Origin of the sequence: uncultured Shewanella sp. (assembly GCF_947495455.1) — a bacterium.
Taxonomy (GTDB): domain Bacteria; phylum Pseudomonadota; class Gammaproteobacteria; order Enterobacterales; family Shewanellaceae; genus Shewanella.
In genome coordinates this window covers 1-57671 of record NZ_CANLZC010000014.1, presented here as the reverse complement: position 1 = coordinate 57671, position 57671 = coordinate 1, and the positions used below count along the sequence as shown (strand labels likewise).

46 protein-coding genes (1 of these 46 running past the window's edge) are annotated in these 57671 nt (G+C 41.1%); 20 read left to right on the top strand and 26 right to left on the bottom strand.

Annotated features, from left to right (window positions below):
- Nucleotides 1-605, bottom strand: the beginning of a protein-coding gene (locus tag Q0791_RS06295; protein WP_299003894.1) for a DUF637 domain-containing protein. It extends 3490 nt beyond the left edge of the window; the window shows 605 of its 4095 coding nt (coding positions 1-605); the start codon lies at nucleotides 603-605; its stop codon lies off the left edge, out of view.
- Nucleotides 606-623: 18 nt separating this feature from the next.
- Nucleotides 624-3284, bottom strand: a complete 2661-nt coding sequence (locus tag Q0791_RS06290; RefSeq protein WP_299003892.1) for a hypothetical protein — start codon at nucleotides 3282-3284, stop codon at nucleotides 624-626.
- 286 nt (nucleotides 3285-3570) lie between these two features.
- On the opposite strand from Q0791_RS06290, the gene Q0791_RS06285 reads away from it, so the two are divergent.
- Nucleotides 3571-5436, top strand: coding sequence for a protein kinase (locus tag Q0791_RS06285; protein ID WP_299003890.1), 1866 nt, complete (start codon nucleotides 3571-3573; stop codon nucleotides 5434-5436).
- 4 nt (nucleotides 5437-5440) lie between these two features.
- Here the strand turns inward: Q0791_RS06285 and Q0791_RS06280 are convergent, their stop codons facing one another.
- Nucleotides 5441-5995, bottom strand: a complete 555-nt coding sequence (locus tag Q0791_RS06280) for an FxsA family protein (RefSeq protein ID WP_299003928.1) — start codon at nucleotides 5993-5995, stop codon at nucleotides 5441-5443.
- A gap of 360 nt (nucleotides 5996-6355) precedes the next feature.
- Here Q0791_RS06280 and Q0791_RS06275 point away from each other — a divergent pair, with 360 nt between their 5' ends.
- The 3 genes from Q0791_RS06275 (at nucleotide 6356) to galK (ending at nucleotide 11489) form a co-directional block, all read left to right on the top strand.
- On the top strand, nucleotides 6356-8197 hold the full coding sequence (locus Q0791_RS06275; RefSeq protein ID WP_299003888.1) for a protein-disulfide reductase DsbD: 1842 nt from the start codon (nucleotides 6356-6358) through the stop codon (nucleotides 8195-8197).
- Between the two features lie 228 nt (nucleotides 8198-8425).
- Entirely contained in the window at nucleotides 8426-10033 is a 1608-nt protein-coding gene (locus Q0791_RS06270) for a cation:proton antiporter family protein (RefSeq protein ID WP_299003886.1), read from the top strand.
- 295 nt (nucleotides 10034-10328) lie between these two features.
- Nucleotides 10329-11489, top strand: coding sequence for a galactokinase (gene galK, locus Q0791_RS06265; protein WP_299003884.1), 1161 nt, complete (start codon nucleotides 10329-10331; stop codon nucleotides 11487-11489).
- A 107-nt stretch (nucleotides 11490-11596) separates the two neighbouring features.
- Here galK and Q0791_RS06260 read toward each other — a convergent pair whose 3' ends face one another.
- On the bottom strand, nucleotides 11597-12043 hold the full coding sequence (locus Q0791_RS06260; RefSeq protein WP_299003882.1) for a hypothetical protein: 447 nt from the start codon (nucleotides 12041-12043) through the stop codon (nucleotides 11597-11599).
- A gap of 411 nt (nucleotides 12044-12454) precedes the next feature.
- Entirely contained in the window at nucleotides 12455-14968 is a 2514-nt protein-coding gene (locus Q0791_RS06255; RefSeq protein WP_299003880.1) for a S8 family serine peptidase, read from the bottom strand.
- Nucleotides 14969-15516: 548 nt separating this feature from the next.
- Between Q0791_RS06255 and Q0791_RS06250 the strand changes: the two genes are divergently transcribed.
- The 4 genes from Q0791_RS06250 (at nucleotide 15517) to Q0791_RS06235 (ending at nucleotide 20258) form a co-directional block, all read left to right on the top strand.
- The gene (locus Q0791_RS06250; protein WP_366942485.1) at nucleotides 15517-15891 is read left to right on the top strand and encodes a curlin; all 375 of its coding nucleotides are present in this window, start codon (nucleotides 15517-15519) and stop codon (nucleotides 15889-15891) included.
- A 22-nt stretch (nucleotides 15892-15913) separates the two neighbouring features.
- Nucleotides 15914-17557, top strand: coding sequence for a curlin (locus tag Q0791_RS06245; protein ID WP_299003876.1), 1644 nt, complete (start codon nucleotides 15914-15916; stop codon nucleotides 17555-17557).
- A 657-nt stretch (nucleotides 17558-18214) separates the two neighbouring features.
- Nucleotides 18215-19423, top strand: coding sequence for a hypothetical protein (locus Q0791_RS06240; protein WP_299003874.1), 1209 nt, complete (start codon nucleotides 18215-18217; stop codon nucleotides 19421-19423).
- Nucleotides 19424-19937: 514 nt separating this feature from the next.
- Entirely contained in the window at nucleotides 19938-20258 is a 321-nt protein-coding gene (locus Q0791_RS06235; RefSeq protein ID WP_299003872.1) for an HdeA/HdeB family chaperone, read from the top strand.
- A 64-nt stretch (nucleotides 20259-20322) separates the two neighbouring features.
- On the opposite strand, the gene rplI is transcribed toward Q0791_RS06235, so the two are convergent.
- The 4 genes from rplI to rpsF are packed head-to-tail and all read right to left on the bottom strand — an operon-like array spanning nucleotide 20323 to nucleotide 21782.
- Nucleotides 20323-20775, bottom strand: coding sequence for a 50S ribosomal protein L9 (rplI, locus tag Q0791_RS06230; protein WP_299003870.1), 453 nt, complete (start codon nucleotides 20773-20775; stop codon nucleotides 20323-20325).
- A 28-nt stretch (nucleotides 20776-20803) separates the two neighbouring features.
- The gene (gene rpsR / locus Q0791_RS06225) at nucleotides 20804-21031 is read right to left on the bottom strand and encodes a 30S ribosomal protein S18 (RefSeq protein ID WP_005497284.1); all 228 of its coding nucleotides are present in this window, start codon (nucleotides 21029-21031) and stop codon (nucleotides 20804-20806) included.
- An 11-nt stretch (nucleotides 21032-21042) separates the two neighbouring features.
- Nucleotides 21043-21348 carry a primosomal replication protein N gene (priB, locus tag Q0791_RS06220; protein WP_299003868.1) on the bottom strand — a complete coding sequence of 102 codons (306 nt, stop codon included), beginning with the start codon at nucleotides 21346-21348 and terminating at the stop codon, nucleotides 21043-21045.
- Between the two features lie 8 nt (nucleotides 21349-21356).
- Complete coding sequence (rpsF, locus tag Q0791_RS06215) at nucleotides 21357-21782, bottom strand: 30S ribosomal protein S6 (protein ID WP_299003866.1); 426 nt, start codon at nucleotides 21780-21782, stop codon at nucleotides 21357-21359.
- Nucleotides 21783-22060: 278 nt separating this feature from the next.
- Here rpsF and Q0791_RS06210 point away from each other — a divergent pair, with 278 nt between their 5' ends.
- Complete coding sequence (locus Q0791_RS06210; protein ID WP_299003864.1) at nucleotides 22061-22804, top strand: YdiY family protein; 744 nt, start codon at nucleotides 22061-22063, stop codon at nucleotides 22802-22804.
- Between the two features lie 164 nt (nucleotides 22805-22968).
- On the opposite strand, the gene Q0791_RS06205 is transcribed toward Q0791_RS06210, so the two are convergent.
- Nucleotides 22969-23127 carry a hypothetical protein gene (locus tag Q0791_RS06205; protein ID WP_299003863.1) on the bottom strand — a complete coding sequence of 53 codons (159 nt, stop codon included), beginning with the start codon at nucleotides 23125-23127 and terminating at the stop codon, nucleotides 22969-22971.
- Nucleotides 23128-23383: 256 nt separating this feature from the next.
- Here Q0791_RS06205 and Q0791_RS06200 point away from each other — a divergent pair, with 256 nt between their 5' ends.
- The 4 genes from Q0791_RS06200 (at nucleotide 23384) to Q0791_RS06185 (ending at nucleotide 28004) form a co-directional block, all read left to right on the top strand.
- Nucleotides 23384-24421 (top strand): hypothetical protein, encoded by a 1038-nt coding sequence (locus Q0791_RS06200; RefSeq protein ID WP_299003861.1) that lies wholly within the window; start codon nucleotides 23384-23386, stop codon nucleotides 24419-24421.
- Between the two features lie 300 nt (nucleotides 24422-24721).
- Nucleotides 24722-25342, top strand: coding sequence for a hypothetical protein (locus tag Q0791_RS06195; protein WP_299003859.1), 621 nt, complete (start codon nucleotides 24722-24724; stop codon nucleotides 25340-25342).
- A gap of 858 nt (nucleotides 25343-26200) precedes the next feature.
- Nucleotides 26201-26704, top strand: coding sequence for a hypothetical protein (locus tag Q0791_RS06190; protein WP_299003857.1), 504 nt, complete (start codon nucleotides 26201-26203; stop codon nucleotides 26702-26704).
- 700 nt (nucleotides 26705-27404) lie between these two features.
- Nucleotides 27405-28004, top strand: a complete 600-nt coding sequence (locus Q0791_RS06185) for a hypothetical protein (RefSeq protein ID WP_299003855.1) — start codon at nucleotides 27405-27407, stop codon at nucleotides 28002-28004.
- A gap of 109 nt (nucleotides 28005-28113) precedes the next feature.
- Here Q0791_RS06185 and Q0791_RS06180 read toward each other — a convergent pair whose 3' ends face one another.
- From Q0791_RS06180 to zapE, 10 genes are all read right to left on the bottom strand, one after another.
- Nucleotides 28114-28518 (bottom strand): hypothetical protein, encoded by a 405-nt coding sequence (locus Q0791_RS06180; RefSeq protein ID WP_299003853.1) that lies wholly within the window; start codon nucleotides 28516-28518, stop codon nucleotides 28114-28116.
- A gap of 89 nt (nucleotides 28519-28607) precedes the next feature.
- Complete coding sequence (locus Q0791_RS06175) at nucleotides 28608-29207, bottom strand: hypothetical protein (protein WP_299003851.1); 600 nt, start codon at nucleotides 29205-29207, stop codon at nucleotides 28608-28610.
- A 222-nt stretch (nucleotides 29208-29429) separates the two neighbouring features.
- Entirely contained in the window at nucleotides 29430-30182 is a 753-nt protein-coding gene (gene rlmB / locus Q0791_RS06170) for a 23S rRNA (guanosine(2251)-2'-O)-methyltransferase RlmB (RefSeq protein ID WP_299003850.1), read from the bottom strand.
- On the bottom strand, nucleotides 30183-32735 hold the full coding sequence (gene rnr / locus Q0791_RS06165; RefSeq protein WP_299003849.1) for a ribonuclease R: 2553 nt from the start codon (nucleotides 32733-32735) through the stop codon (nucleotides 30183-30185).
- A gap of 64 nt (nucleotides 32736-32799) precedes the next feature.
- A complete protein-coding gene (locus Q0791_RS06160; protein WP_299003926.1) occupies nucleotides 32800-33345 on the bottom strand; it encodes a flagellar protein MotX in 546 nt (181 codons plus the stop codon).
- Between the two features lie 358 nt (nucleotides 33346-33703).
- Complete coding sequence (locus Q0791_RS06155) at nucleotides 33704-34999, bottom strand: adenylosuccinate synthase (protein WP_299003848.1); 1296 nt, start codon at nucleotides 34997-34999, stop codon at nucleotides 33704-33706.
- A 66-nt stretch (nucleotides 35000-35065) separates the two neighbouring features.
- The gene (locus Q0791_RS06150) at nucleotides 35066-35254 is read right to left on the bottom strand and encodes a DUF2065 domain-containing protein (protein ID WP_299003846.1); all 189 of its coding nucleotides are present in this window, start codon (nucleotides 35252-35254) and stop codon (nucleotides 35066-35068) included.
- A gap of 165 nt (nucleotides 35255-35419) precedes the next feature.
- On the bottom strand, nucleotides 35420-35812 hold the full coding sequence (gene rpsI / locus Q0791_RS06145; protein ID WP_299003845.1) for a 30S ribosomal protein S9: 393 nt from the start codon (nucleotides 35810-35812) through the stop codon (nucleotides 35420-35422).
- 14 nt (nucleotides 35813-35826) lie between these two features.
- Nucleotides 35827-36255 carry a 50S ribosomal protein L13 gene (rplM, locus tag Q0791_RS06140; protein WP_298772814.1) on the bottom strand — a complete coding sequence of 143 codons (429 nt, stop codon included), beginning with the start codon at nucleotides 36253-36255 and terminating at the stop codon, nucleotides 35827-35829.
- Between the two features lie 264 nt (nucleotides 36256-36519).
- A complete protein-coding gene (zapE, locus tag Q0791_RS06135; protein ID WP_299003843.1) occupies nucleotides 36520-37632 on the bottom strand; it encodes a cell division protein ZapE in 1113 nt (370 codons plus the stop codon).
- A 154-nt stretch (nucleotides 37633-37786) separates the two neighbouring features.
- Between zapE and Q0791_RS06130 the strand changes: the two genes are divergently transcribed.
- The 3 genes from Q0791_RS06130 (at nucleotide 37787) to degS (ending at nucleotide 40922) form a co-directional block, all read left to right on the top strand.
- A complete protein-coding gene (locus Q0791_RS06130) occupies nucleotides 37787-38104 on the top strand; it encodes a DUF1043 family protein (RefSeq protein ID WP_299003841.1) in 318 nt (105 codons plus the stop codon).
- Nucleotides 38105-38277: 173 nt separating this feature from the next.
- Complete coding sequence (locus Q0791_RS06125; protein ID WP_299003839.1) at nucleotides 38278-39630, top strand: DegQ family serine endoprotease; 1353 nt, start codon at nucleotides 38278-38280, stop codon at nucleotides 39628-39630.
- 209 nt (nucleotides 39631-39839) lie between these two features.
- Nucleotides 39840-40922 (top strand): outer membrane-stress sensor serine endopeptidase DegS, encoded by a 1083-nt coding sequence (degS, locus tag Q0791_RS06120; RefSeq protein WP_299003837.1) that lies wholly within the window; start codon nucleotides 39840-39842, stop codon nucleotides 40920-40922.
- Between the two features lie 298 nt (nucleotides 40923-41220).
- Here degS and Q0791_RS06115 read toward each other — a convergent pair whose 3' ends face one another.
- The 5 genes from Q0791_RS06115 to dgcA form a co-directional block, all read right to left on the bottom strand.
- Nucleotides 41221-46017, bottom strand: coding sequence for a metallophosphoesterase (locus Q0791_RS06115; protein WP_299003835.1), 4797 nt, complete (start codon nucleotides 46015-46017; stop codon nucleotides 41221-41223).
- Nucleotides 46018-46186: 169 nt separating this feature from the next.
- Nucleotides 46187-47032, bottom strand: coding sequence for a tetratricopeptide repeat protein (locus tag Q0791_RS06110; RefSeq protein WP_299003833.1), 846 nt, complete (start codon nucleotides 47030-47032; stop codon nucleotides 46187-46189).
- The gene (locus Q0791_RS06105; protein WP_299003831.1) at nucleotides 47029-49980 is read right to left on the bottom strand and encodes a DNRLRE domain-containing protein; all 2952 of its coding nucleotides are present in this window, start codon (nucleotides 49978-49980) and stop codon (nucleotides 47029-47031) included. The genes Q0791_RS06110 and Q0791_RS06105 overlap by 4 nt, the downstream gene beginning before the upstream one ends.
- 294 nt (nucleotides 49981-50274) lie before the next feature.
- A complete protein-coding gene (dgcN, locus tag Q0791_RS06100; protein WP_299003829.1) occupies nucleotides 50275-51270 on the bottom strand; it encodes an N-acetyltransferase DgcN in 996 nt (331 codons plus the stop codon).
- Nucleotides 51271-51354: 84 nt separating this feature from the next.
- Nucleotides 51355-52344 carry an N-acetyl-D-Glu racemase DgcA gene (dgcA, locus tag Q0791_RS06095; protein ID WP_299003827.1) on the bottom strand — a complete coding sequence of 330 codons (990 nt, stop codon included), beginning with the start codon at nucleotides 52342-52344 and terminating at the stop codon, nucleotides 51355-51357.
- A 221-nt stretch (nucleotides 52345-52565) separates the two neighbouring features.
- Between dgcA and Q0791_RS06090 the strand changes: the two genes are divergently transcribed.
- From Q0791_RS06090 to hxpB, 4 genes are all read left to right on the top strand, one after another.
- Nucleotides 52566-53057: an Lrp/AsnC family transcriptional regulator gene (locus Q0791_RS06090; RefSeq protein WP_299003825.1), complete on the top strand. Its 492-nt coding sequence runs from the start codon at nucleotides 52566-52568 to the stop codon at nucleotides 53055-53057.
- A gap of 152 nt (nucleotides 53058-53209) precedes the next feature.
- Complete coding sequence (locus Q0791_RS06085) at nucleotides 53210-55165, top strand: lipoxygenase family protein (RefSeq protein ID WP_299003824.1); 1956 nt, start codon at nucleotides 53210-53212, stop codon at nucleotides 55163-55165.
- Between the two features lie 479 nt (nucleotides 55166-55644).
- Entirely contained in the window at nucleotides 55645-56067 is a 423-nt protein-coding gene (locus Q0791_RS06080) for an organic hydroperoxide resistance protein (RefSeq protein ID WP_299003823.1), read from the top strand.
- Nucleotides 56068-56247: 180 nt separating this feature from the next.
- Complete coding sequence (hxpB, locus tag Q0791_RS06075) at nucleotides 56248-56964, top strand: hexitol phosphatase HxpB (protein ID WP_299003821.1); 717 nt, start codon at nucleotides 56248-56250, stop codon at nucleotides 56962-56964.
- Between the two features lie 148 nt (nucleotides 56965-57112).
- On the opposite strand, the gene Q0791_RS06070 is transcribed toward hxpB, so the two are convergent.
- A complete protein-coding gene (locus Q0791_RS06070; RefSeq protein WP_299003819.1) occupies nucleotides 57113-57361 on the bottom strand; it encodes a hypothetical protein in 249 nt (82 codons plus the stop codon).
- Nucleotides 57362-57671 lie beyond the last annotated feature (310 nt).

Sequence of the window (57671 nt, the reverse complement as noted above, 5' to 3'; positions counted from 1 at the left end):
CAAATCAAGTTTTTCCCAAAGCTGTTCACCTGCGCTTGGGTTAACTTGTCGCCCAGTTTGGCACTGCTGGTACCACTAAAGGTATAGGCATTATTGTAAAGCGCATTAATTTGTATTTTTTCAGTGGCATAGATTTTACTGATTAAATTACGGTTTAATGCATTAAAAATTTGCGAGCGAATAAAACGCGACTGCACAAAAGGGTCGCCAATTTGTTTCGCCAGCGGATAATGGGGCAATATAATGGTGATACCATCGTTGATGATGGGGATCATCAAGGGCGATGGCAGCGCACTTTTGCGAAAATCCAGTAATTTTTGATGAAAAGTGGCGATATTTTGCGTCGCACTACTGGCGACATCGTCGACATAGTAGGCCTTTTCAAATTGATACTGGCTATTACTGACCCGCTCATATTGGCCGTTAGCATTGACCTCACTTTGAATAAAACTGTCAGAAATGAGAGTGGCCGCCTGCGCCGTCACAGGTAAAGTGATTTGAAATAGCATCACAAACGTGAGTAGCCAAGAGGTGATTTTTTGCCACAAGGGCACCTCGGGTGTCGTCGATGTATGAGTCACCGAAATCTGATTAGTGTGTTTCATGGATATCCTTGTCACGGCTTATGGCAAATAAGTCATTAATTTGTCGATAGCGACTGAGATAGTACATTCATTTTCAAATGAAATAACCATCACAGGTGGAGGCACATTCATTACAGCCTTCTGCAAAAAGAGTAAATTAACCGAATCTTCTTTCTGATTTATTGCATACGATATATAGGTATTGTTATAAAGGTTTCCATAAGGCTTATCATGACATGCTTCTTGATAACTTATCCCTTTAACATATTCAGTACTGGCCGCCACGAATTGAGTATCGGTGTAACCTGTATCGCCCACTTCTCTATCTTTGGCCTCTTCGCCTAATAGTTCAGGAATACTTTGCTCACGATCAAACGCAATACAAGATTCATCTTTTGACCCACCTCCATCAATAAACTCCTGACACTGGACTACCGTGAACTTCAATAAGTCCCCTTCGATACTCACCGATTTAGCAAAGCCGGAAGCAGGCCTGTACTCTCCCTTTATCTTCCTTATTTCATCATAAAAAAACTGCGCTAAATATTCGTCCACCACGCGTTTAACCGCTGCGTCTTGGCCGTTAATGTTATCGATTTCAAGATCGGACTGTGAGGGTAAGCTATTATCAATGCCGTACACGTTACGGCCAAACACGGTTAAGGTTTCGGCTTCGGCGACGGTACTGATATTATCACCCTCACAGGTACGGTAACGCAGACAATCTTTAACATTACTTAGTGCAACTGCATCGTAATCTTGAGTGATCTCTAGGCCTATGCTTTGAATTTGGGTTTTATAAAAATGGCTATCGGCAAACACCTCAAAATAGGACATTTCATTGATAAATTGCTCTTTGACATTGTTACCATCATTGCCATTACTGAACAGCAATTTACCAAAGGAATACAAACGCCCAGGCGGTGAATAAGCGATCACTTTAGTGGTGGTACCCACATTGGCGCCATCATGATCCACACTTGCATCATCTGTATGAGTAACTTGATTAAAAATGTAATTTTCAAACTGAATACGGTAGCGCTCATTACTGAGTTTTGGAGTATTGACCGTAAACTGTCCCGCTTGATTTAAGCCGATAATGGCAGAGGCATTGAGAATATATTGGCTGGCTTTAAGCGCCAGTTGATTTTCCACTTGAATGGAGACTTGCTGCGCTTTGGCGTTATTGATCATGATCCCCGCATTCCAACTGGTTGAAGACGGGCGAGTTAATGAATAAGGATTGATGTTTTCAATGGCCTTAGCATCGATGGACAAAGTGTTGGCGCGAATATGGGCGGAGAGTTTACTGGAGCGGGTACCTGACTCTTTTACATCGTAATAAATACCATGTAAAAACGAAGTCAGATCCGTCGATAACGGCAAGGCTTGTGTCGTTAAAGGATAAGATTGGTATTGACTGCGAGAACCATTGACCACATAGCCTTGTTGCGATTTCAATACCGCCGTTTTAGCACTGATGTCACCACCAAAACTGTTATGAATATTGTATTGGGTTTCCACATTTAAACTTGAGGTTTCTATGATCGAGGTATTGATTAAACGTCTTGCCGCCATTTCAACCAGATTGGCCTGAATATAGCCTCGTTGAATAATATCATCCTTGCTCATTAAACGCAGATCACGGCTAATAATGCTGGCATTTTGGTGAATATTATCCAGTGATTTCACCGATATTATATTGTCAGATATCAAGCGGCCATTAAGCGACACGCCATAATCTTTGGTACTGCTTCTAGCTTTAATGCTTTGAATGTAAATGCCTTCAATGGGAGCATAAAAATTATTATTATGGGTACTAGTGGCCAGCAAATCCGATGAGGTATTCAGCTGACTGCTTGGATCCAATGTGATATGCGAAGGACTGGTAATGCCAATACTTGCCGCCGATAATTGCCCCTTAATCGTAAGACTGTGATCACTCACCTCTACATTTGTCACTGATAAATCGGCATAGTTAATCGCTATATCACCCGCATAAATATTGATCCCGCCCGAGCCCACTATTTTGCGACCTTGTGGGTGAACAATAAAGCCCCCCTCTGGATGACTATCGGCTTTAAGATTCAAGTCGATCACCCCATTGGTATATACCCTGTCAGCAATCAACTCTAATGACTGCACTCCCGGCGCCGAAAGCTGGTTAATCTCCACCACACCATTATAGCTAGTGGTTAATCGACCAATATTGCCATGATTTTGAATACTTGAAACACTATTGTAACCTGCAACGGTGAGCGTTAAGCGCCCAACGTTGTCAAAGCTGCATTGATGACAACGCAAGGTTTTATTTGAACCACGGCTCACTAAGAGTAAATCGGCAGGCGCGCCTAAAATTTCAATGTGATTGGCCAGTGACAGTATTGGCGCTTCAATCACAATTAAGCTTGCGGCATCTTCATTACTCATGGCTCCAGTTTCACGATTGCCATTATAAATAATGAGGTTGCGCCCTGAGACTTCAAACTTATTGAATAGGTTCATCGATACCCCATTAACCGCTGGCGCTGGAATGAGCATATCTGTCGCAGTATTTGATTCAAAATTGATTTGCGTATTCGGGCTATTACTTGCAATAGAATAATTTGATGCAAATAAATTAAATGATTGAAAGTAAATAAGTAAAACCAAGAATAACGAACTTGATGTTCGTCTGACTATTCTGGATAAGGGTGACATTACAACATCCTGTGTATTTAAAATGGTGGGGATGTAACCAACTGCCAAATTTAACAATACAATTGGTTATAATACAAAGGTCTATTATCCACAGGCAATGATACAAATTCAACAAAAATGAAACACTAAGAACTTAATAGATACAAAATAATGAGAGTCATTTACTCAATATTCGTCACCATCATGACTTTCTGTTCTCACCAAGCGATGATCCATTGATATTTATTCTCAGCTTCTGGAGTATACTCTTTGATAATAAGCTTGCCATCATGATGGGGGATGGGCCTTGCAAACACCCGAGCTGCAACACTTTTATATTTCTGAAGAGCAATCGATTTATTTACTGACGGCTGACAATGCCCGTAAACATAAGGCGTGGATCCGTCTGTGTCGACAAGAGCTGATTAAACTTGGGTATCATAATATTGAGTTAGTGGGTAAAGGCGCTTATGGTTTTGTTTTTTCTGGTATTAATAGTGAACACCAAGCCCATGTCTTTAAGTTTTCTCGCATTACCTTACCCCAGAGCATTCAAGATAGGCTGGAAGAAGAAGCCTTTATGTTGTCACAGGTTATTCATCCAAATGTGCCCGGACTCATAAAGTTTGAGCGCGTGGGTAAACAAGGCATTTTAGTGATGGAAAAAGCACCGGGAGAAGATTTAGATGTACTGTGTCGCCGTTTAGGCAAGCTCCCTGTGGCCATGATCATGAACATTGCACGGCAATTGGCTAACATTTTATTGTATTTGCATCACGGTCGCCCACTGATCCATGGGGACATTAAGCCTTCAAACTTAGTTTACGACATCAAAACAGGAAAGCTGTCCCTCATCGATTGGGGATCGGCGGTATTCGCCCAACGGGATGTCCATGATAATCCGGTTAATGGTAATGTGATGGATGTGATGTCTAGCGATCAACAGCACACTAATGCCAGAATGGGGGATGTGTATTTTATTGGTGATGAGCAGCTCAATGGCGCATTATCTAGCCCAAGATTTGACGAGCAAGGCGTAGCCGCAACCCTTTATGCCCTCGCCTCAGGCCAAGCAAGCCGTTTTGGCAGTCAAGTGATCCCGCCCACTAGCATAGGCTTACCCATTGAATTGGCCAACACATTAACAGGCATGCTCAGTCCGAATCCCCTTATTCGCTTAAAAGCAGGAGATTACTTTTTAAGAAGCATGTCTCATCACTCTTGGCTGCATTTACCCCAGCTGCCAACAGTGCCCATGGAGCCTGATATTCCCATTTGGACACAACACACGTCACAACAAGTGGAAACGGTGACTTACAGCTCAAGAAAAGCCTTTTTAAAAGAGCATAATGTGGACGAGCCTATTGCCAATATGGATGACAGAGAGCTGGAAAAATACTACCGTAACTTTTTAGCGGGCATGGGCGATACTGAAAAAGGCTTTATTGTGGCTGTGGGTAGACTCGCGCAATATCCCATTGTGGGCGGCTTAGTCATACATTGGCGTGAAAGTGGTATTTTTATCGATTCCAGTTTTAATTTATATTATTCCCATCAGGCTCACTTAAGCCATGATGAACAAGCGCAATTGCATGCACAAGAGAAAGCCGCCTTTACCTTAGCCGTAAATAATATGGTAACACTTGCTCGAGGCATTAAACGTCTAGGGGTCTTTAAAGCCTGCTTTTTTAATGCAAAAGATACGCTGCATATTGAAAGAGAAAGCACGCAGGACCCTTTCATTTTGGCCCCGGAACAGCAACTGCCTTTTGAAATAGGAAATGCGCCCTTTATGGAAAATAAATCCCGCTTGCACTCTTACTTTGAAGATGGTCCCGATCCCGAAGAAAATCTGGAACTGCCCCCTGAAATTATGCATGAGCTCAGCCATATCAACAAAATTCATCATACTGGCTGTATTATTTTTGAAGCCTTACCAAATCATATGAAAATCCATAGCTATTTACGGCTTCTTAATCCCAGAAAACAAGCGGCTTTTCGAGCCAGTCTCGACAGGATCCTAAGCCATGTGAAAAAAATTCAAGGCCAAGGCGTTTCAGGCTTCATGAAACTGCCCTATAAAAGCACGCGCCGATTTCATGCCATCTCCCATCTACCAGATCATTTTTACCCGAAAAACCCAAAAGCTTTTTTGCCACGTAATCCCACCTAGATCATTATTCTGAGGGTTTTTTGGGGTCATCATTGGAATGTGGTGCGACTTTATCGTCAGCTTCAACTTGATGGCTTTCGGGTCGTTTATCACTGGGATCGGGCCTTTTTTCAAAATCACCATCAAAGGTTTGACCTTGAGAAGCGCCACCAAAAGGCGATTGCTGGCGTCCCTCCATGCTTCCACGTCCATTCGCCACCACTTTAAGCTGCATTCGCTTATATAAAAATCCGGCCACAGGAATACGTATAAAGCGTGTTAATAATAAGATGCCAATAAAATCGGTAATAAAACCTGGCACTACAAGTAATAACCCCGCCAGTCCCAGCATCATGCCTTCAACTATTTCTTGCCCAGGCGCCTCACCATTGGATAATTTCTTTTGCACTTGCATCAAGGTATGGATCCCTTGACTTCTAACTAAAGAGATCCCAACAATCGCAGTCAAAATCACCAGTCCCACTGTTGGCCAGGTTCCTAATACTTCTCCAACACGGATTAATACTGCTAACTCCAAAATGGGTAATACGATAAAAAGTAATAGAATGAGTAAAAACACGCAGACCTCACATTGATTAAACAATAAAAAGATGAAAGATACATCCATATTATCGGGTCTTCTCTATTCCATGACTTAAACTGAGGAGTGACATCTATTCACACAGCCACAGCGCTAGATTCATTGAAAGTAAACAGAGTACATGTTATCCGATAGTTTAATCTTAACACCAATTTCAAAAACTAACGGATGAAAACACCCTAGATAGCACATCAATTAGCGAGGTATTGCTCAAAGACTAACTTTTATACAGTAAACCCCGTATAATGACGTGTCATTAATCATTTTTAAGAAACATAGGCTTTGCTGCTATCCTCACCCATTTTGTATTTTGACTGGATAAAAGAAACGACTTCACATATGAAAAAAATTATTTTAATCCTACTGGCTCAATTACTGCTACTCAGTCCCTTAGCTTATTCCGAAGGACTTTTCGATCAAGGTGGACTCAACTTTTTAAAAAGTGAACCCGAACTGCTGCCAGTTGATCAAGCATTTTCAATGGATTTCAAACAAGAAGGTGATCAAGTCAAAATTCATTTTGCCATTGCCAAAGGATATTATCTGTATCGGGATAAACTTAAGTTTTCAGCCACTAATGCTGAAATAAAAGACATTAACTTGCCCAAAGGAATGACCCACTTTGATGACTATTTTGGTGAGCAGCAAGTCTACTATGACTTTGTCACTTTACCTGTGAGTTTAACTCAAGCTAGCAATGATGGAGTATTAGCTGTCACCTTTATGGGATGCGCCGAGGATAAACTCTGTTATCCTCCCACCACACGTGACATTCCCCTCAACGCGATCACTTCACATCCTCAAAGTGATAGCCTTGCAAAGACAAACATAGCACAAAACAAGAGCAACCAAGCTGCTACATCATCCACTACAGACGATGATGATAACCAAGTGTTATCAAAGCAAATTAGTCTCAGTCAAATGTTTGAGAACAGCAGCTTAACTTGGACATTAATCAGCTTTTTTGTATTGGGGATTGGTTTAGCGCTTACCCCTTGTGTTTTCCCTATGTACCCCATTCTATCTGGAATAATCGTCGGCCAAGGACAAAAGCTCTCAACCGCAAAAGCCTTTACCTTGTCTATGGCTTACATACAAGGTATGGCAATCACTTATTCCTTATTAGGGTTAGTGGTGGCATCGGCTGGCATGAAATACCAAGCGGCATTACAACATCCTGCCGTATTAATTGTATTAGCCATTTTATTTGTCATTCTCAGTTTATCCATGTTTGGCTTGTATGATTTAACTTTGCCAGCTAAATGGCAAAATAAAATGAACAACCTCTCTAATACCCAAAAAGGCGGCAACCTTATCGGGGTTTTTGCTATGGGTGCCATTTCAGGCTTAGTGGCTTCTCCGTGCACCACGGCACCACTGTCTGGCGCCTTAATTTATATTGCACAAACAGGAGACTTGATACTTGGCTTTTTAGCCCTTTATGTGCTGAGCATTGGAATGGGGCTTCCACTGCTAATAATGGGAACCTCTGGCGGTAAATTATTGCCAAAAGCAGGCCAATGGATGAATGTAATAAAAACGGTTTTCGGCTTCTTACTCATCGCCGTTTCCATTATGTTGATTGCCCGTATTTGGGCTGGCACGCTGACAGACGTCTTATGGGCTCTGTGGGGTACCACACTCATAGGTTACTTGATGCACCAAAATAAGCTCACCCGCTTTAATTGGAAGCAAACCGCGCGCTCAGTGATATTAATATTGAGCTTGTTAGCAGTATTTTCATTTGGCTTTCAATCTGTCATGCATCAATTAGGCTTTCAGTCCTATAGCCAAATAAACCCACCCCAAGAAAAAGGCTTTATCAAGGTCAAATCCCTTGAGGATGTTGAAGTCGAAATCGCCAAAGCGGCAAAACTCGGTAAACCCGTTATGCTAGATCTTTATGCTGACTGGTGTGTCGCCTGTAAAGAATTTGAGCACATCACCTTTCAAGATAGCGATGTGAAACAACGTATGGATCAAATGGTGTTATTGCAAGCGGATGTAACCAAAAACGATCCTACCGATATTGCCTTATTAGAGCACTTTCATGTATTAGGTTTGCCCACCTTGTTAATGTTTAATCGTCAAGGAGAACAAGTTACATCCTTAACTGTCACTGGTTTTATGAAACCAAAACCTTTTGCTAAACATCTCGATAGGCTTCTTGAGATTAAATAAAGGTTATAAAAAACAATAGAAAGTGAGCTTATTGCTCACTTTTTGTTGTCACACTTACATTCCGGTCGCTGACAGCCGCCTTCTTTAGTCTAAGCCAATTAGAAAATGTTAAATTCAGGTCTTTTTCCCATTTAAACCTAAGCTTTTTATGAATATGATAGTGCTCTTAAAAAGGCCATCTCGTATTGTTGTGCTTTATATTTATTAACTAACCAAAAGTGGAGTATCATGGAACCCGCCATTCTCATCACCACCCTTATTTGCGGTATGCTTGTTAAGCGTATTGGCCTTCCGCCCCTGATTGGGTATCTTGCAGCGGGTTTTATTCTGTACATTTTTGGTATCGATGAAAAAAGTTTACCGCTATTACAATCACTAGCCAGTTTAGGCGTCACTTTGCTCTTATTTGCTATTGGCCTTAAGTTAGATTTACGCAGTCTATTTAAGGCCGAAGTCTGGGCAGGTGCAAGCTTACATTTAATGGGATCGATGTTATTTTTCATTCCATTACTCAAGCTATTGGGCTGGATAGGACTCGAACAACTCACCGATTTAGCTTATACCCAAATAGCCTTACTCGCTTTTGCATTAAGTTTTTCTAGCACCATTTTTGCTGTCAAAATTCTTGAAGATAAAGGGGATATGCAAACCCTTTACGGACGAGTGGCCATTGGTATTTTGATCATGCAAGATATCTTTGCCGTGGCTTTTTTAACCATTTCAAAAGGCGCCATCCCCTCTTGGTGGGCGCTGGGATTACTACTCTTACCGCTGGCTAAGCCCATCATTTACCGTGTATTTGATAAAGTGGGTCATGGAGAATTACTGGTACTCTTTGGGCTCGTCATGGCATTAGTTATGGGCGGTTCATTATTTGAGCTGGTCGGGCTTAAACCGGATCTGGGTGCATTGATCATGGGTGTGTTTTTGGCCGGGCATAAAAAGTCGTCAGAATTGGCAAAATCCATGTTTTATTTTAAAGAAGTCTTTCTGATTGCCTTTTTCTTAACCGTTGGTTTAAATGGATTACCGAGTCTAAGTGACATAGGTCTTGCCAGTATTTTAGTGCTCCTTGTTCCCATTAAAATTGCATTATTTGTGTACTTACTCACGCGTTTTCATTTACGGGCTCGTACCTCATTACTCACTGCGTTAAACCTCAGTAACTATAGTGAATTTGGACTGATTGTAGCCGCCGTTGCCACTTATAAAGGCTGGTTACCGCCCCACTGGATGGTCATTATTGCCGTCGCCATTAGTTTAAGTTTTCTGTTTGCTGCACCATTAAATACACTAGCAAACAAACTTTACCAACAAAATCCTCGCCGCTTACAAGGCTTAGAGCAAACGAAATTACACCCTGAAGACAGCCCCATTCCCGTGGGGAATCCGCGCTTTCTGATTTTGGGAATGGGACGCATTGGTTCTGGTGCTTTTGATGAGCTCAATGCTTTGTATCCTAATGAAGTCTTAGGCATAGAACATAAACAAAAAGTGGTTGATTTTCATAATAAAGAAGGACGTAATGTACTACAGGGCGATGCTGCCGATGTTGATTTTTGGGAAAAACTCGACGATGCGCCAAATCTTGAACTCGTCTTACTCGCCATGCCACATCATGCGGGTAATTTGTTTGCGATAGAACAATTAAAGCAGCTTAATTACAAAGGTAAGTTTAGTGCTATTGTTCGTTACAGTGAAGATGTTGAGTCTCTTAAAGGTTCCGGGGTTGACAGTGTCTATAACTTGTATGAAGTGGCTGGAGTCGGCTTTGCAGAGCATGCCTTAAAGCAAGTCAATTCACCTGGATCTGTCATAAAACAAAACATAGCATAAAATATACAGCCTCTTTGTTTGCTCATACCGCGTGTTTTTAAAAACAGAGAAATGCGGTTTGAAGAAAGAACTTGAGATAAAACGCAAGTTCTTTCGCTATCTCGTCGTATTTTAAAGAATCAAAGACAATTAAAAAATTAAAATACATTCCCCAAAGTTGTAAACTTATTGGCTATACTCATATTTTAACCATTGATATTTTTGTGAAAATCAATTGCTCTTTAGTGTCACTTCAAAAGAGAAATGAAGAATCAAAATAATAATAATACTGTTTTAAATTGCGGGAATGCTCATTATGTCGGATCCAGCTCAACGTGCTAACAAGCTCTTTATACAAACCTTCGGTACTAAGGCTGACGGCCTCTTTATGGCTCCTGGACGAATCAATATTATAGGGGAAAATGCCCATTTTAATGAGGGTTTTGTCTTATCAAGCGCTATCAATTTTCATACTGTCATTGCAGTAAAACGAAGGAATGATCAACAATTTAGAGCCGTATCCGATGCCTTTCCAGGCCATATTCAAGAATGGCGTTTTGGTAAAGAAGATTGCATGATCCCTGCCGATCCAAAAGCTTGGGTTAACTATTTAAAAGGCTTTAGCGCCTCTATGGCTGCCACTGGATTACCCGCCACAGGCATGGATTTATCCATTGTTAGCAATGTGCCTTTAGGGGCTGGACTCTCTTCTTCTGCTGCATTAGAAATTGCCTTTGGTACGGCGATTAACGAAATAAATCAATTCCATTTATCCCCATTAGCCATTGCGCAAGTTGCACAAAGAGGCGAAAACCAATATGCAGGTTATCATTGCGGTATTGTGGATCAAATGATCAGCGCCATGGGAGAACAAAATAAAGCCTTGCTCATTGACTGTTTTGATTTAGACAGCGAGGCCATTAGCATTCCAAAAAGCTTAAGCTTACTTATCGTTAACTCTAATGTACAACGCCAAGCATTAGAGCCTCAATACCAATTAAGGGCACTGCAATGCCAGCAAGTCGCCAGTCATTTTAAACTGGATGCACTCAGCCATTTAACACTGAAAAAACTCGAATCAGCCAAAGATGAGTTAGAAGAAGTCCTCTATCGACGGGCTAGACACATAGTCACAGAGAATCGCCGAACTCAGCAAGCCGCTTGGGCATTAGAAGCAAACAATGTTAAAAAACTCAGTGAGCTCATGGCAAAATCCCATGAATCAATGAGAGATGACTTTGAAATTACCGTTCCCGCAATTGATCACTTGGTTAAGATTATTGCTGATGTGGTTGGTGACAAAGGCGGTGTGCGAATGGCCAGTACTGGCTTTGGTGGCTGCGTGGTGGCACTGGTGGATCATCAATACACTGATGCTGTCGTCAACGCCATAGAAAGCCAATATTTTAGTCAAACACAATTAGAAGCCAGTATCTACTTATGCTCTGCCAGTGAAGGAGCCAAACGACTCTCCTGACGTTAATCGAATTGATATGATAAACCAGCAATGCCTAACAAGATCAAAAAAGCAGCACTACAGGCTGCTTTTCGCTCTTTCTTATGATTTAGACTATAGACAAATAATCAGTTCTCAAAATCATCATTAGGCCATTCAGTATCAAATTCACCTTCTAAACTTTCAGTTTCTAATTCTGGATCTATATCCGCACTCGCCTCTGAATCTAACTCTCCAACAGGTTCCGTCACAGGCTTAGCTTTCTTCGCTGGAATACTTTTCGGATTATTGGCCTCGACCCACCCATCATGCTTCTCCATGAAAGCAGCACGTGCTACTTCCCATGCTTTTCCAAACTCTTTTTTTGCGACTTTAATCGCTTCATCATCGAGATCATGCAGATTAACTTTAACAATATCCTCTGCATATTCAATGATTTGATCACGAGCAGTATTATAAAAATAAATGCGCCCTGCCGGTGCTTCTGGAAATTGGCCATCATAAATAAGAACCGTATTACCACGTTCTGTTCTTAACTCACCATACCAAATTTCTTTCTTAGAAATGTCATACATATATGCTAATACCCTTAAATCAACACATACCCGCCACAATAAATCGAACTGAGTCTCTAAGGAACTCACCTCACCTTGAAAACCATGGTTTATATCATGATTTAATAAAACCTATTTTTAACAGAAATTTCGAGATAATCAATAGGGTATTTAGCAAAGTTCTCGCTACTGATTATCTAATAATCTGCGTGTTCATTCTCTTCTATCGAATTTAGTTGAAAGCATCAATTATTCAAGTTTTAAGTTAGGTTAAATCAATATAATTAACAAATACACTGTAATAAAAGCACTTAAAGTAAAAATTAATGTAACCCATAACCAAAGTAACTAATAAATGATATGAAGCGAGGGGATTTTCGCTTTCCATAAAAAAAGCGACCCAAAGGTCGCTTTTTCATTGCTGTTTAAAACTTAGAAAGTCGCAACAACCACCGCAGAACAAAGATCCGTACCTGCTTGACAAATTTGATATTCAGCAGTCTCTCCCGCATCGGTGAAACGGTCACGATAACGGCCATCGTTATTCGTTGTACCCACTAACGCACCATCACGATAAATGTCCACTGAATCTCCCATCGCACCTTCCCAACGTAAATCCACTAAGGCACTACCACGACGTGAGACTTTAGCACGTGCAACACTCGCTACAATCTCATTTTCTGACACAGTTACTGACATGGTGCTGGTATCTGTATTGCCTTCAGCATCTGTCACTGTTAGCTCAACATCATAGCTTCCCGCTTGTGCATATTCATGGCTTGGGCTCATGTCTGTAGAAGTGGCATCGTCCCCAAATGACCAAGCATAGCTAACAATATCGTCATCATCATCAATACTGGTATTAGTAAAGTCAACCATCAAGCCTGAAGCACTGTACTCAAAGCTGGCAACAGGCGCTGAACTTCCACCTTCTCCCACACCCGAAATCACCATACCCCAATTATTCAGAGTACCTGTATCTGCACCTACATTATCATTAACGGATAAGGTCCAAGTGCCCATCGCCATTTCACCGTTAAATGCACTTAAGTCCCAATTCTTAACGATGTCATCGGCACTACCACCTTCGCGGTTATGCAATATGGCTTGAGTACCTGCTGGTGAAGTTAATGTCACCATCAAATCCCCCACCCAAGTGTGTGAAATATTGACATCAGCATTAACACCAAACACTTGTACATCATCAGTAACATCAATTGTGCTCACGATACCACTGATATCATTATCAGGAATGTCTATTGCTTCATCATTGGCATAAGGAAAATCTTCTATGCCTTGTGGCAGCACAGTCAAAGCCACTGACTGACTCTTAGCTATGTCACCACTGACACCTTCAACAGTAATGCTATAATCACCCCAAGCCGCATCGGCATCGGTTGCCACATTAACCATAAAAGTATCACCGACAACAACAGTATCCGTCGATAGAGACACACCCGCTAACTCTGGAGAAACCGACACTGATAATGCCACTTCACCATTCCAACCTGCAATACTGCCAACAGTATACTCATAACTCGCGCTAGAACCTGCTTCAATGGTTTGCATCATAGGTGAAACAGCAAATTTAAAGCTAGGATCCGGATCGGCCATCTCTAATGCATTAGCCACATTTAGACGTGTACCCGCAACGGTTTTGCCATTTAAATCAGCATTCGGCTCACCTGAATCCATCAATAACTGTTTCATTTCAGTCGGCGATAAATCAGGATTGACTGACCAGACTAGACCCGCAGCTCCAGTCATATGAGGTGTCGCCATTGATGTACCAGAATAGGTTGAATAACCATTGCTTGGTGTTGTGGAGAGAATAGACGAACCCGGCGCCCCCATATCAACGCTGGTTAGCCCCCACTGTGAGAAGCTGGACATATTGTCATTACGATCTGTACTCGCAATAGACATTAGTGCATCAGAATCGTAGCTTGATGGGTAATGAGGATTAACGTCGTTATCAACCGCGCTGTTACCCGCTGCGGCTAAGAATAAAATGCCTGCATCCCCCGCAGCATCAATTGAATCTTTCAACGCTTGGCTAAAGCCACCACCGCCCCAAGAGTTATTGGTCGCTTTAATATTAACCCCATGATTGACTTTTAAATCAGTCATGTAATCGATACAAGCAATAGCCCCCTCTGTTGAACCTGAGCCACTGGCATCTAAGAATTGACAACCAATAATACTCACATCCCAGTTGACACCAACGACACCCACACCATTGTTGCCTTTCGCGCCAATAGTGCCCGCAACATGGGTACCATGACCATTACCATCCATAGGATCGCCAGAGCCAGTGTTTGCATTAAAGCCATGAATATCATCGATAACGCCATTCCCATCGTCATCTATACCATTACCAGGAATTTCATTGGGGTTAGTCCACATATTGGCTTTCAAATCTTCGTGGTTATAATCAACCCCAGTATCAATCACACCCACGATGACATTAGTGTCACCCGTGCTAATATCCCACGCCTCAACAGCATCGATATCGGCATCCACACGACCCCCATCTTGACCTGTATTATTCATGCCCCATAACGAAACAAAACTAGGATCATCCGGTACCCCTAAAGCTTTAATCACATAATTAGGCTCTGCATATTTAACAGCTGGATGTTGGCTGATTATTTTAATGGCTTTTTTAACATCGGCTCCCTGACGTAATGCCAAACGTGCCAGTTTACCCTCAAGTAAACGAGCAAATTTATCATCAACACCATCGGCATTACGATCTTGCATCGTGCCACGCACAAGGCGCTGTGCTGATAATCTTTCGGCTGTCGTGGCATTATCTTTATAAACCACAATCAAAGAGTCTTTTACATACTCATGCTCAATGGTATCTTTCGCCATAGCAGGTACAGATGAAACAGCCATTGCGCTGGCAATCGCAACAGCAAGAGGAGATAAAGTTTTAAACATAAACTGGCTTCCTATTTAGTTTTTTTACGTTTTTAGAACCCATTTCACTTCCTTGTAACCCTTCGCTCAATTAAAGAAAAACGATAGCCTCAAAGCCAAAAAGTGAAAAAGTCAAAGTGATACATGCTTTACTTAACTTTAAATTAGTAAGCAGAAGAATAGGTACCATGTGAAATCAAGTTTTAAAAGTTTTTTCATTTAGTTTACAACTTTATTACTAACACTAACATATTATTAAAACAGAAATAGACTGACACTTTATCAATTAAATTATTGATAAAAGTAAAAATAAATTTATATAGAATAGTATTTAATCAACAAATATCGAACGAATAAATAGACTTTCTTCCGATTGCGACAAATTTATATGCATGTAGATTTATCAATAACTTGGATCATGAGGCATGGGGTCGACCAAGTCTTATGGATAGCTAATAAATGAAATAAAAGAACAACCCATCTTTATTTCATAACACACAAAGGAGTGTTCATTGTCAGCTTTTAAAACCTTGTTATTCGCCACTGTTTTTCAGGTATGCAGTTTCAGCATCAGTGCTGATGAGCTCGAAAATATTACAGGGACAAATGAATTACCCGTCACCCTTCAAACATTGCTAGAAAGAAGCGGTCAAGATAACCTCATCCACCTCTCTCAACTCGGAGATATGAATCAGGCTTACTTGATCCAATCTGGTGATGAAAATTATGCAGAACTTTTGCAAGTAGGATTGGGTAACCAAGCCGATATTGCTCAGCTTGGTGAGCGCAACCAAGTAGAGCTAGATCAAATCGGCAACGATAATCAAGCCGCTATCATACAAGTAGGAGACGATAACTTAGTTCAACTTAATCAACTCGGCAGCGCTAATTTCTCAATAGAGCAAGTGGCGGATAATGCCTCTATTTCAATTACACAATATTAATGACATAAAACAGGGAATGCTTATGAAATCAGTAACGAAAAAATCCATTATTTCTCTTGCAGTAGCTGCAGGTTTAGGATTCAGTGCATCGACGTTAGCCGCATCTGACAATACGGCCCACATTAATCAAACCACTGCGGCAGCTGGCGCACCTATGGGTCAAGATGCATATGTGAAACAAACAGGGACTATGCATATCACCACTGTCGACCAAGTCGGTGATGGCCAAACTGCCACTATTACACAAGATGGTGTATGGGCAGAAGCTTATGTCAATTCTAGAGGTGTTGAAAATAACGTAGATGTTGATCAAGCGGATGACTGGCATATTGCTACAGTCAATCAAGAAGGCAATAATAACGACACGAGTGTTGCTCAATATGACTTCTTTAACCAAGCCAACATCAGCAGTGTTGGAGACTATAACACCACAGATGTGATGCAAGACGGTTCACAAAATGATGCAAAAATTACATCACTGGGTAATGATAACCAAGTGACTGTAAACCAATTTGATACCTCTAACCAAACTGTCATCGACCTAACGGGCGACAGTAATTACGCTGACGTTATGCAAAATGGCGTGCAAAATGATGCAACCGTTGAGTATATGGGTACGGCAAATACCGCTATCATTAGCCAAGAAGGTGTGACTAACATCGCCATCTCTCAAGTCGAAGGCGAAGATAATGATGTACGTATCTCACAAATGGGCGACAACAACTTGGCAGCAATGACAGGTATTGAGCGCGGCATGAACGTGGGCAATAACAACGACGCTGAAATCTCGCAAATGGGTAATCAAAACTCAGGGGTTATTCAAGGTGTTGATGGTAATGATAACCACTTCGTGATCACTCAAGAAGGTGATGAAAACAAAAGTTCAGTTTACTCTTTAGTCGGTTCTGATAATGAAATCGAAATGGATCAAACGGGCTTTAACAACACTAGCTTCTTAGATTTTGCTAACGGCAACGACAATGATGTTGAAATTGTCCAATCTGGTAGCAACAACATCATTGGCGATACTATGATTGCCGAACTTCAAGGTGATGATAACAGCTTAGATCTTCATCAAGAAGGCGAAGCTAATGCCGCTGAATTCCAAATCTTTGGTAATGAAAATGACTTAGATCTTGATCAAGAAGGGACCACTAACTTCGCCACTATCGGTATTTACGGCGATGACAACAACCTTGATCTTAACTCTGACGGCCTAAACAACACTGTTGTCGCTTTCGCTGATGGCAACAATAACGACATCGAAATCGCACAAGAAGGTGACAAAAACTTCGGCTATGTCGATGTATTAGGTGAGCGTAACGAAGTTGACGTTGAACAAGATGGTAACGACAACGAAACTTTGATCACTGTTATGGGTGAGAGAAATGTTGATGTTGAAGCGACACAATCTGGTGATCTTAACTTAATTGACCTTATCATTGAAGGCGATGAAAACATTGCAATGATGACACAATCAGGTAACGGTAACTGGATTGGTGGTGACGATAGCTCAGCCTTTGAAGTTATCGGTGAAGGTAACAGCTTAGTGGTTGCTCAAAGTGGTAATGATAACTTAGTATCGGGTTCTCAATTTGGTACTAACAACAACATCGTTGTTTCTCAAACAGGTGACTTCAACTCTGCGACTGTTATTCAAAACTAATTTGGCTTTCTCTAAAGAGAAATCCCCTTAGTGTGATAACACATATCGACAAACAGGAAGCCTAGGCTTCCTGTTTTTTATCCTTATTTCCTCACGCAATTACCGCCTAAAAAACCGACTTTCTTCCGATGCGAAAAATGATAGATGATTATAGATTTAGTTCTATACCCGTGATACTTGAAGATACATGTTTTCAGAGCCTGTAAAAGTGCCTAATTCAAGGCGTATTATTGCAAGAATGCTTATTGCCTTTTAAGATGATACAACGCAGAAGTCGGTACTTTTACAGACTCCCAAGGGGCTGGTTTAAAAGCCTTTTATACTGCGTTATTGAACATCAGCTTAGAATGACTAGGTACGCTGTTCAAAGCCTTGCCTAAAAGGCTTTTAATTCCAGCTGAATCCTGCATCTTCAAGTATCACGGGTATATATATCAAGGTCAATTCATCACAAGGAGCGTGTTGTATAGCTAAATCAATATGAATATTCAGCTATGCCCTAAAAGGGTTATATTCAAATCAAGCTCCCCTTAACGGACATTTTTGAATAAAACAAGAAATAACAAGCGCTTTAAATCTATTTATCAAAGTGAAAGCATAATGAGTAAATCATTTACCGCTTACTGAATAAAAAGATGAGCCATTTAAGGAAGAAACATGAAACGACATAAAAAACAATCAATGACTTTATCTGCCTTGATCGCTAGCCTCAGTCTTCACACCACAGCTTTTGCCACCTCCAACAATACAGCGGATATTCAACAGACTACAGTCACTAATCAACCCGTTATAGGGCAAAATGTGGTGGTTGATCAAAAAGGGGACGCCCAACATGCGATGGTTAATCAAGTCGGCGATGGGCAAACCGTTAGGATCAAACAACATGGCCAATATTCATCTGCCACCACTCTCACTCGCGGCCAAAAAAACTGGATCAGCCTCTTTCAAGGCGGTGAGGAACAAACCAGCACTATTTTTCAACAAGGCGACAGAAATGTCGACAAAAGTCATCAAAAAGGGGTTGCCAACACGAGTTATATCAATACATTAGGTAATAATAATTATACTATTTCTCGACAAGCTGACACCTTAAATGAGACAAATATTGATACCCTTGGCAATGACAATGTTATCTTTACGGACCAAGATGGTATCAATAACATAACTCGCATTTACACTTTTGGTGATGCCAATGAAGCACATACCTTACTGCTTGGTGATGATAATGCCAATGCTGTCGCAGTACAGGGAACGGATAACCACAGCATAACCAGTCAACAAGGCGAATTAAATCAACTCAGCATCATACATCAAGGCCATAAAAACTTAGTGCTTAGCACTCAATTTGGCGATAGGCACACTCAGCAAACCCTTGTTTTCGGTAATGATAATACTCAAATGTTACAGCAAATAGGCGAAGACAACCGCTTTGCTTTAACAACAGAAGGCAACAATAATCAAAGCTATTTTTATACTAACGGTCAAAGTAATGAAATATCGTTTTTAACTCTGGGTGATAATAACCATACTGACATCACGCAAACGGGTATCGACAATTCGACTCAATTACACTTAATTGGTGATAATAATGCTCACTTAATCATGCGCCAAGATGGCGATCTCAATACCATTGACCTCATCATAGATGGACACAACAATACCGCTTTAATCACTCAAATGGGTAACAATAATCACCTTTTAGGACTGGATTCATCCAGTTTAGCCATCACAGGGCAATATAATACGCTGAACTTAACCCAATATGGGCACAACAATAGCCTACTTGGTGAACAACTGGGTGATCGGCATGTTTTAACTGTTTCACAAACTGGCGAGTTGAACGCCGCCATAGTCACACAAGACTAATACCAATTCTATTATATAGATGATCAATTCAGAGCTTCTCAGGCTTTTCAATTCAAGGCGCATTTATGCTGTAATGGTAATTCCCTTTCAAATGAATGCAACGCAGAAGTGGAATGTCTGAGAAGCTCACTTTGTGCGGGTTTCAACATACTTTATGTGACTTAGCTGCTTTCGATATACGACCTCATGGATGAGGGAGGTAGAGCGACGTTTGAACCCAAGCCGAGAATGACTATTAGCTTCAATCATCTGCGACCACCATGGATGGTGGGATTGTCTGTTAATGCAGGAGCAATTAACGACCTTGCCTACAGCATGTTGAATTTCCGCTGAAAGATCACTTATATAATGGAATTGGTATAATGATAAACAGCAAAGCCGCTTTCTTTGACTACACTTATCCAAGCGTGCTAATAAAGTCTCCCTGCCAACTCAATCAGGCACGGACATAGCCGCTTAAGCATACTCATTAGCGTTCATGTTTATCATGAATAGTGTTAATTTGGAGAAGGATATGAAACTTTTACCCCTAGTCTTTATGTCACTGTTATTTATCAGTCCATTTAGCATGGCTGCCCACACCAAAGTCAAAGACCTTCAATGTAAAGATTTTCTACAGGTCGATAACGATCTTGTCCCTGTTGTGGTAGGCTACTTAACGGGTGTCGATGATGCTGGCAATGTGGATGTGATTGAAATCGATCAACTGGAAAATGTGCAAGTGGATGATGTGGTCGATTTCTGCCAAAACAAGCCTGACGCTAAGGTCAGTGATGCGGTCAAAGCCGCCAATAAAAAGGCTAAAGATGCAAACGAGGCCGATCACAGCCATTAAGTTTAACAATGAGAAATAAAAAAACACCGCCATAAGACGGTGTTTTTCTTAAAGCGAATAACGATTAATCTTCTGCAACAATAGAGATTTTTGCAATCGCTTTAACTTCAGTGTGTAATTGAACTTCAACTTCGAAATCACCAGTGTTGCGCAATGCACCTAGTGGAAGACGAACTTCACTTTTAGCCAATTCAACACCAGCAGCTGTAACTGCATCAGCAATATCGCGGTTACCAATTGAACCAAATAGCTTGCCTTCATCACCCGCTTTAGAAGCGATAACAACGCTTTCTAATGCCGCTAACTTCTCAGCACGTGCATTAGCAGTCGCTAATTCACCCGCTAATTTAGCTTCTAGTTCAGCGCGACGCGCTTGGAATACTTCAGTGTTTGCAGCATTAGCAATAACCGCTTTACCTTGTGGTAAAAGGAAGTTACGTGCATAGCCCGCTTTAACTGAAACTTGGTCACCTAAGTTGCCTAGGTTAGCAATTTTATCAAGTAAAATAACGTTCATTATTTAATTCCTCTAAATGATTGCAGTATTACTGATGTAAATCAGTGTACGGCAGTAGAGAAAGATAACGAGCACGCTTAATAGCGCGAGCTAGTTGACGTTGATATTTTGCATTCGTACCTGTGATACGACTAGGAACAATTTTACCACTTTCAGTGATATAGTTCTTTAGAGTAACAATATCTTTATAATCGATCTCTGTCACACCTTCAGCGGTGAAGCGACAGAATTTGCGACGGCGGAAATAACGTGCCATATGACAGTCTCCTAAGTTTTCAATTCGACATTTTCAGCATGTAATACCAAGCGTGATTGACCATTTCTACTCTGTTGTTGAGCAATAAAACCGTCCACTTGAATTGCCACGCCCATTTTCAGTTGTTCTGTTAGGTGATTAAACCCATCTCCACTTAATACAACTTGTATCTGGCAGTACACGTTCCTGAGCATTTGAGCTTCAAAACGTTGAGATTTGTGTTCCAACTGCAACACCACATGGGCAATGCCTGCAGGACTCTCAAATCGCCGACTGCGTGTAATCACACCAGATAAACTCAGCTGATTAGTGAACACAGAAAAACTTACTCAGCTGTGTTTTCAGCGCTTTCGTTCGCTTCTTCAGCGGCAGCTTCTACTGCAGGGCGCTCTTCGCGCTCACTGTCATTAGAACGACGACTATCACGCTCGTCTTTTGCTTTAGCCATTGGAGAGGCTTCAGTGATGGCAGCTTTAGTACGCATAACCATGCTACGCAAAACAGCGTCGTTGAAACGGAAAGCTGTTTCTAATTCTTCAATCGATTCTGCAGTTGTCTCTACGTTCATAAGAACATAGTGAGCTTTATGCAACTCGATGATTGGGTAAGCCAATTGACGACGGCCCCAATCTTCTAAACGATGAACTTGACCGCCAGCTTGGGTAAAAATACCCGTGTAACGCTCAATCATACCAGGTACTTGTTCACTCTGATCAGGGTGAACCAAAAATACGATCTCATAATGACGCATTTTTTGCTCCTTACGGTTATCTAGCCTCATTCTTGGCTCAGTCGGACCAAATAGAGGCAAGGAACGAATTAAAGTGACTGAATTTAGGCGGCGCAGTATTACACAAAACACGCCCTAAATTCAAGCACTATCCCCCACTGCCACAGCAAAAATGCTTAACATCATAAAGTTGAAGATCTTTAATACTAATTTACTTTGCGCCACAGTGGATTATCGGTATGATACGGCCCATTAGAAGAACCTAATTTAGGCCCTTAGGCCCCAAGAATTCAAGCGTCATGTTAAGAACTATTGTTGTTGTCTGCACATTAGGGCTTCCCTTTTCGGTGCAGGCATTAGTTCCACCCGATTTTAAAGAGCCACCCAGTGATTTTAACGCCGAAATTGAAGGGGGTTTTCAGCTCAATACAGGCAATACCAATACCACAAGTTTTAATGGTAGAACGAAATTAGTCTACGACACCGTCGCCGCGAGACAAGAAGCGACCATGAAAGCTTATTATGCCGCAGACTCACAAAGTGCGACCTCTGAGCGGTATGATCTACAACTGCAATCGAACTATAAGCTCGATAGCGGCTATGTTTTCGGTCGTGGCGATGGAACTTGGGACCGATTTGGCAGTTACACTCGCATTTATACTGTCTCCAGCGGTTATGGTTTCGATGCCGTCAGCAACAGCAAAACCAAATTAAGCTTAGAAGTCGGCCCTGGTTACCGTTATAACTTAGCCATTGCCACCGATAGCGAGCCCGATCCCAGTGCCAGTAAAGATATCATTTTACGTACAGCGGCGATTTTTGAATTTAAAATGCAAGAATACACTAGCCTCAATGCCGCCCTCACCTCTGAAGTGGGTGCTGACAACAACACAGTCGGTCTCGATATCGGTTATAAAAATACCTTATTTCAAGACTGGGCCTTCACCATAGGCACAGTAATGAAATACACCCAAGTGGTACCTGACGGCACTAAGCAGACCGATAGCATTACCACCATAGGCTTGTTGTATACCTTTCAGTAAAGGTATTGCTAAATGTGAGGCTGCATATTTTGCAGCTCAGGCATGCAGTTACTGAATAACTATTCATCGCTGGCAGCGGGCTAAAGTCGTGAGTTTCAGACGGCATCTGATTGATAAAACTAATGTTATTTGTATGAAGTTACCTAATTTTAGTTATTTATATTTCATTTAAGTAAATTGCCTGCCGCAGGCTTTTGTGCAGATACTTCTGTGACTCGCTGTGAAACCATCCATGGCCGCTCTACGACTTCATCCCTGAAGCCGAAGGTCACAAAAGTATCTACACTTTGATTAGAAGCGAGAGGGTTTCTTCGAAGTAACATAGTGATACCATACTGACTGTACAGTAACGAAAACCACTTATTAGCATTCGACTTTTTACTTTTCCCCACCAAGAAAATAAAGGGGGTTGCCCCTTAGTACATTGATATTAGAGCTATAGAGTGACAAAGGTACATTTCGTACTTTCATTTTTATAAAAAATAGAGGCTAAAATGGACAAGTTATTTTTAAATGCTCATTATTGTATTAAAAATAGTATAATAAACAGATAATTAATGTGAAAAATAATAACAACATATGATTGATGAACTTAAACAACTAAAAAAAAATATTGAACAATCTATAATCGAAGAGCGTAATCATATAATTAAGTACATGTCAGCTTTAATTTATCCACAATCAAATCACTCTAAAGTAGTTAATCTTGAATATAATAGGTTTACGCGTGATGACAGATACCATAACTACAATATTGGATCATGTGATGGTAGCTATGATGTAAAAGAAATAAAAATACTTAGTTTTTATGAGTTTTTAGCTCATAAGCTTACTCGTCACGTCTATCAAGATCGGCAATCATATACTAAAAATAACTTGATTGATTCAATCACAATTTATAATGATGATGGGGAAGTCGACGGTCGAAAAGTTGAGGATTATGAGTTCTCTGGCGAAACAGAGCATGAAATTTTTGAAACTTGGTTGTTATTCGACCTTATATTTGAAGTTGGCGCAAAGGTAGCAAAAGAAATCCAAACTAAGAACTTTATAGCTATACCCCATTATTTAGATTTAATTGATAAAAATTTTAATCTTTTTTCTAATGTTAAAAATTCAGATTTCCAGCTAAAAATGAATCAAGACGAGTTATATAGCTGGCTTGAATTAGAAATTAACCAATTCAAGCACCGTGTTGAAGAACAAGGGCTTTGGAAAAGTCTTAAAAAAGAACCTGAAAAACACTTTCAACATATATTCTCAGCAGCGCTATATCGGGTATGTGAGATATACAATGTAGATTTGTCGGCAGAACCCGATGTTGGAAGCGGAAAAGTTGATTTTAAGTTCTCCCAAGGACATAAATCTAAAGTCTGCGTTGAACTTAAACTATCAACTAGTGAAAAAGCGTTAACAGGCTATACACACCAACTTCAGCAATATCTAATTAGTGAAAAGACAGATAAAGGTATATATGTCATCATTAATAACGGTAATGTAACAAATTCATATAATGAGCTACTAACCTTGAAAGAAAAAGCTAAAAAAGAAGGGAATAATCATCCTGAAATTATATTGATTGATGCGAGACAAAAAATAAGTGCTAGCAAACAATAATCAATATTCAATTAGAAGGCGATTATAACGACAACTTTAAATATATAAATCTCCAAAGCCCCACCAGTGATATAGCTTTTTATCACTGGGCATTTCTTTCCATACCCGGCTCATAGTCAAATGATACCCAGATATAAGCAATAGCCGCCGCTTTGAATAAAAGCCCCATAAAAACGAGCCCAAACTGCGAACACTGCGTAGTTTTGTCGATAGTTCAAATTTTAAATACGATAGAAATTTTGTTATGCTGGTGCGCGCAAACAGCAATAAGGCAACTGCCTAATCAACAAGGATGTAAAAATGGATGATGCAATACTGATAGTTAAAATCATTACCGCAATTTGTACTTTTGTAGGACTAGCTAAAATCACTTTTGATATAAATTCAGGCATCAAAACACGCCTGAGAGAAGAGTATTTATTTGCTAAAAACTTTTTAAAGGATATGGAAAAAGAAACGCTTCACCCGTTTGCTATTCAAAAAGGCTACCAAGCCATAGCAGGTGATCAGTTTTTAAATCTAGAAGCCATTAAATATGTACTTAGTCTAACAGATCCGCTTGAATCACTAAAGAATTTTAAACTAGCCAAAAATATCGTCCATTACGATGAAGCATGTGCCATTTTTACCTTTAAGAAATTTTATAAATCAACCAGTGTAAGGTGGGGAATGAAAATCTTTTTTTTCTTCATTTATGTACTCTTATCCTCAGCCATTACGTTCCTACTTATGTACGATGAGCAACTCAAATTAACAATACAAGGATTAATATTCTTTATCCCTATATTGGCTTACATGGCAATCACATCATTATTAGCATGCTTAAAAATCAAACAAGCTGAAGCACTGGTAAATAGACAAAAAATACACGATACCCATAAGCGCATAAAACCAATCAACACCACAAGACAAATCAGCTAACCGATCACCAAAAGCCGCATACTAGACTTCTGCATCCAAAATAAGGGAGTTCGTAGCTACTCTTTTCTTTTTGACCACAAAAAATAATTTGCTATGCTGAAAAAGTAGAAACGAGATAACAATAAAAATCAGGTTAATCAAATGAATGATGAGGAAAGAGAAAAGGAATACCTCTTAAACAAAAGACACCCCATTGGTGCTAGGCATCTTTACCCAGAAGAACCATGTGAAAGTAAAAAAAACGTGTGCCCAAACTGCTCAACCATTCTCACTAACCATGACTGTTTATTTTGCGGATATAACAAATTAAGTTTAATCAATAGCATCTGGGGATTATCATGTAACTCTGTTAATGGCACAGACAAGTTTCAACGTGGAAAAACACACGAAAATACAGACAATGAATGCCCCGATTGCTCAACAATCCTTATTGAAAGAAAGTGTCCATTTTGTGGCTATAATAAACACAAGCGGTTTAAAACTGCGAACACATCGTAGCTTCGCTTTTCTTATTTTAATAAGCTTACAAGAGATAAATGTAATACATTTATAAGTGATTAAATCTGCTTACCTATCTGAAAAAGCCCTTAGCACTAGAAATAGCCCTTAGTGGTCAAAACAGCATAGTGGTGAAAATGGCTAATTATTGGCATGCCAGTTTTGGGGCTGATTTTTATAAGATAACGTCTCATTTCAAGGCGCTTTAGCCTCAAAACCTACGAACGCCAAAGTCACGTTTCATACTTTCAGTGATATGGTCAATCGGGGATCAAATGAGGAGATTATCTATTTTGTTTTTATTGTTTCTATAGTACCATTCACTTTTTAATAACATAAATTGAATGGAATCAATATATAATGAAAATCATAAAGCAAGCCGCAATGGCTATTTCAATTACTACTTTTTCTTTTTCAAGTTTTGCTGATGAAAGTAGTGATGTAACATTTCATGTTTATACCCACATCCAAGATTATGGGCAAACAACTTTTAGTGAAGATGAATGGGCAGGAACTCGAAGTGAAAGTAAGCGACTTGAATCAATAGCAATAACCCCTCTTTACCCAAATATAGGCTCTTGGCCCTCGTGCCTTGGTTTAAGTTATATGGGACACATACAAGATCATGGCGATACTGGTTGGTACGATGCTCCAAATAAGCTAGGTACAGAAGGCAAAAGCTTAAGAATTGAAGGGCTTGCTTTTAAAACAACAGGAACATGTGCAAATGACTACACTGTAAAATATAGCTGTCACGTTCAAAATTATGGAGATATAGGTGAAAAAAGTGATGGTGAATATTGTGGCTTTCGTGGTAGCGGTTTGAGATTAGAAGCTGTAAAACTTACAGTACATTCAAAATAACGAGTAGCCCTCCTTTACCAGTGATAAGGCTTTTTATCGCTGGTAGAGTGATCACAGCAGCCCTTCGAACTCATGATAACCAAAATAATAAATCAGTACATTTAAAGCAACAGCGATTCCAAACTGCGAACACTTCGTAGCTTCACTTTTCTTTTTATAGAAATAATTGCCTCCCAACAAAGCCAAGCTCAACCCATCACTCTTTTGTACTAAATCGATGAGTCATCATGAACCTAGATCACAGTTTAAATAGACAAAAGCCGTATCAAAGCAGCGCACAGCTTTTGCTTTCATTCCCCATCGGAGTTGCCGAGATCATTTTATCGGTCATTACGTGAGTAAGGCATGAATGCCGCAGTAGCCTTAGGTGAACTAAGGATGGTGAATATGAGGCGTTTGGCTTCGTCAGGGGCTGCAAGGTGATCCAAGAGGGGATTGCTGTGGTTCCCCTTTTGGCCCGATGTGGATGGGGATCCACGATCTTCCACTAAGCGCAGCTTAATTAGAAGCTCACAAGTGTGAATGAAAGTTCACAACTTCGCCCTACTTTAGTCTAAGCTGTTCAATTTTAGGCGATAAAACTGACATTTTTGCCAAAATCTGGTATCGGCCTTCACAATAAAAACATATACTTGTGGACTTATTCAATTCAGTTACTCATTAACTACTAAAAATATAAAGGATTATAAGGAATTACTCGATGAGAAAGATCATTATTGCTTCATTGCTTGCCTTTGCAGCAACGGGCTGTGCCACTAAAAAAATCCCCGTCATGTTAGAAGCCAGTAACGTTGTCCCGATCACCGCAGCCCAAGCGGCAAAGGATAAATGTGAATTTGTGAAAAGCTTCAATGTGAAAACAGAGCATCCTAACAATTTACAGCCAGAACTGAAAAACCAAACCTATTTGGCCGGGGCTAACCGCTACTTGATCACTAACGTGGTTGAAAAAAGAAAACAGCGTCCTGTGAATGTTGACGTCACCTTGTTCAAGTGTCCTATCATTACCGCTTATGATAGCAAACCTGCAGGCACTATCCAGTTACTGCCTGGCGCCAATAGCGTAAAACCTATCACCTTTGCAGAAATTGAAAATCAAAACTGTAAAGTGATCACCACTCATATGATAGAGAAAACCTCACCCCACAGCTTAGAAGTGGAACTGGCGAATGAGACTTATATGCAAGGTGGTAACCGTTTTCATATCACTAAAATTGTCGATGCCAGCAATGGCCGCCCAACCTCTGTGATGGCCGATATTTATCGCTGCCAACACAGAACCGTGGCCTTTGAGCAGTAAATAACTGACGCCGTGGTTTAAAAAACCAATAGAACAAAAATGCCATCATGATGATGGCATTTTTTCTCTAACTTGTGCTACAGCTTGCACTATTACATTCACCTATTCATTACTCTAAATAAATAGAACTTATCTGAGGCCTAGTTCCACCGGAAATCGCAGCACAGTCTCTTGCTACTAATTCCACTCGCTTACCCGATGCTTTTGCAGCTAACAACATGGAATACATTTCTTTAGCCAAAAACGCTGAAAAATACAGCACAGCCGTTGTCTTGCCAGTGCATTCACTACCGTAAAATTCCACATTATAAACATATAATCTAGAATCTGATTCCAAATTAGAAATAAGCTGAAGCTTTTTATCGGTCAAATCGATATAACCTGTTCGACCACCGCTAGCGGCCATCGCACTAAAAGACAATAAAGCGATAAAAGCAACCACCCCAGCAACAACACCTTTTTTCATTGAGTTTTTCATTGAGTTCTTCATTAAGCTCTTCATCAAATGCGCCATTAAATACTCCTTTAAATTTATAGACTTATTTAAGAATTGTAACATGAGTTCGCTATTTAACACTCTTAATTAACCGTCTCAATTAACCCTCATTTATCGGTATTAATATGAACCACGCTCAAATGCGGGTATTCATCATAAAACATAGGCAAGCCATATTGATTATAGTTTTCCAAAGTCAAACCCAGACTACTCGCATTCAACTTAGGTAAATAAAGCATCACATGAGGTTCAACATCTATAAGCTTTTGGCTGAAGTGATCATAAAACTTATTCTTAGAGGACATCATATAAACCAGTGCACCGGGATCGGGAGCGGGGAGTGTTTGATTGACTGACATGGCTTTAATATTTTTGTAGATGTTCTGAATGGACATCCCTCTAGCAAGCTGCCTCGTTTGGTATTCATAAACAGGATACACAGAATGCATTGCCGCCTGATTTAAACAAGAAGGCTCGTAGCGCCCCTTTTCATCTGTTAATACTAAACAGACAAACTCATTCGTTCCTTTAATTTTTTGAACAAAGCGATCATTTTCCCAGACTCGATAGCTCGCCTCTTTAGTGACATTCAAAGGTGCGGCTTCTCTGGCAGCTGTTATCTCTTGCTCATAAACCACTTGTTCATCAGCGGTCACAAAAAGTGAAAGCAATAATAGACATAATAAAAACGCGGATAAATACTTCAACGTCAACCTCTCCTTGGTATTGATATTTCATGCACAAAAAGCATGCTTTATATAAAAATAAAATCTGCAATCACTATTTTGTGTAAATGAAATTGAAAGCTCGCTGATTAAAGCGCAGCTAAGCTGCGCAAAAAGAAGAGTCACTATATACAAAAAACCAAACCACCGAGTATAAACACGGTTTAGTTACACCCATTCAAGCTTATCGCATAAACGATAAGCCTACAAACGTTGTCTTACTGCCTCAAACAAGCAAATACCCGTGGCAACCGAGACATTGAGACTCGACACTGAACCTGCCATAGGAATAGACACTAAGGTATCGCAGCTTTCACGGCTTAAACGGCGCAGCCCTTTGCCTTCCGCTCCCATAGCAATGGCAATTGGGCCTGTTAAGTCGGCTTGATATAACTCACAATCCGCTTCACCCGCTGCACCGACAACCCACACACCTTGCTCTTGCAGATAACGCATAGTGCGCGCTAAATTCGTCACCTGAAATAAAGGCACAACTTCTGCGGCGCCGCAAGCCACTTTGCTCACCACAGGGGTTAAACCAACGGAATTATCTTTAGGCACAATCACCCCTTGTACTCCTGCGGCATCGGCATTACGCAGGCAGGCGCCTAAGTTATGAGGATCGGTCACACCATCTAAAATCAAAAAGAAAGGCGTTTTGGTCTCATCTGCCTTGACTTGGTTTAACAGCGTATCTAACTCATTGTCACTGAGCACCTTGGCCGCTTTCACTTTTGCAACAACGCCCTGATGCTGCGCACCACTGGACTTGTCATCTAAGGCTTTGCGTGAGGCATATTGAATAGATACACCGTACTCGGCCGCTTTGGCTAACAAAGGCGCCAGACGTTTATCATCTCGCCCTTGTAATACCCACATTTCAATGACCCGCTCAGGGCTGTTTTCTAGCACGGCACCCACAGCGTGAATACCAAACGTTAATTCTTGCTTCTTCATTTACTTCTTACTCGCTTTACGCTTAGTCGTCTTGGCTTTTTTAGCCGACGTTTTTGATTTTTTTACTGAGGCCTTAGCGCCTGCTTTACTCGCAGAAGCCTTAGCGCTTCCGCCTTTATTTGCACTGGCTTTACGACGACCTTTAGTGCTTCGACTCTTAGGCTTTTTCGATTTAGCACCTGCGCCCTCTAGGCTGATTTCGCTGCTTTCATTAAATTTGGCAATAGGGGCACTGAGGGCACGGGTTTGAGCTTTGCGTCTTCCTCTGCCATTGCTAGCAGATTTTGCGTTTTGTGCCAGCTTGGCGCCTTCGCGATTAACTCGCTCTCTGGCGGTCATAGGTTTACTCGCTTTACGGCGACGGCCCTTGTCTTCACCCACCATGATGAGATCAATTTTACGATCGTCCAAGTCCACTGCGGCCACTTTAACCGTCACGGCATCACCAATTTGATACACTTGCTTAGTGGCTTCCCCCACCAAACGCTGACGCATATTATCATATTGATAATAATCACTGCCTAAACTGGAAATATGCACTAAGCCTTCGATAAAGAGGCTGTTTAAACGCACAAATAAGCCAAAATGGGTCACAGAGGCGATCACAGCATCAAAGGTATCACCGACGTGATCTTGCATAAATTCACATTTGAGCCAATCGCTCACATCACGGGTGGCTTCATCTGCGCGTCGCTCTGTGGTTGAACACTCGATCCCTAATTGATCTAGCTCATCCAATTGATAATGAAAACCGCCATCACGAGTCCATTTATCATTACCACCACCGGCATTTTTAGCCAATAAATAACGGATCACGCGATGTAGCACTAAATCAGGGTAACGGCGAATAGGCGATGTGAAATGTGAATACTCGTCTAATGCTAAACCAAAGTGACCTTCATTATCTGGCGTATAGGTTGCTTGGCGCATAGAACGCAGCAACATGACTTGAATAAGCTCAGCATCAGGCCTATCGGCCACTTGCTCCATCAGCGCTTGATAATCACTGGGCTCAGGCTCTAATCCACCTGTCATGGTCAGTCCACGCTCAGCCAAAAAGTCTTTAAATTGCGTCAGCTTTTGCTCTGATGGCGACTCATGAACGCGATACAGAACTTCCCCTTTATGTTTTTTGACGAACTTTGCGGAGGCCACATTGGCTAAAATCATACATTCTTCAATGATTTTATGAGCTTGATTTCGTGTACTAGGGACAATTTTATCGATTTTACGCTGCGCATTAAAAATAAACTGAGTTTCTGTGGTTTCAAAGGCGATCGCCCCACGCTGGGCTCTGGTTTCATCGAGTGTCAAATACAGAGACTGCAGTGTTTGCAAGTGTGGAAACACTTGTTCATATTCAGGTGCGACTTCCCCACCTTCCAACATAGCTGCAACTTGCGTATAAGTTAAGCGCGCATGGGAGTGCATCACAGCAGGGTAGAATTTATACCCAGACAACTTACCTCTTTCCGATACGGTCATTTCTGCCACCATGCATAAACGATCCACCTTAGGTTTGAGTGAACATAAACCGTTAGAGAGTTTTTCTGGCAACATAGGGATCACTTGTGACGGAAAATAGACCGAGTTGCCTCTTGATCTAGCTTCACTGTCCAGAGCCGATTCTGTGCGTACATAATGACTCACATCGGCAATGGCCACCCATAAACGCCAGCCACCACTTTTTTTGGTTTCAGCATAGACGGCATCATCAAAATCTCGCGCATCTTCGCCATCTATGGTCACTAAAGGTAAATGACGTAAATCGACACGCCCTTCTTTATCGGCCTCGGTGACTTCATCGGAAATGCGACGTAACTTTTTCTCAATCACACTGGACCAAGTATGAGGTAAATCATAATTGCGCAGGGCAATTTCAATTTCCATACCCGGCGCCATTTGCTTGCCCAGCACCTCTGTCACTTGACCCGCGGCTTTAACATAACGACCAGGGCGACGTGTTAACTCCACCACCACCACATCACCTTGGCGAGCGCCTTTTCTGTCTTCCTCAGCAATCAGAATCTCTTGAGTGATACGCTTATCATCGGCAATCACAAACCCCATACCTGCATCGAGGTGAAAGCGCCCCACTAAGGCCGCCTCCCTTTGCTGCACTAATCTGACGATTCGAGCATCACGGCGTCCTTTACGATCGACACCGGCTTTTTGTGCTAGCACTTTATCACCGTGAAAATACATCAACATATCACGGCTATTAATATAGAGGTCATCGCCTCCTTCTTCTAATTTAAGAAAACCAAATCCATCTCTGTGCCCGATAACGGTACCCGTTAACAGATCCATTCTCTCTGGCAAGCCATAGGATTTTCCTCGTGTAAACACGAGCTCGCCATCTCTTTCCATCGCGCGCAGACGACGCCTTAAGGCTTCAATTTGCTCTTCACTTTCAATCTTTAGCGCTAGGCCAATTTGCTCGCGGTTTTGAGGTGATGTTTGAGCACGTAAGTAATCTAAAATAAACTCACGGCTAGGGATAGGGTTTTCATATTTTTCTTGCTCACGCTTTAAATGCGGATCTTTGATCATTCATTATCCAAAATAGTGGTGCCAACCTTGAACTTTTTTATCGGCTAGCACTTAATTGTAAAAACTAAGTCGACTGCTTTGCTCTAGCCACCACGCTAGGCGGCATACGCTTTTCAAGCAACTTTAATAATTGTGAGGCTTCATTTTGTTTCGCCTCATCGGTAAAAACAGCGTTATATAACCAATGAAAAGCCAGCTCATAGTCCACGGGACTGCCTAAACCTTCATTGTATAAACGCACTAAGCTCATTTGAGCCGATACATTGCCGCTACTTGCGGCTGACAGCACGTAATTAACGGCTCTGGTTTTATCCTGGATCACAAATTGACCCCGGTAATAATAATCTGCCATTTTCATCATGGCTTCACTGCTACCTTGATTAGCAGCCTGACGCAACAATGCCATTCCACGTTTAGGATCAGCTTTAACACATTGACCCTGATTCAGCATCTCTGCCCATAAAAATTGATACAGAGGCTGCTTTAATACTTCGGCCCTCGCCTCAATATCTTTTACTAACTGGCAGTTATCACGTTTGACTTGCTGCAAGTATTGCTGACTTCGAATCAAAGTCAATAAACTCTCTTGACTATAAATCTCAACAGCCATGGGTGTCGCCACGGTCGATAGCGGCAATAAAAGCACAATCAAGGTTAACACATAAGCTAACATAAAATCCCCCAATGACAATATACTCAATAAGGTCATCGGCTCGAAAACGTATTTATTAAGATAAATTGGAAAGGCTAATGAGCAAAAGAAAAGGATATGGGTCTTAATACTATGTTAGTTTTCTTCGGTTTTCTGATTATCTTTTTTATTGTTCCTTTATTCATCTTCCCTCACTACTCTTCCCTCATTTGGGGCGATTTAAGTCTCTTGCAACCTAGTGAATTTCCAGCTTCGCTGAGCAAACAAAAAGGCCGCTCAACGCGACCTTAATTCAACTCATTAAACATCAAGATGTTTAACTGAACGGATTCACTAAGATCATTGTCTCATTTCTGTCCGGACCCGTTGAAATAATATCAATTGGCGTTTCTAACAACTCTTCGATGCGCTTGATATAATTAATGGCCGCTTGTGGCAATTGATCAATGGATGTCGCACCGGCTGTATTTTCACTCCAACCTGGCATCGTTTCTAAAACAGGGGTTACCTGCTCATAACCTTCAGCCGCTGCGGGTGTCACAGTCGCAATAGAACCATTCGGGTATTGATAACCCACACAGATTTTAACTTCTTCTAAACCGTCTAGTACATCCAGTTTCGTTAAGCAAAATCCACTGACACTATTGATTTGCACAGCACGCTTCATCGCCACAACGTCCAACCAACCTGGACGGCGTTTACGCCCTGTGGTTGCACCAAATTCATGGCCTTTAGTGCCTAAGTAATCCCCGATTTCACAATCAAGTTCAGTGGGGAAAGGTCCAGCACCTACACGAGTCGTGTATGCTTTCATGATCCCAAGCACATAATCAAGATGACGAGGACCAAAACCGCTGCCTGTTGCGACACCACCTGCTGTAGTGTTTGAAGACGTCACAAAAGGATAGGTACCGTGATCGATATCTAACAATGTGCCTTGTGCCCCTTCAAATAAAATCGCCTGGCCCGCTTTGCGTTTTTGATCCAACAATTCAGTGACGTCCACGCACATACTCTTCAAGTAATCTGCAATGGCCAATGCATCTTTTAATGTTTTATCATAATCGACGGCTTCTTCACCGTAATACTCAGTCAACATAAAGTTATGATAAGCCATCACTTCTTTAAGTTTTTCAGCAAACAACTCTGGATTAAACAGATCGCCTACTCTGAGACCACGACGCGAAATCTTATCTTCATACGCAGGGCCAATACCACGACCTGTCGTGCCAATAGCCTTGTTACCGCGTGCTTTTTCACGTGCCATATCGAGTGCACAGTGAAAAGGAAGAATAAGAGGACATGCTTCTGAAATTAATAAACGTTCCTCGACAGGGACGCCACGTTCTTTCAACATGTTAATTTCAGACATCAAAGCATCCGGAGCTAAGACCACGCCGTTACCGATGATGCATTTAACATCATCACGTAAGATGCCTGACGGAATTAGATGAAGAACGGTTTTATCACCATCGATAACAAGTGTATGACCCGCATTGTGGCCACCTTGATAACGAACGACATATTTTGCCTGTTCGGTAAGAAGATCGACTATCTTACCCTTTCCTTCGTCACCCCATTGGGTGCCGAGAACAACTACGTTTTTGCCCATTGTTTGCTGCAAGGTTGCGATTAAAGCAGGATTCTAACAGATTTTTAGGGGAGAATGGCAAGTAATTTATGAAAAAATAATCAATAAAATGACACCCGCGGTGACAAAAGCCCCTCCCACTCTTTGTAGAACTGTCTGATTTTGATTTGAAACCTCCTTTAAATAGGCCTGCCAGCGCCGAGTAAATAATAATGGCCCCACGCCTTCAATAATCAATAAAAGTGCAATGGCAAGCATGATTGATTCAAATGACATATTTTTATTCTCAAAATTAAAAAAAGATACCAACCCGAGTGTAAAAAAATTTATATTTTTTTTACATTCCCCCTCAACACAGCTTATACCCATTCAACTTGTCCATAAATCATAGGCAATAAAAAACCCAGCATAAGCTGGGTTTTTTGCATTCCAAAAAACGAATTAACGTTTTGAGAATTGTGGTTTACGACGTGCTTTACGTAGACCCACTTTCTTACGCTCAACTTTACGCGCATCACGGGTAACGAAACCAGCGGCACGAAGTGAAGGACGTAATGCTTCATCTAGTTGCATCAATGCACGAGTGATACCGTGACGGATTGCACCCGCTTGACCTGTGTTACCACCACCTTTAACTGTGATGAAAAGGTCTAGCTTGTCAGTCATTTCAACTAGCTCTAGTGGTTGACGAACAACCATACGAGAAGTTTCACGACCAAAATATTGATCTAGAGGTTGTTGGTTAACAATAATGTTACCCGTACCTACTTTAGCGAATACGCGAGCAGTAGATGTTTTGCGACGGCCAGTGCCGTAATATTGAGTTGCAGCCATTAGCTTAATCCCGTTTAGATATCAAGAACTTGAGGTTGTTGTGCAGCGTGGTTATGTTCAGTACCAGCATAAACTTTTAGTTTACGGAACATGGCACGGCCCAGAGGACCTTTTGGTAACATACCCTTAACTGCCTTCTCGATAATCATTTCAGGCTTATGATCTTGCAGCTTTTCAAAGGTGATTTGCTTAATGCCACCGATGAAGCCAGAGTGTGAATAGTACACTTTACCCTTGGCTTTATTGCCAGTCACAGCAACTTTTTCAGCGTTAATAACGATGATGTAGTCACCTGTATCGACATGAGGCGTGTACTCTGGTTTATGCTTACCACGTAGACGTGTAGCAATTTCAGTAGCGATACGACCCAAAGTTTTTCCTTCGGCGTCAACGACGAACCAGTCACGAGTTACAGTTTCTGGCTTAGCAGTAAAAGTCTTCATTTACAAAAACCCAATGTTAAAATTCTGTCTCAACATGCTATCTACTCTTGTAGATAACACAAAATAGTGCCATTCCCCGCCCCTTCGAGCAAAGAATTAGGCTTTACAACTTCCATCAAAAAGATGGAATAACGAGGGCAGGTCGCGGATTATAGACAAATATGCAGCAAAAATCACCTTCTTTCTGCGCTATTTTCACTAAAAAAATGCCACATCAGGATTTATCCTGACCCCACTATACTAACATTTTAAAAATTGGCGCCTTTAAGGTAAGTGGGCTAATGCCAAATAATCATGGGACTGCATTTCCGTTAATCGAGAGCGACAACGTCTAAATTCAAAAGCCAATAAACCGTCAGAATAAATCGCCTTCAAGGGCACGTCAGCCGAAATGATTAATTTCACGTTGCGCTCATAAAATTCATCGACCATGGCTAAAAAACGTCTCGCAATATCATCTCCGGTTTGTTTTTCCCCCATTTGTACCACGCCACTGAGTAACACACTGTGGTATAAACGCGCCACTTCCATATAGTCTCGCTGACTACGAGGTCCATCACACAAAGCTTTAAAGTCGATGAGTAATACCCCTTGCGCTTGCTTGCGAATGGGAATAGAACGACCATCAATATCGATAGGCTCCTCTGACACAGTCGATTCTGGCGCCAACTGAGCAAAGTAACTCTGCAAATTGTCATCCGCCGCTTTATCCAAAGGATAATGATAAATTTCTGCTTGCTCTAAGGTGCGCAACCGATAATCAATACCTGAATCAACATTGAGCACACGACAATGCTGATTAATCAAAGCGATTGCAGGTAAAAAACGCGCTCTTTGTAATCCATTTCGATATAGCTCATCGGGAATAATATTGGACGTTGCCACTAAAACGACCCCTTGGGCAAACAAGGTTTCAAATAAAATGCCCAATAACATGGCATCGGTAATGTCTGAGACAAAAAATTCATCGAAACAAATCACCTTATACTGCGCCGCCATGCGCTTAGCAATGCCAACGAGGGGATCTTGTTGCCCCTGACATTGGGCTAAATCAATATGCAATTGATGCATGAAACGATGAAAATGCGCGCGCAATTTCTGCGTGCCCGGTAGCGCATCATAAAAAGTGTCCATTAGGTACGTCTTGCCCCGCCCAACACCTCCCCATAAATACAAACCTTGCACAGGGGTAGGCTTAGCACGTCGACTGAATAACGCGCGTAACTTAGATCGCTTTAGAGGCTTATTATCAAGGGCAATTAAGTCATCAAATACGGTTTGTAACGCTTTTACCGCTTGTTCTTGAGTGGGGTCGTATGAAAAGTCATCACGGGTTAAATCCTGTTGATAATGCTGCCAAGGGGTTAATTGCGACACTGAGCTACTTCTCTTTTATTAACAAAACGCGGGCCAAATGGTCTCAACTCATATTGAGTCAAAAGCAAATACGCGGAAATAGTATCACGATAAGCAAGGACAAGGTATATTTGATAACAAGGTCTTCATTACGCAACATACTAAGGAAATTAAGATGCAGTGGGCATTAACCCTAAGTGGATTTATATTTGGTCTCATACTCGGCTTTGCTGTTAAAACCTTCCTCATTAGAAACAAGCAATCTCGACAGAGCGATGACGCATTAAATCAAACTAAAATGGAATTCAGTCAATACAAGCAAGAAGTCGCTGACACCCTTGATGAGCAACATAAACAACTCAATATACTCACGGAGCAACTGAGTGAAATGAACCATCAATGGAATGAAGCCAGCCAAGTCTTAACTCCCAATAATGACAAGCACTTGACCACTTTCACAAAAAACGATAGAACAATAGAGCAAGTCTCATAAGTCCCCTTTAAATCGACGAAAAGAGAAAATATATCCTAAACTTGATTAACCTTTATTAATCAATATTGAACTTTATTTACATTACTTGAGTCCGATTCAATAAAGCATAACGAATACTTAATGTTCATGATAAATAGCAATGATCATGAGCCAAGAACTGGAGCCATACATAGATGAAAACCAAATTATCTGTATTTTCAGCCGCACTACTGGGCGCAACATTAATTATGACACCTGCGGTATCGACAGCCGCCATCCCTCAGGCCGTCGATAATAAGCCTATGCCCAGTCTCGCCCCTATGCTAGAGACTGTCACTCCCGCCGTGGTCTCGGTTGCCGTATCAGGCACTCAAGTCTCGAAACAACAAATACCCGATGCATTTCGCTACTTTTTTGGTCCCAACATGCCTCAAGAGCAGATACAAAAGAGACCGTTCAAAGGATTAGGATCAGGTGTTATTATTGATGCCGATAAAGGTTATGTGGTCACCAATAACCATGTCATCGATGGGGCTGACAATATCCTTGTGGGCCTCAGCGATGGACGAGAAATAGAAGCAAAACTCATAGGTACCGATCCTGAATCGGATATTGCCCTTTTACAAATCAAAGCGAAAAACCTGACAGCCGCGTCATTTAGTGATTCCGATAAACTCAGAGTCGGGGATTTTGCCGTTGCCATTGGTAATCCCTTTGGTTTAGGCCAAACTGTCACTTCTGGCATTGTCAGTGCACTGGGCCGCTCGGGGCTAGGAATTGAAATGCTTGAAAACTTCATTCAAACCGACGCCGCCATAAACAGCGGTAATTCAGGTGGCGCTTTAGTCAACCTCAACGGTAACTTAATTGGCATCAATACCGCTATCGTGGCCCCCGGTGGAGGCAATGTGGGCATAGGTTTCGCTATTCCTTCTAATATGGTGAAAAGCCTAGTTAAGCAAATTATCGATCATGGAGAAGTTCGCCGTGGCGTGCTGGGGGTTGCAGGGCAAGATTTGACCAATGATTTAGCCAAAGCTTTTGGCCTTAAAACACAACATGGTGGCTTCGTGAATGAAGTGATGCCAGACAGCGCAGCTGCAAAAGCAGGTATCAAGGTCGGTGATATTATCATCAGCGTCAACGGTAAAAAAATTAAGAGCTTCCAAGAACTGCGGGCTAAAATTGCCACCTTAGGCGCAGGTACAAAAGTCACCTTAGGGCTTGTTCGTAATGAGAAAAATCGCACAGTCACAGCAACCTTAGGTGAGTCGGTGCAATCTGAGGAAATGGCTTCAGGTTCTGTCCATCCTATGTTGACGGGTGCCACACTTGAAAACACTAAAATGGGTATCGAAATCAGCGATGTGGCCTCAGGCTCGCCAGCAGCACAAAGTGGGCTCGTCAAAGGCGATATCATCACTGCGGTTAATCGCACTCCAGTTAAAGATCTTAAATCACTCAAAGCAGAGCTAAAAGATCGCAAAGGCACTGTTGCATTGAAGATTTTAAGAGGAAATACTAACCTTTATCTGATCTTACGTTAAATCAGGCTCAAAAAAGCGGACAAGCACCTTAGTGCTTGTCCGCTTTTTACTTTTATTTACAGATAGATAATAAATTAACACTTTACAAAACACACCTTTAAAGTACCCGTTAACTTAGCAATTCCTAATACAAAAACAGCAAATTTGTTGACGAACAAATGCCTCAAACATGTTAACCTTAATCATCTTTATCTTTATTTCTGTTTGTCATGGCCATTAAAAACAGCTTCATTTACCTTGCTAAAGCCGTTATTTTCGGCTTTGTTATTGCCGCTATTATTTTATTCATTGCTCCTTTTTTTACTGATGAAAGCAGTGGCCACGCTTTTTTTAGCAAAGAAGACAATGAAGGTCATGAAATGTCCTTTGCCACTGCGGTGAGACGATCCGCTCCAGCCGTGGTGAATATTTACACCTTAACCGTAGATAAAGATAATCCGCTAAAACCAGGCTCACTACAAGGTTTAGGCGCGGGTGTGATCATGAGCAAAGACGGCTACATTTTAACCAACTACCATGTCATTAAAAAAGCAGACGAGATAGTGGTTGCCCTTCAAGATGGTCGCCAGTTCATTTCTGAGACTGTGGGCTCCGATCCTGAAACCGATTTATCTGTGCTAAAAATTGAAGGAGATAACCTTCCCGTCGCTCCACTGAACCTCAACCAACCTGCACAAGTGGGTGACGTCGTGCTCGCCATTGGTAACCCGTATAATTTAGGGCAAACCATCACTCAAGGTATTATCAGTGCCACAGGCCGTAACGGCCTCAGCTCTGGCTATTTAGACTTTTTACAAACTGATGCCGCCATTAATGCGGGTAATTCAGGAGGCGCGCTCATCAATACTCAAGGTCGACTCATTGGCATCAATACGGCCGCATTTCAGGTGGGTGGCGAAGGAGGAGGACACGGCATTAATTTCGCTATTCCCATCAAATTGGCACACAGTATCATGGGCAAACTCATTAAAAATGGCCGAGTGATCCGAGGGGCACTGGGGATCAGCGGCGAAGCGGTTGGCCCTGTTATGAGCCAACTGCTGAATAAACCCAATTTAACGGGTGTGGTGATAACGGGGATCGATACTAATGGCCCTGCAGCCAAAGCAGGCCTTCAACCTAGAGATGTCATCACTCGCTTTAAAGGAGAAAAGATCCCAGGGGTTGAAATGCTCATGGACAGGATCGCCGAAACCCCACCAGGGCAAAGCGTCACTATGACTATCATTAGAGACGGCAAACAATTTGATGTCCCCGTTGTGATAGGGCAAAAGCCTGTGAGCTATAACTAACCTGAATTCAGGTTAACTAAATTAACTTATAACGTGACACTCAAATGGCTTGAAAATATCTGTTTTCAAAGTCCGTATTTTCAAAGTCCATATTTTCAAAGTCCGTAGAAGTGCCTCATTCAAGACGCACTTTTTTTTAAAAACGAAAAGGCCGAAATGCTGATTGTCTTTTTAAAATGAGACAAAATAACAGTCGGTGCTTTTACACACCTCCAAAAAGCTGAGCCTTAGCGGCATAGAAAAAATCTTTTATTTAACCTTATTCAGCTTGCAATGCATATTAACAGCATCGCTCTTATTATATGTATTCTCTCATATTATGACCAGAAACATTACATACGATAGTATAATAGTTTTTTATTTTACCATATAGCTCCCAGCTCCAATGTTCGAGATCATCCCCAACTAAACAGTGCCGAACCTCGCTTATTCTCTTACTAAAGTAATCATCTAATTTTAACTGTAACTTGACCCAAGCTTGAAAATTAGCAGGGATCTGAACTAATAACTCGATATCCTCCTTATTCAGTGTTTCCAATTTTAAACACTCCATATTAAAAGAGCCTACAGGCACAGAACTTTTATTCACTAACACTTCATATTTATGCTGAATGCCTGTTTGCTGCTCTATTATCACTTCTTTCTCTAAATCTATGCTACCGGATGCATTAAACTTTGATATTGGCGCCAGACTCAACTCATTAATAAAACGATTCATCGCGCCACTAAGATTATTGGTATTCTTATTCCATTTGGGATCGACACGCTTATACTTGTCATCAACATTCGCAAGCGTATTTGAAAAAAACTCTGCGTCATTTGTTAAAGCTCCCTCTTCCTGTGCAGCCTGAATATCTTTATCTGGATCAAGCCAAAAGCTCACATCACACAAAAACTTTTGCTCTTGTGAGCCATCATTCATGATAAAAGTGATAAAGTACTTTTGGGCCTTAAAATCATCCTCATCATGACTGCGACTATGAAGCTGTATCCGTTCAAAACCAGTATCAATGCTACCTAATGTGATATTAAGGCTGATCCAATCTGCTTTTCCCATTAACTGCAAGTTTGATGCAATAGACTGATATGCTTTTAATTTTTCTAATAAATCATTACAGGTCACAGAGCCATTATCAGTTAATAATGTTTGAATATCAGGATGAGTTCTTTTAAAACCTGCACCTAGATGTCTGTTCCAATTTTCGACCAGTTTTTCTTTTCCTTTTGCGTCATCAGCAAAGTTATTGTTCTTAAATGCAGAACCAAAATAATATGTCGCCTTCTCTAACCGGGTACCTCCTCCCCCCCTACGTAAGGGAATAGGCTCGCCATCCTCACCATACATGACAATAGTTTTATTGTTTAAATCAATAATATGAAAGCCCCACTGCAGTTTAAGAAAAGAGCGGTATGTTAGCCCCTCGTTATACACAACATCCTCAACTGGCGCAGGCTTTTTTTCCATCCCCTTCAATGTCGCCACATCAATATTAAAACCACTGAACATGTACTGGTTTAGGCTGTTCGGATCAATATTATGCTGAGGGATTAACGCCTTTGTGGAACGCTCTAGTTGCTCTAAATGCTCAATTCCACCCACACCGCAATAACGTAATGCCCAATTCAAATCTTTTTCGTCAAACAGCCCGTCATTATTTAAAGCCTTTTCCTTATCTTTCACTTGATTAAGTGCCAGATCGGCCACTAATGCATACACAACATAAATGTCGACTTTAGCGTTATCCCATTCATTGCGTTCAACATAACGCCTCATTCTTTTGAGGGCTTTGAATTTTGAAAAAATTGGCGATGACTGGCTGTTTCTGTCTGCTATTTTTATCGACGGCTTTTTTGATGGCTGTTTTGATGGCTTAGTATAACGGAATTCAAGGAATGCTCTACCATCAAGAATGTGAAAGCGTATTTCTTCAACTTTCCCTTTAGCCGCAGCTATCACTGCAAGCTCATCCTCAATATCTCTCATCACAAAATCAGCATTGTTATGTCTTTTCATTGTGTTGGCATTAGGCGATTTTTTTGCCTTTTTTGCCTTTATCTTTGCATGAATAGTTGCTTGCCCTGCCGATCCCTTTAAAGGCGCATTTTCATTATCTCCTGTAAGCTCATCGTTTAAAAGTTCATTAGCAGTATTATCTATCAGTGGGCTTAAAGGCGCATTTTCATCATTTAATAAATCATCAAGATCATTCCCTGTAATCTTATCATTTAAAGCATTATTAGTATTATCCTCAGCAAACTCATCATCTAAAGCATTATTAACAAACTTTCCTGTAAATTCATTATTCGAAGCGGCATTAGCCCTATTCTTTGCTGGACTGCTAACATTAGCAGTATAAGCATTCTTCTTTAAAAAAGTACTAGGATTAGGACGCGATTCTTCTGGATTCAAAGCATGGTAAGGATGAAGATCAGGTTTACGAAGAAAATCCCTTGGCTTAGGCTTAGGCAAAGGTAAATTACCAAGCTTCAATGTGATACTGGCCTCAACATTTGGATCATTAGCCTGCACGCCAAGATTTTCCATCTCCTCCCTTAGTGGATTCTCAGGTGACAACATGCCACAGGGTGTTAATCTGTAAGGCCTTATTTCTTCACGACATTCAATTGCTTTTTCCGATTTACTGCCACTTAATTTACCGCCGCCCCCGCCAGAAATCACTTGCGTCAATGGCACTTCAGAGAGTGTTGAAGGCATAGGCAGACTGTCGATACTGAGTAAATGATCATGAGCACAAAGAATAATATCAAAGCGCATAAACTTCGGATTATTGTCATCCTCTGACACATTAAGCCTGAAAATTTCATCTTTAATCATATTACCAATCTCCCCTTTGGAAGGCACACGACCATGCATTCCAAAAGCTTTTTGGTACTTTACCGCATCCTCAGGTTTGTTTAATCGCTTTCCGGCCGCTAAGAAAGGGTGATGTAACACCAATATTTTGGTGTTTGGTTCCTTTTTGTTTTTCCTCGCCTCTGTATCCCGCCTTAGACTTTGTTTATAGCGATCGATCAAATAATATTTTTGCTCTAGATCAAATAAAAACGAGTTGGAATCTAATACAAAAAAATCCGCCTTTTCTGAAAATAACGCATAATAGCGATACGGCATATTCCACGCCATATAGGGATTAACCTCTTCCATATAGGTTAATCTTACCTGAGACAACTCCCTTGCAATGGTTCTATCTGGGGTTGAAAAATAATTTTTGCGCGCAGCCATAAAGTTACTCGCAAAACTTTTCCCAGACTCCTCCCCCCAGCAACTCCAAGTATGAATATAAGCATCATGGTTACCCAATACAACAAAGCATTGCATCAAGCCATAAGGTTCAGAAAAATCCCGAGTAAATCGATAAAGATTTGAGCTTTTATCACGATTTGAGTTTATATCACGCATAGCCTTCTCATATCGAGTAAAATTCCAATTCGTACTTAAGCCATCGTCATAAAAATTATCACCAAGAATAAAAGTGATAGGCTCACCTTGATGCCCCGCTCCTTCCGCATCCTTTGAACAAGCTTTAACTCTTTTGAATAATTGTTCACCTAGATCCAATTGCATCCTTTGGCGTGATTGCCCCCTACCAAAAAAACCCTTGGACATGCCTTTATAGAAATGTTTACTCCTCATTCCTTGGCAACCGACAACCCCAATGATACCATTGAATTTGCCACCATAGTCATTCAGCTGCTGCAAAGTCACACGATTACGGCAACGTACATCATCACAATGCTGATAAAGTGTTTTCGCTAATTCTTTATAGTTAGCTGGATATTTCTTCCCTTCTTGCTTAAACATTTTAAAAAGATTATCGTCTCTTTTGCGATAATTTTGTTGTTGAGCATAAGCACCTTGAACACCTTGAGAAAAGCTGTGTCGAGGAAAACTGTGTTGAGAAATGCTGGGGCGATTTAGCTGTTCATCATCACCATCAAGGTCTGCATTCCCCCCATATTTAGCCTCATCCACTATAAAGTCTGGATTCTGTGTATTATCTCTTCCATAATAATACTTGTTCGTATCATTCATATCATTTCTATCATTCAAAAGATGCGGTCCTGATTGAACAGCAATATTATCGATACCACTTATTTGGGATGGAGAGTGGTCATTCCAAGCAACAGGATCGCCTAAAAGGCTTTGACTCTGATTGCTCTGAAATTTATATGAGGATGGATTAACAGCAGAAAAAGCATGGGGGTTATTATTGACTCCATGTTGTAATTTCGTACTCTTTTCGTTTCGCGGCAGGCTTTTTTCGTTTTGCGACAATAGTCCAAATCGATCTTCAAAACCCTGAGGGTTATCTGGGTTATCTACTGGCACCGGTTTAACAGATGGTGGATAATAATAAAGTGGTTTTCTGCTTGGATAATCAAATTTATATAATGCTTGATAATCTTGGTGACGTTTGCGTGTTTGGCCCTTGGGGCTTGTATCTGTGACCTTTGGTTGTCTCGTTCTTTCTATTGCTTGATAGGCGTTAAGATCCATTTCGCTATTCGCTTGATAAAACTCCTTAATTAATGGCCCACCAAATATTGTCCCTTTAACCACGTATTTTTCTGTATATACAGTTTTGCTACCACCACTGGAAAACGCTTTGATATCCCTTTCATTTTTTTGTTGCTCTCTGGTGTACATATTATAAGGAAAAACACCACAGCATTTATCAAGATCTAGGGTAAAATGCATAGCTTCACTGTATAGCTCTTTTATGTCACCAATAAAACGATTACGCTCTGTCATATCATCGATAGAAAAATTACGCTCGTTATTCCTTATCTGTGTTTCTATATCTTTATCAAAATCCGCTTCATATAACCAAGCTTTTTTTAGATTTTTTTCTTGTTTTTTTAGATTTTTTTCTTGTTTTTTTCGTTTTTCTTCTGCATTTTCTTTTGGATCTTCTTTTGGATATGCCGTTAAACTCAGCTGCCACCTCTGCTGATATTTATCCCTGATATTCTCGTCATCGACATACATAACCCCAAGATAACCATAAACTTGTAAAAGCTTGCCCGCATAATAAACGCGGCGAAAGGAAAACTCTGCGGGTTTACTGGCCATAATGCTCCTCACCTCAATGCAGCTGGACGTTATCTTTATAGATACTTCAAAACAATATTGCTAGGAATAATGTTTAGTATATGTACAAATTCGGCGTTTCACACCCTTATGCGCCACTCTGTTTATGATTAATACGCCCATTGCATAATGAAGATAAATTAACGCGAGTTCATAACGACATTAAACTCAGGCGTACCGCGTGCTTAATAGCGCGATAAGCAGGCAAGACTTGCTTATATGAAGGAAGGTTATTTAAGGTGGTTAGCGTATGATTAAATGCCTGATATGCCGCAAAGGTCTCTCCCTTTAGTGCCAAAATGCTTGCTTTTTTAAACTGCCATTTTGGGCTGACTTGTAGCACCCTTGGCAAACGCTCAAGGGTCTTTAACGCTTGCGCATATAAGTGATTGCTTTCATAAACATTCACCAGCAAAGTGACATGACTGGCAATGGGCCCATGTTGATGAATACCCGCTTCAAGCCCCATGACAATTTCGGCCAATAAAATATGTGAATAAGGTGCAGTCTCCATTTTCATGAGTACTTGCGCCCGCTGATGAAACATGGCAGGAGAAGGATTGCCGTCTCTTACCATCGCCTCATTCCATGCATTAACACTTAATCGAAAGGCCTCTTGCTGAGTATGTAATTTTGCCAATGCAACATACCCTTTAGCCGCGTCAGTCTGGGCCAGGTATTGATTTAAGCGCTTTAATGCAAGCGTATATTTTTCTTGCTCAAGGTATAACAGACCCAACCAATAATGAACGTCGGGCCATTGAGGTTTGAGCTTTGCTGCCCGCTGATAGTCTTTTAAGGCTAAACGCATTTCATTACGCTCTTGATGAAGGCGCCCTCTGGCAATATACAAATTGGCATCATTAGGGTGATGGGATAAGGCATGTTGTAACTGCTCCAACCGACTCGTGGATGTGCCATGAGCTAACAATGCGCCACTGTAAATAAAGAAGGATAAACACAGCAGCAAGACTCCCTCTTTAAATAATGGGATCATAATGCCTCCGCGCTATCCAATGCGTAATGGTATTCAATTTTTAACTTGGGTCTTTGAGTCCAATTTGCATATTCACTCGAACGAATATCAATACCATTATTACTGCCTGCACTTTCAATCATGATGCCATTATTAGCGCTACTGCCTTGCACCCAAGATTGCACTAAGACGATACCCGCTGCATTTAACCTTATTTCATAGGGATCGCTGCTCGCTGGTATGAAGCTGCCCAATACTTCTCCTCGATTGGTATTGGGAGAAGTATTGTTCCAAGTTGCCGTGTTTTCAGACCAGATTTGATCCATGGCACTTAACTGGTATTCACCACGACTGGAATTAAACACATCCAGTAGCACGGACACGCCCGTCACCACAGCCGTATTGGGGATCGATGACACATCCCATTGCAACAAAGTGACTAATTCATCATTACTGCCATCATTACCATCGGCAAGGATCTCATCATCATCCCCCCAGACTTGAGCGGGATTGCCTGAGGCGACATAGGTATCTTGCGTCCCAGTATAACCTGATAATCCATCTTGCAATTCGGCGATCATATTGCCTGTCTCACCCACTGTAACGGCTTTCTCAATACTGTCAAAGGCGCCTTGATTATCAAACACGGTTAATGTGACGGTGTAAACTTGTGGACTCATATATGAATGAGAAGGCGTTGGATGATAGGCCAATTGACCGTCTCCAAAATCCCATTGCCAATGGGCAATATTGCCATCACTATCTGAAGAGGCATCAATAAAATTGACCTCTAACTGGTTTACTTGATGATTAAAATCAGCAATCGGAGCTTGATTATCCGTCTCACTTACAATATAGCTGATAATTAACATGGGCCGACTTGACTGAGTGCTATACTCACTTGAACGCAGATCAATACCATCAATACTGCCGCTACTTTTTAACATGATCCCTTGATTAATCTGGGTGCCATCAAGCCAAGCTTGAACGAGATCAATACCCGCTTGATTAAAATTCAATACCAACTCGCCTTGCGCTGCATCAGAAAAACTGGCTAGATTCACCCCCATATATTCATTAGGCGCCGCATTATTCCAAGTGACATTGGCCTGTTGCCAATCCTGTTTCATTTGCCATACATCATAATGTCCACTAGAGGTATTAAACAGACTCATCACTAATTGCACTTCTGTTACCACAGCATTGTGCGGTAAACGACTGAGATCCCATTTGAGTAAGCTGATAAGCTCGCCATTAAAACCATCATTGCCATCGGCAAGTAACACGGGCTCTGTACCGAAATTATCATCATCGACACCTGAGCCAATATAGGCATCTTGTGCCCCTTCATAGCCATTGAGCCCTTGCTGTAAACTGATTTGTTGTAATCGATTGCGTAAGAAGCTTTGCTCGGTATTGGCAGCAATGTCATTACCATTCAAATCTTCCACATTGTTGATAACCACTTTATAAAGCGTGTCAAAAGCTAATGGCGATGTGGTCAATATCACTTTATTTTGTGACACCTGCCTTTGAGCATCGAGAACAGCCACATTATTATCTATCACATAGTTCGTTATATTTTCAGCGCCTTGCAGCTCAAGCTTCTCACTAAATACCATCTCAACCTTGTTCTCGTCGACGCCTTCTGCTGAGATCACCGTTGGCGGCGTGACATCTGCGCCTTTTTGCAGAGTATAATAGTCGGTGACATTGCCAGTGTGATTTAAATAACGGGCCGTTAGCGTATCTTCATTAACATCTAATACAACAGAGCCTAATTGGTTTAGGGATATGAACATGGCTGGATGATCTAAATCTCCACCAGATATTTTTCCAGAGCTTCCCGCCACAGTATAAACTGCCCCCGCATTCGCTCCACCTTGAATTTTTTGATAAGCTCCATCTCCATCACTGCGCCCACTACCTGCATCGATTTGATGACTGGCATTAAAACTGGAAGAGTGACCATAGTGCCCATCAATGAGATAGGAGCGCTCATAAGAATGGCTATGACCACTAAAGACCAGATCCACGCCATGGCTCTCTAAAATAGGCAAAGCGCTTTCGCGCATATCAATCAATCGGGATTCAGTATCAGAATCATGAGAACCTTTGCTATAGGGAGGATGATGCCAAAATGCTATCGTCCATTGCTGAGTATTAGCTGCCAAATCATCGGCAAGCCATGTCATCATAGCTCCATCTGCGCTGCGATCTGTCTCATAAGAGTCCAGAGTAATAAAATGAATATTACCGTAATCAAATGAATAATAAGCTTCTGTGCCCGATGCTAATCCACCTGACTCACCTTGGCGAGGAAAGGAAAAAATATCATAATAGGGGCCCGATTCCGTATCAGAATTTGCCGTATAACCATCGTGATTACCTAAGGTTGCCCATAATGTAGAACGCCTCAAAAGCTCGGGATAAATATCAAAAACGGCATTCTGGTATTCGCTATCTGTACCACTGTTATAGGCATTATCACCCAACATGATCCACAAGTCGGTATTGTCACTGTTATCATAGTCCAAATAAGCATTGTATACCGCTTTAGCATTGGCATTGGCCGTACCCGAATCACCAATCAACCAAATACGTGTATTCACACTTTGCCCTATCGGTGGGGATGTCTTTAATCGATAACTTGTGTTCCCCCCTTCAAGCGTATCTGTCTCTGTGCCAACGGAATAGTAAAACACACTATTAGTACTCAGCCCAGTCAGACGTACTTCATGTTCAGTTCGGCTTCCTGAAATTACCACAGATTGATCTAACTGCTGAACATCCGTGCCGAAACGCACCACCGAACTGGTTGATACATCGGTACGCCAACGCACTGTGATACTGTCTTGATTTGCCATTTGTAAATAAGGTCCTCTAGTCACACTAGCGGCAATGGTTATCACAGGTAATAAACAAAATATTCCAATCAACATCTGGTAAAAATAATAAGTATGGCGCATAAAATTATCTTCCCTGTTGGCTCTTCAACTGTCGAAGAATTAAAATAAATGTTCAAATTAATAATGCTTGAATCGCACTTTTGTTAAGACGGGGCTAAATTAACACTTACTGATTAAATGAGCTCGATTATACAAAGCCACACTTAAAAAACACTCAGTCAAAAGGCTTATACTGACTGAATAAACTAGAAAGGGGTTATGACAGAAAGATGAAAATCCAATGAAAATGCGATGAAAAATGAACTAAAAAATGAAATGAAAAATGGGTAAGAGAAGCCCCTACCCAGATTTACGTTACAATGTCGCCAATTTATCGACAATCACCCCCACGCCCGTACGAACCGGATCCACACAAGGTAAATCCACTTCTTGGCTGATCTTCGCTATCACAGCTTCAGCTTCGATCGCTGTCATTTTCGAAGTATTCACACACACGCCCACACATTGTACGTTCGAATTAGTCAATTTCGCCGCCTTTAAAGCGGTATCAATGGCATCTTGTAATCCAGGGATAGGATAATGCTCAAGATCAACCACGTGCTTTCGAAGTGGGTCATGACAAAGCACTATCGCATCTGGCTGACTTCCATGAAGTAATCCAAGACTCACTCCAGCATAGGACGGATTATGTAAAGAGCCTTGCCCTTCAATTAAATCCCAATGATTGTCATGATTATCAGGTGATAATGACTCCGCCGCCCCTGAAATAAAATCTGAGATAACCGCATCCACAGCCGCGCCTTTACCCGCAATAAAAATGCCGGTTTGCCCTGTTGCTCTAAAGGTTGCATCCATGCCTCGCTGATGCATTTCTTTTTCAATGGCCAAAGTCGTAAACATCTTACCCACATTGCAATCGGTTCCCACTGCAAGTAAACGTTTACCGCTACGTTTTTTGCCATCACCTACTTCAAAGCTCTTTCTGGGGTGGCGAATATCTAAAATTTGTCGCCCATAATTATTGGCCGCCGTTTGCAACACATCAATATCCGCAACTTTAGTATGTAAACCAGCAGCAATATCCATTCCTGCTTCTAATGCCGCTTTTAAATGGGGTAACCAGCTGTCTTTTAATAACCCACCATGAGGAGCGACCCCAATCACAAGCGTCTTAGCACCTCGCTCCGCGGCCTCTTTCATAGACACTTCGGGCAAGCCCAAATCCACTTGACACCCTTCTAGGCGAAATTGTGCGACACAATCTTGAGGCCGCCAATGACAAATCCCTTGCGCCGTTTTAGCAAACTCACCGTCACCTAAAAAAAGTAAATAAGGTTTCTTGATATTCATACTGCTTTCCTCAAATGCTAAATCACGCTCTTTAAATTTAAATCATAATCTTTAGCGAAAGATTTCCTCACATGTTAAATTCTGCTAACCCCATAATCCTTGGTGAGAGGGATACACTAAGCCTTCTTTATATTTCAATGCATTGTCACGATCTCGCCCCATCAATAAAGGACCATCAAGATCGACATATTTAGTATGTTGAGCGATCAGTAAGCCCGGTGCCATCGCAAGCGAAGTTCCCACCATACAGCCCACCATGACTTCAAAATTCATTTCCTTCGCTTTTTGAAGTAACTGCATTGCTTCAGTGATGCCACCGGTTTTATCAAGCTTAATATTCACCATGTCATATTTACCCACTAACCCATCGAGATCACGGCTGGTATGACATGACTCGTCAGCACATATTGTCATAGGGTGTTCAATGCTCGCTAAAAGCGCATCTTGACCTGCAGGTAAAGGTTGTTCGACCATTTCTACATTATGTTCATGCATGACATCCAAAAACACTTCCACATCACTTGGTTTCCAGGCTTCATTGGCATCAATAATGAGTCGTTGATCCGGTAATGCATCCCGAATAGCAGCGATTCTTTCCACATCCCCTACTCCTCCAAACTTTAATTTAAGCACCTCATGCCCTTGCGCTTTTTTAGCCGCAAAAGCCATGTCTTGAGGCCTGCCTAAACTAATAGTAAAAACAGTGTCTACTGGCTGAGGTTCTGTCATGCCAAATTGTTGCCAAACAGGCTTATTTTGCTGTTTACTGATTAAATCCCATAAAGCACAATCAATCGCATTTCTTGCCGCACCCGGCCTCAGCAAGGTCTGTAAGCTCTGAGGCGTCAACACTAATTGAGGATCGTCTTTCAACCTTTTTTGCACTGCCGCAAATTGTGACATCACAGATCGAATTGACTCACCATAACGCGCCGTAGGAGATGACTCACCAAAACCCGTGAACTGCCCGTCAGTCGCCTCAACCACTAAGACTTCTTGGCAAGTGGTTTTTTCTCGAGAGATAACAAATGGCGTATCTAGCGCCCATTTTTCAGAATACATTTGTAATTGCACAATCATATTTCCTTTTAGTCGACACCCGAATGGGCTCAATCACATCTAAAGAATATATTTATGTTAGCAAGGGATTTACCCATAAAATCCACAAACTGACACTTATATTCTAGGTATTCCCGCAATTTTTTGTAAAAATAAAGGGAATTTCCCTTGCTTTGTGCAATAAAAGTCAATAGAACGATTGATTCGTCTATAAAAAAGAGAGCGCATATCGCCTTATGGCCAAAAATACCAAACTTGATCGATACGATCTGAAAATATTATCAGAATTAAAACAAGAAGGTAGAATGACGAAAGTCAAACTCGCCGATGCGGTTGGCTTATCGGATACCCCTTGCTCTCAAAGGCAAAAAAAATTAGAAGATAAAGGTTTTATTAAATCTTACCATGCTCAAATAGACTACGATCGCTTAGCAGATATTAACTATTTTATTGTCGAATTCGCCTTTATTGATTTCTTTCCCACTGAAAGAGAACGTTTTTTAAAAACCATACTGGCAATGCCGGAAGTGGTCGAAATAAAAGCCGTCTTAGGAGAAGTGGATTACTTTCTCACCTTTGCAGCGAAATCGGTGCAACATTACCAATCACTGATTGAAATATTACAAGCCAAACACTTTACCTTTGAATACACGAGTCATGCTGTGAGTAAAACGGTTAAAAATGAATTTGATGTCAAACTACTCGACTTACTCTCTGTGTTAAAATAATCAGCAACAAATGATGGCAATACCACTGAGATCGCCATCAAAAAACGCGCCTTGAATGACGCTCTTTTGGCCCACACAAAAACAATCATCTTGAATTATTACAAGGATAGATCTTTACTTTAATCATTAGGTCGAACACATAAAGACTCATCATGATGGATAGTCATACTCCCATTTTGCCTCAACATGCTTCAACAACCCAAAAAAATGAACGCAATCGTTTTTTAGAGCAACAAAGACAGTGTTATCAGTGGAACATACATTCGGCCAATTTAATGGGAGTGCCGTTAGTGAGCCAACTTGATGAAGAAGAGCTTCCCACACAAGAATGGAAAAGCTTAATTTGTATTACATTATCTGAAGTAATCAATAATTTTTTAGTTGTCATGGAAGACTTTACCCACAACTCTCAGTCGAACATAGATCTGACGACACTAAAAACCAGTTATCAAAAAATACAACCCATTATCGAGCATTTGAAATTACACCAATCCCCCCATCATCATTCACTGTGGCATACCTTTATGCACCTAATACACCACACTGAATTTAATAGAAAAAGCCTTATGGAGGACGTTGAAAACATCGCTTGGCCAGAAGTACAAAATAACATTAAACAGATTGATCGTATTCTAAAGCAATTAGAAAAAGCCACCATAGATTCAGAACTGTCTACTGAACACTACCAACAGCTGTTTAAAACCTTAAAGCTGCCGCGTATTGCGAGCAAAATAAAAGAAGACCAAAGTTTTGCCAATCTTAGGCTAGCAGGCCCTAATCCTATGTTGCTGAAGAATGTTACTCAGCTGCCTTCACACTTTCCACTGTCTAATGACATGGTTAAACACTTGTTTATTGGTCATGATAATCTAGAAAAAGCATTAGAAGATCAGCGTATTTTTATTATTGACTACAAATCACTCGATGATCTCACTGAGCAAACAGGCGCTTTTCAAAGTCGTAAAAAAAGCCTCAGCGCCCCCATTGCCGCCTTTATGTTAAATATGAACAGACAGCACTTTATACCCATTGCTATTCAATTAACACAAGATCCTACAAACGGCCCCATATTCACTCCTCCTTGCCATGATGAAACCGACTACCTTTGGCAATATGCTAAAAACTGCGTCAATTATGCTGACGCCAACTATCATGAGCTTATCTTACATCTTGGCCGTACTCATCTCATAGCAGAAGCTTTCGCCATTGCAACCCATAGACAATTACCCTTTTGTCACCCCATTAACCGCTTATTATTACCTCACTTTGAAGGCACCTTGTTCATTAATGCTGAATTAGAATCAAATTTAATGGCCGCCCATGGGCCCATCGCCAATATTTTTGCAGGCCAAATTACTGCTTCACAACAAGCTGCTGTCAAAAATCGATTGTCGTTTGATTTTTCAGGCTCCTATTTACCAAACGAATTAAGTCGCCGCGGTATCTTTGATCCGCAAATTCTTCCTTGTTTTCCCTACCGTGATGATGGGCTCAAAATTTGGCACGCCATTGCACAATGGAGTGAGAATTATGTTTATCTATATTATGAAAGTGATGATGAGGTGCTTGCAGACAGTGAAATACAAGCTTGGCACAACGAGGTACTGTCTTTAGGCAAAATTCACAATATTCCCACCTTAACCAACCGCCATATTCTCTCTGAAGTATTAACCATGATAATCTTCACCTGCAGCGCTCAACATGCGGCCATTAATTTTCCTCAGCGTAATTTAATGTCATTTTCACCGATCATATCAGGGGCATTATGGGATAAGCCGCCCTCCTCTGCTAATGATGAAATCGCTTGGTTAAAGACCCTTCCACCTATTGTTATTGCACTAGAACAACAAATGATGTTAACCCTATTAGGCTCTATTCACTATCGCAAATTGGGAGAATACAAAGACAAACATTTTCCTTACAAAGCTTGGTTTAAAGACAAAAAAATCACCGAAGCCAATGGACCGTTAACCCAATTTCAAAATCAATTATTGCGAATAGAAAACGACATTAAGACGGCGATTATAGCTCGTCAATCTTATTATCCCGACAGCGAACCTTATGATTACTTGTTGCCCAGTACGATCCCTTGCAGCATCAATATTTAACATTAAAAAATAAATATCAATTATAACAACATACTATACCCGTGATACTTGAAGATGCAGAATTCAGCTGGAATGAAAAGCCTTTTAGACAAGGCTTTGAACAGCGTGCCTAGTCATTCTAAGCTGATGTTCAGTAACGCAGTATAAAAGGCTTTTAAACCAGCCCTTTGGGAGTCTGTAAAAGCACCGACTTCTGCGTTGTATCATCTTAAAAGGCAATAAGCATTCTTGCAATAATACGCCTTGAATTAGGCACTTTTACAGGCTCTGAAAACATGCATCTTCAGGTATCACGGGGATAGATAAATTTCTTATTGATATCGCTAAGCTCTCACCTCTTTCAATTTAAATTGCGCACAATATAGTTGCCAATATCCCTGTGTCGCGTTATAGTGAACACAAGATAAATTGTGCACAACTTAAATTCCCATTCAAGTTGTTAAGCACTCCCCAAATTAATGACAATTAAGGCTCCTATTATGAAAACGTTATACCAAACTAGCGCAACCGCATCTGCAGGCCGCAATGGCGAAGTGAATACCAGTGACGGTCAATTATCTTTATCATTAAGTTATCCAAAAGAAATGGGGGGCTCAGGTGCTGGCAATAATCCTGAGCAACTGTTTGCCGCCGGTTATGCCGCCTGTTTTTCCAATGCTATTTTACATGTTGCCAAAGAAGCCAAAACTCCATTAACCCAAGCCCCTGTCACAGCAGACGTTGGCATCAATGCCAAAGACACAGGTGGATTTGCATTAACCGCAAGTCTTGCCGTGACACTTGATCTACCTCAAGCGCAAGCAGTAAAGCTTGTTAAAACCGCTCATCAAGTGTGCCCATACTCCAATGCCACTCGCAATAATATCCATGTGGGTTTAACCGTAAATGGCGAAACAATCTGATCTAAAATATCGGCACTCCATTAGCTTTTTAAAAAAGATCGCATTCTCTTAGCGCCATTTCACCATGGCGCTAATACTTTGCTTGCTCTTAGGCTTTATCTTTGTTACCACTAAGCTTACTGAAAAATGATTGCAACAAGGTTATGCTAGTAATCATTCTACTCTCATCTTAGGTGTATTATGGACTCTCCTGACATTCACGCCGTTATTTTCGACATGGACGGTGTTCTCATTGACTCAGAACCCTTATGGCAACGAGTCGAATTTGAGACAATGACCGCACTTGGGCTGCCCATTACCTATGAAGACACTTTACAAACCACAGGACTGAGGATCGATCAATTAGTCGAGTACTGGTATAAACGTTATCCTTGGCCAGATTATCACGATATAACAAATGGCTTAAAAACCTATAAAGGAAAAGAGAATAATCAAGCTGTTGCCCAGCGCATTGTTAATCAAGCTATCATAGCGATTAATCACGATGCAAAACCCATGCAAGGTGTCATTGAAGCCCTTGATAACTGTCAATCTCAAGGGCTTAAAATCGGTTTGGCATCGTCATCTCCCTCCATTATGATTGAGGCCGTACTCACTAAGCTCAACATCAAGCACTACTTTGAAGTAACAAAGTCCGCAGAACACTTAGCCCACGGAAAACCTCACCCCGAAGTCTATTTAAATTGCGCCACGGATCTTGGCATATCGCCCCATCATTGTTTAGCCATTGAAGACTCCTTTAACGGCTTGATTGCCGCCCGCGCCGCCAATATGCAAACCATCGCCATTCCCGCCCTTGATCAACAACACCTTTCCAAATGGCAAGTCGCCCACCAGCAGTTAGCCAATTTGCATGAGTTAGCGGATTATCTAAGGAAAAAGAATAGAAAAAAGTAGAAAGTAGTAGAAAAAGCGTTAGCATCAAGAAGCAAAAAAAGAGAGTGAAAAATATGCCATTAATCATGGCTACCTCTATTTATTTTATATTTTCTTTTTTTGTTTTTTTGTTTTTTTGTTTTTTTGTTTTTTTTAAGAAAAAAATACACTATGGAATAATATAATAAACGCCTGTAATTTGTTTAATATCATGACCTTCACTCTTTTGAGCAAAAATATAACGCCCTTCATCCTTATTTTTACAGACAAAAGTTAATGTATAACCCACTGCATTTCCCCCAATCATATCGACACCTTCTAAATACCCCACATTTTGAGTCATTTTTTTATAAATATAGTTTCCAATCAAAGAAGTATGACTTTTTAGATCTATAAAAGTCAGGCTTTTTTTTGGCAAAAGCGATTTCCGATATAATATTGCCATAAGGGTGTTGTGGCGTATAAGACTCATCACTGACAAACATAATCTTTAGCCCATTCAATGTCTGTGGCACTTGGCATGCCTCATTTGAACGGCTCCATTGCTGCTTTGAATCCTGCGTTACCAAAGTTTGCGTGACCGAAGTTTGCGTGCCCAAGGCTGGAGTAAAAAAAATATCAACATCATCACTAAAAGAGGGACAGCTTAGCCTGACCTGGTCAACTGAATTCGGTCACCCTAGTTAAGTTCGTTAAGCAACTTCTTTTAACAGCTTATCCATACGTTC

Bases quoted from the DNA above. Each gene is read 5' to 3' on its own strand.
- Q0791_RS06150 (WP_299003846.1), bottom strand. From the start codon at position 35,254: ATGTCATTTGAATCAATCATGCTTGCCATTGCACTTTTATTGATTATT.
- Q0791_RS06210 (WP_299003864.1), top strand. From the start codon at position 22,061: ATGTTAAGAACTATTGTTGTTGTCTGCACATTAGGGCTTCCCTTTTCG.
- rplI (WP_299003870.1), bottom strand. From the start codon at position 20,775: ATGAACGTTATTTTACTTGATAAAATTGCTAACCTAGGCAACTTAGGT.
- Q0791_RS06200 (WP_299003861.1), top strand. From the start codon at position 23,384: ATGATTGATGAACTTAAACAACTAAAAAAAAATATTGAACAATCTATA.
- rlmB (WP_299003850.1), bottom strand. From the start codon at position 30,182: ATGAAGAAGCAAGAATTAACGTTTGGTATTCACGCTGTGGGTGCCGTG.
- rnr (WP_299003849.1), bottom strand. From the start codon at position 32,735: ATGATCAAAGATCCGCATTTAAAGCGTGAGCAAGAAAAATATGAAAAC.
- galK (WP_299003884.1), top strand. From the start codon at position 10,329: ATGTCGGATCCAGCTCAACGTGCTAACAAGCTCTTTATACAAACCTTC.
- Q0791_RS06085 (WP_299003824.1), top strand. From the start codon at position 53,210: ATGATGGATAGTCATACTCCCATTTTGCCTCAACATGCTTCAACAACC.
- Q0791_RS06235 (WP_299003872.1), top strand. From the start codon at position 19,938: ATGAAACTTTTACCCCTAGTCTTTATGTCACTGTTATTTATCAGTCCA.
- Q0791_RS06155 (WP_299003848.1), bottom strand. From the start codon at position 34,999: ATGGGCAAAAACGTAGTTGTTCTCGGCACCCAATGGGGTGACGAAGGA.
- Q0791_RS06180 (WP_299003853.1), bottom strand. From the start codon at position 28,518: ATGGCGCATTTGATGAAGAGCTTAATGAAGAACTCAATGAAAAACTCA.
- Q0791_RS06275 (WP_299003888.1), top strand. From the start codon at position 6,356: ATGAAAAAAATTATTTTAATCCTACTGGCTCAATTACTGCTACTCAGT.
- Q0791_RS06205 (WP_299003863.1), bottom strand. From the start codon at position 23,127: ATGTTACTTCGAAGAAACCCTCTCGCTTCTAATCAAAGTGTAGATACT.
- Q0791_RS06290 (WP_299003892.1), bottom strand. From the start codon at position 3,284: ATGTCACCCTTATCCAGAATAGTCAGACGAACATCAAGTTCGTTATTC.
- Q0791_RS06195 (WP_299003859.1), top strand. From the start codon at position 24,722: ATGGATGATGCAATACTGATAGTTAAAATCATTACCGCAATTTGTACT.
- Q0791_RS06270 (WP_299003886.1), top strand. From the start codon at position 8,426: ATGGAACCCGCCATTCTCATCACCACCCTTATTTGCGGTATGCTTGTT.
- rpsF (WP_299003866.1), bottom strand. From the start codon at position 21,782: ATGCGTCATTATGAGATCGTATTTTTGGTTCACCCTGATCAGAGTGAA.
- Q0791_RS06090 (WP_299003825.1), top strand. From the start codon at position 52,566: ATGGCCAAAAATACCAAACTTGATCGATACGATCTGAAAATATTATCA.
- Q0791_RS06255 (WP_299003880.1), bottom strand. From the start codon at position 14,968: ATGTTTAAAACTTTATCTCCTCTTGCTGTTGCGATTGCCAGCGCAATG.
- Q0791_RS06105 (WP_299003831.1), bottom strand. From the start codon at position 49,980: ATGCGCCATACTTATTATTTTTACCAGATGTTGATTGGAATATTTTGT.
- Q0791_RS06185 (WP_299003855.1), top strand. From the start codon at position 27,405: ATGAGAAAGATCATTATTGCTTCATTGCTTGCCTTTGCAGCAACGGGC.
- Q0791_RS06160 (WP_299003926.1), bottom strand. From the start codon at position 33,345: ATGGCTGTTGAGATTTATAGTCAAGAGAGTTTATTGACTTTGATTCGA.
- Q0791_RS06240 (WP_299003874.1), top strand. From the start codon at position 18,215: ATGAAACGACATAAAAAACAATCAATGACTTTATCTGCCTTGATCGCT.
- dgcN (WP_299003829.1), bottom strand. From the start codon at position 51,270: ATGAATATCAAGAAACCTTATTTACTTTTTTTAGGTGACGGTGAGTTT.
- Q0791_RS06130 (WP_299003841.1), top strand. From the start codon at position 37,787: ATGCAGTGGGCATTAACCCTAAGTGGATTTATATTTGGTCTCATACTC.
- Q0791_RS06125 (WP_299003839.1), top strand. From the start codon at position 38,278: ATGAAAACCAAATTATCTGTATTTTCAGCCGCACTACTGGGCGCAACA.
- Q0791_RS06260 (WP_299003882.1), bottom strand. From the start codon at position 12,043: ATGTATGACATTTCTAAGAAAGAAATTTGGTATGGTGAGTTAAGAACA.
- Q0791_RS06080 (WP_299003823.1), top strand. From the start codon at position 55,645: ATGAAAACGTTATACCAAACTAGCGCAACCGCATCTGCAGGCCGCAAT.
- Q0791_RS06115 (WP_299003835.1), bottom strand. From the start codon at position 46,017: ATGGCCAGTAAACCCGCAGAGTTTTCCTTTCGCCGCGTTTATTATGCG.
- rpsI (WP_299003845.1), bottom strand. From the start codon at position 35,812: ATGGCTGCAACTCAATATTACGGCACTGGCCGTCGCAAAACATCTACT.
- Q0791_RS06190 (WP_299003857.1), top strand. From the start codon at position 26,201: ATGAAAATCATAAAGCAAGCCGCAATGGCTATTTCAATTACTACTTTT.
- degS (WP_299003837.1), top strand. From the start codon at position 39,840: ATGGCCATTAAAAACAGCTTCATTTACCTTGCTAAAGCCGTTATTTTC.
- Q0791_RS06110 (WP_299003833.1), bottom strand. From the start codon at position 47,032: ATGATCCCATTATTTAAAGAGGGAGTCTTGCTGCTGTGTTTATCCTTC.
- rpsR (WP_005497284.1), bottom strand. From the start codon at position 21,031: ATGGCACGTTATTTCCGCCGTCGCAAATTCTGTCGCTTCACCGCTGAA.
- hxpB (WP_299003821.1), top strand. From the start codon at position 56,248: ATGGACTCTCCTGACATTCACGCCGTTATTTTCGACATGGACGGTGTT.
- Q0791_RS06245 (WP_299003876.1), top strand. From the start codon at position 15,914: ATGAAATCAGTAACGAAAAAATCCATTATTTCTCTTGCAGTAGCTGCA.
- rplM (WP_298772814.1), bottom strand. From the start codon at position 36,255: ATGAAGACTTTTACTGCTAAGCCAGAAACTGTAACTCGTGACTGGTTC.